Consider the following 57671-nt stretch of genomic DNA (forward strand, 5'->3'; position numbering starts at 1 on the left):
AACAGCTTCCGGAAGTGCGCGCGAATCTGGACGTCGCTGAGAACAAGCTCAACGCGTATCGCCAGCAGCAGGATTCGGTAGACCTGCCGCTGGAGGCCAAAGCGGTGCTGGATTCTATGGTGAACATTGACGCCCAGCTTAATGAGCTGACGTTCAAAGAGGCGGAAATCTCCAAGCTCTATACCAAGGCGCACCCGGCGTACCGCACGCTGCTCGAAAAACGTAAAGCGCTGGAAGATGAAAAAGCGAAGCTGAATAACCGCGTCACCGCGATGCCGAAAACCCAGCAGGAAATCGTCCGTCTGACCCGTGATGTGGAATCGGGCCAGCAGGTGTATATGCAACTGCTGAACAAACAGCAGGAGCTGAAAATCACCGAGGCGAGCACCGTGGGCGATGTGCGCATCGTCGACCCGGCGATTACGCAACCGGGCGTGGTGAAGCCGAAGAAAGCGCTGATCGTGCTTGGCAGCATTATTCTCGGCCTGCTGCTCTCCATCGTAATTGTGCTGCTGCGCTCGCTGTTTAACCGCGGTATCGAAAGCCCGCTGGCGCTGGAAGAAGCCGGTATCAACGTGTACGCCAGCATCCCGCTTTCTGAGTGGCAGAAATCGCGCGACAGCGTGAAAACCGTTAAAGGCGTGAAACGCTTTAAACAGAGTCAGCTGCTGGCGGTGGGTAACCCGACCGACCTCGCCATCGAGGCGATTCGCAGCCTGCGCACCAGTCTGCACTTCGCCATGATGCAGGCACCAAACAATGTGCTGATGCTGACCGGTGTGAGCCCGTCAATCGGTAAAACGTTTGTCTGCGCCAACCTGGCGGCGGTCATCAGCCAGACGCACAAGCGCGTGTTGCTTATCAACTGCGATATGCGTAAGGGCTACACCCATGAGCTGCTCGGCACCACCAATGTGAACGGGCTCTCTGATGTACTGGCAGGCCAGGGCGATATCAGCCGCTGCGCGCAGAAAACCTCTGTGCCGGGCTTCGATCTCGTGCCGCGTGGTCAGGTGCCGCCGAACCCGTCGGAACTGCTGATGAGCGAACGTTTTGCGGAACTTGTGAAATGGGCGAGTGCCAACTACGACATGGTGCTTATCGATACGCCGCCGATTCTGGCCGTGACCGATGCCGCCGTGGTAGGCCGCCACGCAGGCACCACGCTGATGGTCGCGCGCTATGCGGTCAACACCCTGAAAGAAGTGCAGACCAGCCTGAGCCGCTTCGAGCAGAACGGCATCCAGGTGAAGGGCGTTATCCTCAACTCCATCTTCCGTCGCGCTTCCGGCTATCAGGACTACGGCTACTACGAGTACGAGTACAAATCGGACCACAAGTAGCGGCGTCACGCCTCACTCCGCCCTCCCGCTTCCTGCGGGAGGGTAAGCAACCCCAAACGGCAGGCTTATTTTCTTCCTCTTTAAAGCGGAGGAGGGCGGGGGTGAGGGCAACGAACACGGCGCAGCCTTATGCGGCTACGCCCTTGCGGCAACGTGCATAACATCCATTAAGCATTCGGAGAAACCACAATGACCAGCACCGCGCGCCCCTTAGTCTCTGTTTACATGCCGACGTGGAATCGCCAGCAACTGGCTATCCGGGCGATCAATTCCGTGCTGCGCCAGGACTACGACAACTGGGAACTTATCATTGTCGATGACTGTTCCAGCAACTGGGAGCAGCTGCAAAACTTTGTTCTGGCGCTTAACGATCCGCGCGTCAGCTACACGCGTAACGACTTTAACTCCGGCGCGTGCGCGGTGCGCAACCAGGCCATTTTGCAGGCGAAGGGCGATTTCATTACCGGCATCGACGATGACGACGAATGGATGCCGAACCGTCTGTCCGTTTTCCTGGCGCATAAAGAGAAGCTCAATCAGCACGCGTTTCTCTACGCCAACGACTATCTGTGCGAAGGCCAGGTCTACTCTCAGCCGACCAGCCTGCCGCTCTACCCGAAATCGCCGTGGTCGCTGAAGCTGTTCTTTAAGCGCAACATCGTCGGCAATCAGGTGTTCACCTGGGCATGGCGTTTCAAAGAGTCGCTGTTTGATAACGAGCTCGCCGCCGCGCAGGACTACGACATGTTTCTGCGTATGGTCGTGACCTACGGCGAGCCGTGGAAAGTGGAAGACGCGACGCAAATTCTGCATATCAACCACGGCGAAATGCAGATAACCAAATCGGCGAAGAAGTTTGCCGGGTATTTCCACTTCTACCGCAAACATAAAGATAAATTCGACCGCGCCAGCAAAAAGTATCAGCTCTTTACGCTCTATCAGATCCGTAATAAACGCATGAACTGGCGCACGCTGCTGACGCTTTTGTCGGTGCGTAATACCAAACGTCTGGCTGACAGCCTGCGGGGGAAATAATGCTGCTTGAGGATCTGCGCGCGAATTCATGGAACCTGCGCCCCTGCTGCATGGTGGTCGCCTATCGCATCGCGCACTTCTGCTCGGTGTGGCGCAAAAAAAACGTGCTTAACAACCTGTGGGCAGCGCCCGTGCTGCTGCTCTACCGCTTTTTTACCGAGTGTCTCTTCGGGTATGAAATTCAGGCCGCCGCCACCATTGGCCGCCGCTTCACTATTCACCACGGCTACGCCGTCGTTATCAATAAAAACGTGGTGGCGGGCGATGATTTCACCATTCGTCACGGCGTCACCATCGGCAACCGCGGCGCGGACAATCTCGCCTGCCCGGTTATCGGTAACGGCGTGGAGCTTGGGGCGAACGTAGTGATCATTGGCGATATCACCATCGGCAATAACGTCACGGTAGGCGCAGGCAGCGTGGTGCTGGACAGCATTCCGGACAATGCGCTGGTGGTCGGCGAAAAAGCGCGGGTGAAGGTAATTAAATGAACATATTACAATTTAATGTCCGCCTCGCAGAAGGCGGCGCGGCAGGCGTGGCGCTGGATCTTCACCAGCGCGCCCTGCAAAAAGGGATGCGCTCCCGTTTTATTTACGGCTACGGCAAGGGCGGCAAAAAGAGCGTCAGTCACGACAACTTCCCGGAAGTGGAAAAACATACGCCGCGACTGACCTCGATCGCCAATATCGCGCTGTTCCGTTTCGTCAACCAGGATCTCTTTGGCTCGCTCGACAGCCTTTATCGCCGCATTACCCGCACCGACGGGCCGGTGGTGCTGCACTTTCATGTATTACATAGCTACTGGCTGAATCTCGATAAGGTCGTGGCGTTCTGCCAGAAGCTGAAAGCGCATAAGCGCGATGTCACTTTCGTCTGGACGCTGCACGATCACTGGAGCGTCACCGGCCGCTGCGCGTTTCTCGACGGGTGCGAAGGCTGGAAAACCGGCTGCCAGAAGTGCCCGACGCTCGATAACTATCCGCCGGTGAAAATCGACCGCGCACACAGCCTGGTCGATAACAAACGCCAGCGTTTTCGCGACATGCTGGCGCTCGGCTGCCACTTTATTTCGCCAAGCCAGCATGTGGCCGACGCCTTTAACAGCCTCTACGGGGCAGGGCGCTGCAAAATTATCAATAACGGCATCGATGTGGCGACAGAAGCCATTCTCGCCGAACTGCCGCTGATGCCGCCGGGCACCGGCGCGCCGAAAATCGCGGTGGTGGCGCACGATCTGCGTTACGACGGCAAAACCAATCAGCGCCTGGTGCGCGATCTGGTAGCGCTTGGTGATAAAGTGGAAGTCCACACCTTCGGCAAGTTCTCGCCGTTTGAAGGCGCCAATGTGGTTAACCACGGCTTTCTGACCGACAAACGCAAGTTGATGAATGAGCTGAATCAGATGGACGCGCTGCTCTTTACGTCGCGCGTTGATAACTACCCGCTGATTTTGTGCGAAGCGCTCTCCATCGGTGTGCCGGTCATCGCCACGCACAGCGAGGCGGCGCAGGAAGTGCTCAATAAATCGGGCGGTAAAACGGTCGATGAAAGTGAAGCGCTGCAGCTGGCGCAGCGCGGTAAAGCGCAGATCGCCGAGGCGGTTTTCGGCACCACGCTTGAGGCCTTCCGGGCACGTAGCCGGGAAGCGTACAGCGGCCAACAGATGCTGGAGGAATATGTCTCGTTCTATCAGAATCTGTAGCTATCTGCTGCTGCCGTTTATCTATCTGGTGGTGAACGTCAAACTGGCGCAGCTCGGCGAGAGTTTCCCGATTACGATTGTGACGTTTTTGCCGGTGCTGCTGCTGCTGTTCGTCGACAAAATCAACCTGAAGAAGCTGATGATCGCGCTCGGGATCGGCGCTGGCCTGACGCTCTTTAACTACGTGTTTGGTAAGTCGCTCGACGCCAGTAAATATGTCACCTCGACGATGCTGTTTCTCTACATCGTTATCATCATCGGGATGACATGGAGCATTCGCTTCAAGACCATCTCGCCGCGTAACTACCGCAAAATTCTGCGGCTGTTCTACCTGGTGGTGGGCTTTATCGTCACGCTGGCGGCGCTGGAAATGGCGCAGATTATCCTGACCGGCGGCAGTAGTCTGATGGAGAACATCTCGAAGTTCCTCATCTACAGCAACAGCTATGTACTCAATTTCATTAAGTTTGGCGGCAAGCGCACCACGGCGATGTATTTCGAGCCAGCGTTCTTCGCTCTGGCATTAATCTCAATTTGGCTCAGCATCAAACAGTTTGGTATCAAAACCCCAAAAACCGATGGTATGATTCTTTTAGGGATAGTCTTATCGGGTTCGTTTTCGGGCGTGATGACATTTATCCTGTTTTATTTGCTTGAGTGGGCGTTTCAGTATCTTAATAAAAACGCGATTCGTAAAAAGTTGCCGCTGGCAATTATTTCCCTGGCTGTCTTTATCGTGGGCGTGGTGTTCGCCTTCCCGTATATCGCGGAGCGTATCGGTGATTTAGGCACAGAGGGTTCGTCATCCTATTATCGCATCATCGGCCCGCTGGTGATGGTGGGATATTCGCTGACGAATATCGATGGTGTAGTGCGTTTTGGTTCGCTTTACGAATATGTCGCATCATTCGGAATTTTTAACGGTGCGGACGTCGGAAAAACAATAGACAATGGGCTCTACCTGCTAATCATTTATTTTTCATGGTTCGCAGTGTTACTCACCGGCTGGTATATGTTCAGGGTCGGGAAAATGATGATTAACGCATTTGGTAATAATCAGAATTTTCGTGTACAGCTGTGGTTATTTACACCTGTATCCCTGTTTTTTACCGGTTCGATTTTTAGCCCGGAATATGCGTTCTTAATTGTTTGTCCGTTTATTCTGCGTAAAGCGTTAAACATTACAGATTCCTGATGAGGTAGGCCCGGATGCTTTTAAGTGTAATTACTGTCGCCTGGCGCAATTACGAAGGGGTGGTGAAGACCTGGCAGTCCCTGGCCCACCTGGCGCAGGCTCGTGAGATCGAGTTTGAATGGATTGTCGTGGACGGCGGCTCTAACGACGGCACCGCGCAGTTCCTGGAAGATCTCAACGGTCAGTACAACCTGCGCTTCGTCAGCGAAAAAGATAACGGCATTTATGATGCAATGAATAAAGGCATTGAAATGGCCCACGGTCGCTTTGCGATTTTTCTGAATTCCGGCGACGTATTTCACCCGGGCGTCGCTGACGTGGCGCGCCAGCTGGCTGCCGCACCGGCAAATGAAAACGCCATGTATATTGGCGACGCGCTGCTTGATTTCGGCGATGGCAATAAAATTCGCCGCAGCGCGAAAAGCGGCTGGTATATTTACCACAGCCTGCCGGCCAGCCATCAGGCCATTTTCTTCCCGGTTTCCGGGCTTAAAAAGTACCCCTACGATCTGCAATATAAAGTCTCATCCGATTACGCGTTAACCGCCAAAATGTATAAATCAGGCTACGGCTTTAAAAAGCTGAAAGGACTGGTATCAGAATTTTCAATGGGCGGCGTGTCAACCTCGAATAATCTGGAATTATGTCAGGACGCTAAAAAAGTTCAGCGCAACATATTACGGGTTCCTGGAATATTAACAGAACTTTCTTATTTATTACGCATGCGTACGACCGGAAAAGCTAAGGCGCTGTATAACAAAGCATAAAGCCTTGCCATAAGGAAAGCATATGCAGGATTTAAGCGGATTCTCGGTGCCGAAAGGCTTCCGGGGTGGGCACCCTATTAAGGTTCAACTGTGGTGGGCGGTTCAGGCGACGCTGTTTGCCTGGTCTCCGCAAATATTATATCGCTGGCGAGCTTTTTTATTACGGTTATTTGGCGCGCGAATTGGCAAAGGCGTGGTAATTCGCCCTTCGGTGCAAATTACCTACCCGTGGAAATTAACCATTGGCGATTACGCCTGGGTCGGGGATGACGCGGTGCTGTACACGCTCGGGGATATCACCATCGGCGCCAACGCCGTGGTGTCGCAGAAATGCTACCTGTGCACCGGCAGCCACGACTACATGAGTAAGCATTTTGATATTACCGCCGAGCCGATTGTGATTGGCGAAAAGGCCTGGCTTGCGACGGATGTGTTTGTCGCACCGGGCGTCACTATCGGCGCAGGCACGGTGGTCGGCGCGCGCAGCAGCGTGTTTAAGACGCTGCCGCCGAACAAGATTTGTCGTGGCAATCCGGCGCAGATCGTTCGCGACCGGGTGGAAGGGGAGTAACCCTTCACGCCACACCGATTTCCCCTCTCAAGCCGAGAGGGTTTGGGAAAGGGGAGCAGGACACTGATCCCTGAATTAATAAACGGCCTGGTGAGCCAGGCAAAGTCCGATTTAAACAGAGGAAAAACAAATTATGAGTAAAGTTGCTCTCATTACCGGCGTAACCGGACAAGATGGCTCCTATCTGGCTGAGTTTCTGCTTGAGAAAGGTTATGAAGTCCACGGTATCAAACGCCGCGCGTCTTCCTTCAATACCGAGCGCGTTGACCATATCTACCAGGATCCGCACAGCAGCAACCCGAAATTCCACCTGCACTATGGCGACCTGACCGATACCTCCAACCTGACCCGTATCCTGCAGGAAGTGCAGCCGGACGAAGTGTACAACCTGGGCGCGATGAGCCACGTAGCGGTCTCCTTCGAATCCCCGGAATACACCGCAGACGTGGACGCCATGGGCACCCTGCGCCTGCTGGAAGCCATCCGCTTCCTAGGTCTGGAGAAGAAAACCCGTTTCTATCAGGCATCCACCTCTGAGCTGTATGGTCTGGTGCAGGAAATCCCGCAGAAAGAAACCACCCCGTTCTACCCGCGCTCTCCGTATGCGGTCGCGAAACTGTACGCTTACTGGATCACCGTAAACTACCGTGAATCCTACGGCATGTACGCGTGCAACGGCATTCTGTTCAACCACGAATCCCCGCGCCGCGGCGAAACCTTCGTGACCCGCAAAATCACCCGCGCTATCGCCAACATCGCACAGGGCCTGGAATCCTGCCTGCATCTGGGCAACATGGACTCCCTGCGTGACTGGGGCCATGCCAAAGACTACGTGAAAATGCAGTGGATGATGCTGCAGCAGGAACAGCCGGAAGATTTCGTTATCGCGACCGGCGTGCAGTACTCCGTGCGTCAGTTCGTTGAAATGGCGGCCGCACAGCTGGGTATCAAACTGCGCTTTGAAGGCAAAGGCGTGGAAGAGAAAGGCATCGTGGTTTCCGTGACCGGCCATGACGCACCGGGTGTGAAACCGGGCGATGTGATCGTTCAGGTTGATCCGCGTTACTTCCGTCCTGCTGAAGTGGAAACCCTGCTGGGCGACCCGACCAAAGCACACGAAAAACTGGGCTGGAAACCGGAAATCACTCTGCAGGAAATGGTCTCTGAAATGGTCGCGAAAGATCTCGAAGCCGCGAAGAAACACTCGCTGCTGAAATCTCACGGTTACGAGGTTGCCATCGCGCTGGAGTCCTGAGCATGAAAAAGCAACGTATTTTTGTGGCCGGCCACCGCGGGATGGTGGGGTCGGCCATCGTTCGCCAGCTTGAGCAGCGCGACGACGTCGAGCTGGTGCTCAAAGGGCGTGACGAGCTGAACCTGCTGGACAGCGCGGCGGTGAACGCGTTCTTCGCGGACGCCGCGCTGGATCAGGTTTACCTGGCGGCGGCGAAGGTGGGCGGCATTGTCGCCAACAACACCTACCCGGCGGACTTCATCTACGAAAATATGATGATTGAGAGCAACATCATTCACGCGGCTCATTTGAACAACGTGAACAAGCTGTTGTTCCTCGGATCGTCCTGTATCTATCCGAAGCTGGCGAACCAGCCGATTGCGGAAAGCGAACTGCTGCAGGGCACGCTGGAGCCCACCAACGAGCCGTACGCCATCGCCAAAATCGCGGGCATTAAGCTGTGCGAGTCTTACAACCGCCAGCACAACCGCGATTACCGCTCGGTGATGCCAACCAACCTGTACGGGCCGAACGACAACTTCCACCCGAGCAACTCGCACGTGATCCCGGCGCTGCTGCGCCGCTTCCACGAAGCGACCCAGGAAAACGCCGCAGACGTGGTGGTGTGGGGCAGCGGTACGCCGATGCGTGAATTCCTGCATGTGGATGACATGGCCGCTGCCAGCATTCACGTGATGGAGCTGGATCGCGAGGTGTGGCAGGAGAACACCGAGCCGATGCTGTCGCACATCAACGTCGGCACCGGCGTGGATTGCACTATCCGCGAGCTGGCGCAGACCATCGCCAAAGTGGTGGGCTACAAAGGCCGCGTGGTGTTTGACGCGTCTAAACCGGACGGTACGCCGCGCAAACTGCTCGACGTGACTCGTCTGCACTCACTGGGCTGGTATCACGAGATTTCACTGGAGGCGGGCCTTGCCAGCACTTACCAGTGGTTCCTTGAAAACCAGCATCGTTTCCGGGGGTAAGGATGTTTTTAAGTCAGGAAGATTTTGCCACCGTGGTGCGCTCCACGCCGCTTATCTCCATCGATCTGATTGTCGAGAACGAGCAGGGGGAGTTCCTGCTCGGTCATCGCACCAATCGTCCGGCGCAGGGCTTCTGGTTCGTGCCAGGCGGTCGGGTTCAGAAAGATGAGCCGCTGGCGCAGGCGTTTGAACGTCTGACGCAGGCGGAGCTTGGCAAACGCTTTACGATGCCGGAGGGAGAGTTTTACGGCGTCTGGCAGCACTTCTATGACGACAACTTCTCCGGGACCGACTTCACCACCCACTATATCGTGCTGGGGTTCCGCCTGCGCGTAAACGCGGATGAGCTCAACCTGCCCAAAGAGCAGCACGAAGCTTATCGCTGGCAGTCGCCCGCCTCGATTGTGGCCAGTGAAGATGTGCACGACAACAGCCGCGCCTATTTCATGGCTGAACGTTTTGCCGGAGTGCCGGGCTTATGAAAATCCTGGTTTACGGCATTAACTACTCGCCGGAGCTGACCGGTATCGGTAAGTACACCGGCGAGATGGTGGAATGGATGGCCCGTCAGGGCCATGAGGTGCGGGTGATTACCGCACCGCCTTACTATCCGGCCTGGAAAGTGGGAGAGAACTACTCCGCCTGGCGCTGGCGCAAAGAGCAGGGTGCCGCCACGGTGTGGCGCTGCCCGCTTTATGTCCCGAAACAGCCTTCTACGTTAAAACGCCTGATCCATCTCGGCAGCTTTGCGGCGAGTTCGTTTTTCCCGCTGCTGGCCCAGCGTCGCTGGAAGCCGGATCGCATCATCGGCGTTGTGCCAACCCTGTTTTGCACGCCGGGCATGCGCCTGCTGGCGAAGCTCTCCGGTGCCAAAACCGTGTTGCACATTCAGGATTACGAAGTGGACGCCATGCTCGGCCTTGGCATGGCGGGCCGCGGCAAGGGGGGCAAAATCGCCCGTCTCGCCAGCCGCTTTGAACGTAGCGGTCTGCATAACGTCGACAACGTCTCGACCATTTCGCGCTCGATGATGAACAAAGCCAAAGAAAAAGGGGTTCCCCCTGAGCGCGTGATCTTTTTCCCGAACTGGTCCGAAGTGGCGCGGTTCCGGGAGGTGAAAGCCGAAGAGGTTGAGGCGCTGCGCAGCCAGCTAGGCCTGCCGGCGGATAAAAAAATCATCCTCTATTCCGGCAACATCGGGGAGAAACAGGGGCTGGAGAACGCCATCGACGTGGCGGCGCGGTTCACCAACGAGCCGTGGATTTTCGCGATTGTCGGTCAGGGCGGTGGCAAAGCACGCCTTGAGAAGATGGTCGCAGAGCGGGGGCTGACCAACGTGAAGTTCTTCCCGCTGCAACCTTATGAAGCGCTCCCGGCGCTGCTGAAGATGGCGGATTGCCATCTGGTGATTCAGAAGCGCGGCGCGGCCGACGCGGTGCTGCCCTCCAAGCTCACCAATATTCTGGCGGTCGGCGGCAACGCGGTGATCACCGCCGAGGCCGACACCGAACTTGGACAGCTCTGTATTGAAGAGCCGGGCATCGCCGTCTGCGTAGAGCCAGAGTCGGTGGATGCGCTGGCAGAAGGCATCGTCAGCGCGCTGGCGCTGCCCAAAGACAACACGGTGGCACGTGAATATGCCGAACGCACGCTCGAAAAAGAGAACGTGTTAAGCCAATTTATCGCTGATATTCGGGGTTAAGCCATGAGTCAGTCAAAACTCTTTCCGGTAATTATGGCAGGCGGCTCCGGCAGCCGTCTGTGGCCGCTTTCCCGCGTGCTTTACCCAAAACAGTTCCTCTGCCTGAAAGGGGATCTGACAATGCTTCAGACCACCGTCTGCCGCTTAAACGGCGTGCAGTGCGAAAGCCCGGTGGTTATCTGTAACGAACAGCATCGCTTTATCGTCGCCGAGCAACTGCGCCAGCTCAACAAGCTGACCGAAAACATCATTCTGGAGCCTGCCGGGCGCAACACCGCGCCGGCTATCGCGCTGGCGGCGCTCGCGGCGAAACGCAACAGCCCGGACACCGATCCGCTGATGCTGGTGCTGGCCGCTGACCATGTCATTCAGGACGAAGACGCGTTTCGCAACGCCGTGCGCGCCGCGATGCCGTTTGCCGAAAGCGGCAAGCTGGTCACCTTCGGCATCGTGCCGAACCTGCCGGAAACCGGCTATGGCTACATTCGCCGTGGCGAAGTCTCTAACCCGGACGTGGCGGTGGACGCCGTTGCCTTCAGCGTCGCCCAGTTCGTCGAAAAACCGGATCTGGAGACCGCGCAGTCCTACGTCAACAGCGGCGAATACTACTGGAACAGCGGCATGTTCCTGTTCCGCGCCGGTCGTTACCTGGAAGAACTCGCGAAATTCCGCCCGGATATCCTGGACGCCTGCGAGAAAGCCATGAGCACCGTTGACCCGGATCTCGATTTTATCCGCGTTGATGAAGAAGCGTTCCTGGCCTGCCCGGAAGAGTCTATCGACTACGCGGTGATGGAAAAAACCGCCGACGCAGTGGTAGTGCCGATGGACGCAGGCTGGAGCGATGTGGGCTCCTGGTCGTCGCTGTGGGAAATTTCCAACCATTCGCCGGAAGGCAACGTGCATCACGGCGACGTGATTTCGCACAACACCGAAAATAGCTACGTCTATGCCGAGTCTGGTCTTGTGACCACTGTCGGCGTGAAAGACCTTGTGGTGGTACAGACCAAAGACGCCGTGCTGATTGCCGACCGTAACCACGTCCAGGACGTGAAAAAAGTGGTCGAGAAAATCAAAGCCGACGGCCGCCATGAACATCACATCCATCGCGAAGTTTACCGCCCGTGGGGCAAATATGACTCCATCGATCAGGGCGAGCGCTACCAGGTGAAACGCATCACCGTGAAGCCGGGCGAAGGGCTGTCGTTGCAGATGCACCATCACCGCGCCGAGCACTGGATTGTGGTGGCGGGCACCGCGAAGGTGACCATTAACGACGAGGTGAAACTGGTGGGGGAAAACGAATCGGTTTACATCCCGCTCGGTGCCACGCACTGCCTGGAAAACCCCGGCAAGATCCCGCTCGACCTGATTGAAGTGCGCTCCGGCACTTATCTGGAAGAGGACGATGTGATCCGCTTCGCCGACCGTTACGGCCGGGTGTGAGGCGCAGGCATCCTGCGCATTTTTCCGACAAAAAAGAGAACCCAAGAGATAACAAATGGAAAAGTTAACCTGTTTTAAAGCCTACGACATTCGTGGGCGTCTGGGCGAAGAGTTAAATGAAGATATCGCGTGGCGCATCGGCCGCGCGTATGGCGAGTTCCTGAAACCGAAAACCATCGTGCTCGGCGGCGATGTGCGTCTGACCAGCGAAGCGCTGAAGCTGGCGCTGGCGAAAGGCCTGCAGGACGCGGGCGTCGACGTGCTGGATATCGGCCTGTCCGGCACCGAGGAGATTTACTTCGCGACGTTCCACCTGGGCGTGGACGGCGGCATCGAAGTGACCGCGAGCCACAACCCGATGGACTACAACGGCATGAAGCTGGTTCGCGAAGGCGCGTGCCCGATTAGCGGCGATACCGGCCTGCGCGACGTGCAGCGTCTTGCCGAAGCGAACGACTTCCCGCCGGTGAATGAATCCGCCCGCGGCAGCTACAAAAAAATCGACCTGCGTGACGCCTATATCGATCACCTGCTTGGTTACATCGACGTGAAAAACCTCACGCCGCTGAAGCTGGTTATTAACTCCGGTAACGGCGCAGCCGGCCCGGTGGTGGACGCCATCGAAGCGCGCTTCAAAGCGCTGAACGTTCCAGTGCAGTTCATCAAGGTTCACAACAACCCGGACGGCAACTTCCCGAACGGTATTCCTAACCCGCTGCTGCCGGAGTGCCGCGACGACACCCGCAACGCGGTTATCGAACATGGCGCGGATATGGGTATCGCGTTTGACGGCGATTTCGACCGCTGCTTCCTGTTCGATGAAACTGGGCAGTTTATCGAGGGCTACTACATTGTCGGTCTGCTGGCCGAAGCGTTCCTCGAAAAGCACCCCGGCGCGAAAATCATTCACGATCCGCGTCTGTCCTGGAACACCGTGGACGTGGTCGAGGGTGCGGGCGGCACGCCGGTGATGTCGAAAACCGGTCATGCGTTTATCAAAGAGCGTATGCGCCAGGAAGACGCCATTTACGGCGGCGAAATGAGCGCGCATCACTACTTCCGCGATTTCGCCTACTGCGACAGCGGCATGATCCCGTGGCTGCTGGTGACCGAACTGCTGTGCCTGAAAGGTCAGTCGCTTGGCGAGCTGGTGCGCGACCGCATGGCGGCGTTCCCGGCGAGCGGCGAAATCAACAGCAAACTGGCGCAGCCGGCGGTTGCCATTAAACGTGTGGAAGACCATTTCGCGCCGCAGGCGAAAGGGATCGACCGCACCGACGGTATCAGCATGGATTTCGGCGAGTGGCGCTTTAACCTGCGCTCGTCCAACACCGAGCCGGTGGTGCGCCTGAATGTGGAGTCGCGCGCGGATACGGAGCTGATGCAGGCGAAAACCCAGGAAATCCTTGCGCTGCTGAATCAGTAAAACGGCGCGGCCGCCCGGCGTCGCCGCACACCGCGACGCTTACGCCCCGCAGGCTTCGGCCTGCCGGGCAGGGCAGCCGCTTAACTGCGCCTTACGGCGCCTGAAGGTACGACGATGACAAATCTAAAAAAGCGCGAACGAGCCAAAACGAATGCATCGTTAATCTCTCTGGTGCAACGATTCTCCGACATAACCATTATGTTCGTCGGACTGTGGGTGGTGTGCAGGATCAATGAGCTGCCGTTTTTCTACATGCATCTGCTGATGGCCCTGACCACCCTCGTTGTGTTCCAGATGATTGGCGGGATCACCGATTTTTACCGCTCCTGGCGCGGCGTAAAAATCTCCACCGAACTGCTGCTGCTGTTGCAGAACTGGACCATGAGCCTGGTGTTCAGCGCCGGTCTGATGGCCTTTAACCCCGATTTCGAAAGCCCGTTCCGTGTTTATCTGGCCTGGTACCTTCTGACCGGCGCAGGTATGGTGATGTGCCGTTCGGCGATTCGCTTCGGCGCGGGCTGGCTGCGTAATCGCGGTTACAACACCCGTCGCGTGGCGATTGCGGGCGCGCAGCCGGTAGGCCAGCAGCTCGCCGACAGCTTTCGCAATGAGCCCTGGCTTGGGTTTGAGGTCGTCGGCATTTACCACGATCCGGAACCGGGCGGCGTACCGACCGGCTGGGCAGGTAACCTTGAGCAGCTGGTGGAAGACGCCCGCACGGGCAAAATCCATAACGTCTATATCGCGATGTCCATGAGCGAAGAGGCGCAGATGAAGAAACTCGTGCGCGAGCTTTCTGACACCACCTGCTCAGTGATGCTGATCCCGGATGTGTTCACGTTCAACATCCTGCACTCGCGTCTTGACGATGTGAACGGCGTGCCGGTAGTGCCGCTGTATGACACGCCGCTCTCCGGCATCAACCGCGTGCTGAAACGCCTGGAAGATATCGTGCTGGCGTCTCTGATCCTGCTGCTGATTTCGCCGGTGCTGTGCTGTATCGCGGTTGCCGTGAAGCTCAGCTCGCCGGGCCCGATTATCTTCCGCCAGACCCGCTACGGTATGGACGGCAAGCCGATTATGGTGTGGAAATTCCGCTCCATGCGCGTGATGGAAAACGACAAAGTGGTGAAGCAGGCGACCCAGAACGACCCGCGCGTCACCAAAGTGGGCAACTTCCTGCGCCGCACTTCGCTTGATGAACTGCCGCAGTTTATCAACGTGCTGACCGGCGAGATGTCGATTGTCGGCCCACGTCCGCACGCGGTGGCGCATAACGAGCAGTATCGCGCGCTGATTCAGGGCTACATGCTGCGCCATAAAGTGAAACCGGGCATTACCGGCTGGGCGCAGATCAACGGCTGGCGCGGCGAGACCGATACCCTGGAGAAGATGGAAAAACGCATCGAGTTCGATCTGGAGTACATCCGCGAATGGAGCGTATGGCTCGATATCAAAATCGTTTTCCTGACCGTGTTCAAAGGCTTTGTTAACAAAGCGGCTTATTAAGGGTAGTGGGTCATGAGCCTTCGCGACAAAACCATTAGCGGTGCCAAGTGGTCCGCCATTTCGACGGTGATTATCATCAGCCTTGGGCTGGTGCAGATGACCATCCTGGCGCGGCTGATGGATGGCCATCAGTTCGGCCTGCTGACCATTAGCCTGGTGATTATCGCGCTGGCCGATACGCTTTCCGATTTCGGGATTGCGAACTCGATTATTCAGCGCAAATCCATCAGCAACCTGGAGCTCACCACGCTCTACTGGCTGAACGTGGGGCTGGGGATTGTGGTCTGCGCCGTGGTGTTTCTGTTAAGCGATCTTATCGCGGGCGTGCTGCACAACCCGGATCTGGCACCGCTTATCAGAACGCTGGCGTTCGCCTTCGTGGTTATCCCGCACGGCCAGCAGTTCCGCGCGCTGATGCAAAAGGAGCTGGAGTTTAACAAGATTGGCGCCATCGAAACTTTCTCGGTGCTGGCGGGCTTCACCTTTACGGTGGTATCCGCCCAGTACTGGCCGGTGGCGATGACCGCGATCCTCGGTTATCTGGTTAACACGGCGGTGCGCACCGCGCTGTTCGGGTTCTTCGGGCGTAAGATTTACCGTCCTGGCCTGCATTTCTCGCTCTCGTCAGTCTCCTCGAACCTGAAGTTTGGCGCGTGGCTGACGGCTGACAGCCTGGTGAACTACGTCAACACCAATCTCTCGACGCTGGTGCTGGCGCGCATCCTCGGCGCGGCGGTCGCGGGCGGCTATAACCTCGCGTACAACGTGGCGGTGGTGCCGCCGATGAAGCTCAACCCGATTATCACCCGCGTGCTGTTCCCGGCGTTCGCCAAAATCCAGGATGACATCGATAAGCTGCGTGTGAATTTCTACAAGCTGCTCTCGGTGGTCGGGATCATTAACTTCCCGGCGCTGCTCGGCCTGATGGTGGTATCGAACAACTTCGTGCCGCTGGTGTTTGGCGAGAAGTGGGTAAGCATTGTGCCGATTCTGCAACTGCTGTGCGTTGTTGGTCTCCTGCGCTCTATCGGCAACCCGATTGGCTCGCTGCTGATGGCGAAAGCGCGCGTGGATATCAGCTTTAAATTCAACGTGTTTAAAACCTTCCTGTTTATTCCGGCGATTGTCGCGGGCGGGCATCTTGGTGGCGCGCTCGGCGTGACGCTCGGCTTCCTGCTGGTGCAGATTATCAACACCGTGCTGAGCTATTTCATCATGATTAAACCAGTGCTGGGCTCCAGCTACCGCGAGTATATCCAGAGCATTCTGCTGCCATTCTGGCTCTCGCTGCCTACGCTTGTGGTCAGCTACGCGCTTGGCGTGGCGTTGAAAGGCCATCTGGCGCTTGCGCCGCTGCTGGCGGTGCAGATTGCCGCGGGCGTACTGGCCTTCGCCGTGACGATTGTGCTGTCGCGCAATGCGCTGGTGGTAGAGCTGAAACGCCAGTTTTGCCGCAACGATAAAATGAAAATGCTGCTCCGTGCAGGCTGATCCCGTTAAAAATTATTGATGCGCGAGCCCCGCTGACAGCGTGCAGCGGGTAGCGAGAGCGTATATTTCAGAGGTCAACATGAAGTTACTCATTCTTGGCAACCACACCTGCGGAAACCGTGGCGACAGCGCCATCCTGCGCGGTCTTATCGATGCGATAGCGCTGCAGGACCCTTCAGCGGAAGTGGACGTGATGAGCCGCTACCCGGTGAGCTCCGCCTGGCTGCTGGACAGAGAGGTCATGCCTGACCCGCTCTACAAACAGATGAAGCAGTTTAACAACGCGGCGGGCGTGATGGGCCGCGTGAAGAAAGTGCTGCGCCGCCGCTACCAGCACCAGGTGTTGCTCGCCAAAGTGACCGGCAACGGCAAGCTGCGCAATATCTCTCTGCCGCAGGGCTTTACCGATTTTGTCGGCCTGCTTAGCGGTTACGACGCGATTATCCAGGTTGGCGGTTCGTTCTTCGTCGATCTCTACGGCACCCCGCAGTTTGAACACGCGCTGTGCGCCTTTATGGCGAAAAAACCGCTGTTTATGGTGGGCCACAGCGTCGGCCCGTTCCAGGAGCCGCAGTTTAATCAGCTCGCCAATTATGTGTTCGGCCATTGCGACGCGCTGATCCTCCGCGAAACCGTGAGCCTGGATCTGATGAAAAAAGGTCAGATTGACACCTCGAAAGTGGAACTGGGCGTCGATACCGCCTGGCTGGTTGAGCATCACAATGACGATTTCGTCGCGAGCTACGCGGTGCAGCACTGGCTGGACGTGGCGGCGCGCGACAAGACCGTGGCGATTACGCTACGCGAGCTGGCGCCGTTCGACAAACGTCTCGGCACCACCCAACAGGCCTACGAACAGGCTTTCGCCAATGTGGTGAACCGCATTATCGACGAAGGCTATCAGGTGCTGGCGCTCTCTACTTGTACCGGTATCGACAGCTACAACAAAGATGACCGTATGGTGGCGCTGAATCTCAGCAAGCTAGTGAAAGATCCGTCGCGCTTCCACGTGGTGATGGATGAACTGAACGATCTCGAAATGGGCAAAATTCTCGGCGCATGCGAACTGACCGTCGGCACCCGTTTGCACTCGGCGATTATCTCGATGAACTTCGGGACGCCGGCGATTGCCATTAACTACGAACACAAATCGGCAGGCATCATGCAGCAGCTCGGCATGCCGGAGATGGCGATTGAGATCCGCCACCTGCTGGACGGCTCGTTGCAGGCGATGGTGGGCGACACGCTCGGCCAGCTGCCGGCGATTAACGAACGCCTCGCCACGGCGGTCGCCGCCGAGCGCGAAAAAGGCCATCAGATGGTGAAATCCGTACTGATGCGCGCGGGAGGAGCCCGATGAAAGTCAGCTTCTTTCTGCTGAAATTCCCGGTCGCTTCCGAAACGTTCGTCCTGAACCAGATCGTCGGCTTTATCAACATGGGGTATGAGGTGGAGATCGTCTCGCTGCAGAAGGGCGATCTGAAGAACACCCATGCCGCGTACACCGAATACAACCTGGCGCAGAAAACCCGTTTTCTGCTGGAAGAGCCGGAAGGCAAAGCCGCGAAGCTTAAATATCGCGCCAGCCATACCGCCCGTGGGCTGTTTAACGCCCGCACCTGGCGGGCGCTCAACATGGCGCGCTACGGCGACGAGGCGCGCAACCTGATCCTCTCGGCCATTTGCGGACGCGTGCCCGGCACGCTGAAAGCGGATGTGTTTATCGCGCACTTTGGCCCGGCGGGCGTGACCGCCGCCAAGCTTCGCGAGCTGGGCGTGCTGGACGGCAAAATCGCGACCGTGTTCCATGGCATCGATGTGTCGCACCGTGAAGTGCTGACGCGCTACACGCCGGAGTACCAGCAGCTTTTCCGCCGCGGCGATTTGATGCTGCCGATTAGCGAACTGTGGGCCGAACGCCTGAAAGCGATGGGCTGCCCGCAGGAGAAAATCGCCGTCTCGCGCATGGGCGTGGACATGGAGAAATTCTCGCTGCGCCCGCTGAAGCAGCCAGGCACGCCGCTGGAGATTATCTCCGTAGCGCGCCTGACCGAGAAAAAGGGGCTGCATGTGGCGATCGAGGCCTGCCGCCTGCTGAAAGGCCGCGGCGTGGACTTTCGTTACAACATTCTGGGCACCGGGCCGTGGGAGCGCCGCCTGCATACGCTGATTGAGCAGTATGGCCTGGAAGATTGCGTCTTTATGCCGGGCTTTAAGCCGAGTCATGAAGTGAAAGCGATGCTCGACGGAGCCGATCTGTTCCTGCTGCCTTCCGTCACCGGCGTCGATGGCGATATGGAAGGGATTCCGGTGGCGCTGATGGAGGCGATGGCCGTGGGCATTCCGGTTATCTCCACGCTGCACAGCGGCATTCCGGAGCTTATTGATGCCGAAAAATCGGGCTGGCTGGTGCCGGAAAACGACGCGCACGCGCTGGCGGATAAGCTTCAGGCCTTCGCTGAAATCGACGAGCAGACGCTGCGCCCGATGCTGACCCGCGCCCGTGAAAAAGTGGAAACCGAGTTTAACCAGCAGCGCATCTACCGCGAACTCGCGGGCCTGCTGCAAACCCTGTAACCCGAGGTTTTATGCGTAAAATCATGTCGTCCGGGCGTCTTTCCCGCCGGACTTTCGTGCAGGCCAGCGCCGCTGCGGCGCTGATGCCGCTGTTGCACAGCCGCGCCGCCCAGGCCGTCACGGGCGGCAAGACCGTCAATGTTGCTGACTTCTACAAGGACAACTGGCCGCAGGCGTTCAAGCTTGCTTTTAGTGAAGCGCAGACCGTGGAAGTGCCCGAAAGCCTCACCTGCGACAACATTAACAGCCCGGTCTTTATGCCAGCCGGGAAAACCCTGCGGGTGCTCGGCGCACTCAAAGGCAACGGCAAAGGCCGTTTCATTTTGCAGGACGGCTGCCAGATTGTGGGTGAGAAAAAAGGGCGTCTGCATAACATCATTCTCGACGTGCGCGGCTCGCAGGTGGCGATTAAAGGCATCGAGATGAGCGGTTTTGGCCCGGTCATGCAGATTTACATCGGCGGCAAAAAACCGCAGAAGATGCAGGATCTCGTGATCGACGATATCTACATCCACGACGCCAACTACGGCATTCTGCGCCAGGGTTTTCATAACGAACTGCGCAACGTGCGTATCACTAACGGACGCTTTGAACGTCTCCAGGGCGATGCCATCGAATGGAACGTGGCGATTAATGATTCGGAGCTTCTCATCTCCGACCACGTCCTTGACCAGATCAACTGCACCAACGGCAAAATCAACTGGGGTATCGGCATTGGCCTTGCGGGCAGCACCTACGATAACGCCTACCCGGAAAGCCAGGCGGTGAAGAACTTCGTGGTGGCGAATATCACCGGCAGCAACTGCCGCCAGCTGGTGCACGTGGAGAACGGCAAGCATTTCGTCATTCGTAATGTGAAAGCGAAAAACATCACGCCAGACTTCAGTAAGACCGCAGGCATCGATAACGCGACGGTCGCGATTTATGGCTGCGATAACTTTCTTATCGATGACGTGACGATGGTGAACAGCGCCGGGATGCTGATCGGCTACGGCGTTATCAAAGGGAATTACCTGTCGATTCCGCAGAACTTCAAGCTGAACAATATCCATATGGATAACCGTAACCTGCCTTATAAGCTGCGCGGGATTCAGATCTCATCCGGTAACGCGACCTCGTTTGTCGCTATCACGAACGTGGATATGAAGCGCGCGACGCTTGAGCTGCATAACAAGCCGCAACACCTGTTTGTGCGTAACGTCAAAGTGATGCAGGAGTCGTCCGTCGGCCCCGCGCTGAAGATGCAATTTGATCTGCGCAAAGACGTGCGCGGCCGTTTTATGGCCAAAGACGACACGCTGCTGTCGCTTGCCAACATTCAGGCGGTGAACGAGAAAGGGCAGAGTTCGGTCGATATTGACCGCGTGGATCATCAGCACGTGAATACGCAAATGCTGAATTTTGCGCTGCCGCAAAGGACACGCTAAACCGCATGCCGAATATAATAAAGTGCCGATCGTACGATGCCAGATGCGTATTTTCTGTGCAAAGTCACGCGATTTGATACTGGCGATCCGGCTGCAAAAGCTTATACTTCCTCAAATTAATAAGGGAATCTCATTAACTGAAAGACGCTTCCTGAGATAAGAGGATGGCGCTTTCAGTTTTTTATTGAAGCAGTCACTAACGCATCGGGCAGGTTATGAAAGAGAAGGTGATTTTTATCGGCGCGTCTGGGTTTGTCGGCACCAGACTGATTGAAAGGGCACTGTCTGACTTCGATATTACGAATTTTGATAAGCAAAACAGCCACTTCTATCCCGATATCACGGTAGCAGGTGATGTGCGTGATAAAGCTTCTCTGGAGAAGCAGCTTAGCGAGTGTTCGACCGTTGTGTTGCTGGCCGCAGAGCATCGTGATGATGTCAGTCCTACCTCGCTGTACTATGACGTTAATGTTGAAGGCACCCGTAACGTGCTTGACGCGATGGATAAGCACAACATCAAAAATATCATTTTCACCAGTTCTGTAGCGGTGTATGGCCTCAATAAAAAGAACCCGGATGAAAACCACCCGGTTGACCCTTTCAATCATTACGGCAAAAGCAAATGGCAGGCTGAAGAAGTCTTGCGTGAATGGTTTAACCGCGCGCCGGATACCCGTTCTTTAACGATAATTCGTCCGACCGTCATTTTCGGCGAGCGTAACCGTGGCAACGTCTATAATTTACTCAAACAGATAGCCAGTGGTCGCTTTGCTATGGTTGGCGCAGGTAATAATTACAAATCAATGGCTTATGTAGGGAATATCGTTGAGTTTATTACCTGGAAACTGAAAAATGTCATGCCCGGCTATCAGGTTTACAATTATGTCGATAAGCCTGATCTCAATATGAATCAGCTAGTTGCAGAGGTAGAGAAGAGTCTCGATAAAAAGATCCCTTCAGTACATCTTCCTTATCCGCTCGGTATGTTAGGTGGTTATTGCTTTGATATCCTTAGCAAAATCACTGGTAAGAAGTATGCTGTCAGTGCCGTCCGTGTTAAAAAGTTCTGTGCAACTACCCAGTTTGACGCGACTAAAGTGCATCAGTCAGGTTTCATCGCGCCCTACACGCTCTCAGAAGGGCTCGATCGCACATTACAATATGAGTTTGTTGCTGTGAAACAGGACGATATTACGTTTGTTTCTGAGTAAAAAGCGCTCAGTGACGAACGTAAAATCTGCATTTTATTTGTGTGTAAGGGACGCTCTGAAAATCGTTTTGGCTGTTTTCCGAATTCTCTGAGCCCAATTAAGAGTTAAGTCAGTTCTTATGTTATCAGGTATCTGAAAATCACAGAATGACAGCCGTGAAATACGCATTTAGGTCACACGGCTGTGATTGACCAAATTCAAGATAACAAACATTTAGAGGTGGAAAGAGATGGTTAATTTGAAAGCAGTTATTCCCGTCGCAGGGCTCGGCATGCATATGCTGCCTGCCACCAAGGCGATTCCAAAGGAGATGCTGCCGATTGTCGACAAACCGATGATTCAATACATTGTCGACGAAATCGTAGCGGCAGGGATCAAGGAAATTGTGCTGGTTACCCACTCCTCCAAGAACGCGGTTGAGAACCACTTCGACACCTCTTACGAACTCGAAGCGCTGCTTGAACAGCGTGTGAAGCGCCAGCTTCTTGCGGAAGTGCAGTCTATCTGCCCGCCGGGCGTGACCATCATGAATGTGCGTCAGGCGCAGCCGCTGGGCCTTGGTCACTCTATTCTGTGTGCGCGTCCGATTATCGGCGATAACCCGTTTGTTGTCGTGCTGCCGGATGTTATTATTGATGCCGCTTCTGCTGACCCACTGCGTTATAACCTGGCCGCTATGATTGCGCGGTTCCAGGAAAATGGCCGCAGCCAGGTGCTGGCGAAGCGTATGGCAGGCGATCTCTCTGAATATTCAGTGATAACTACTCAGGATCCGCTGGATACTGAAGGCAAAATCAGCCGTATCGTTGATTTCATCGAGAAACCGGACCAGCCGCAGACGCTGAATTCTGATCTGATGGCGGTCGGGCGCTATGTGCTCTCTGCCGATGTCTGGGAAGAGCTTGCGAAAACCGAACCGGGCGCCTGGGGACGTATCCAGCTGACCGATGCTATCGCTCGTCTGAACGAGAATCAGCCTGTTGAAGCGATGCTGATGACCGGCGAAAGCTACGATTGCGGTAAGAAAATGGGTTACATGAAAGCGTTCGTCAATTACGGCCTGCGTAACCTGAAAGAAGGGCAGAAGTTCCGCGAGAGCATTAAGAAACTGCTGGCATAAGCCAGCCGTTCTCTGCAGAACGCTATACAGGCAGGATAGCCTTTGATAAAACGGCAGTTGAGCATTCGGGTTGATAAGCATTTATACTCGACGGACTCGCTGCCGTTTTGTTTTTTGGTGCAAGCGCTGTGACGGGGCCATAATCCGAAATAGTTACCGAGATCGACTATCCCGTCAAAAAAGCTAATTAGCTGATTTCAAAAGTTTTGTATAAAGTAGTGCACTGGTAGCTGTTGAGCCAGGGGCGGTAGCATTGTTGAACAGGCTGCCGAAAAAATGCTTAATATTTATCCATATAGAGCGTTAAAACCTCGATAACGTCATGCTCACAGCGACAATGTGTTAATTATCATTCCTCTCAAAATATCCACATATAAGAGATAACTCACTGTGAAGATATTAGTGACCGGCGGTGCCGGATTTATTGGCTCCGCTGTAGTACGCCATATTATTAACCATACCCAGGACAGGGTAGTTAATCTTGATAAGCTTACCTACGCAGGCAATCCTGAATCTGTTGCTTCTGTGGCAAACAGTGAACGCTATGCATTTGAGCAGGTCGATATCTGTGACCGCGCTGCGCTCGATCGTGTATTTAAAGAGCACCAGCCTGACGCGGTCATGCACCTGGCTGCAGAAAGTCATGTTGATCGCTCAATCAGCGGTCCGGCAGATTTCATCGAAACGAACATCGTCGGCACGTATACCCTTCTCGAAGCGGCGCGCGCTTACTGGTCATCACTGGATGAGGAGCGCAAGGCAGCTTTCCGCTTTCACCATATCTCTACCGATGAGGTTTATGGCGACCTGCCACATCCTGATGAATGGCATGAGAGCGCGGCGCTGCCGCTCTTTACTGAAACAACTGCCTATGCGCCAAGCAGCCCGTATTCCGCCTCAAAAGCCTCAAGCGATCATCTGGTGCGCGCGTGGTTACGCACCTATGGTTTGCCGACGATGGTAACCAACTGCTCTAACAACTATGGCCCGTATCACTTCCCCGAAAAATTGATTCCGCTGGTTATCCTTAACGCGCTGGAAGGTAAACCGTTGCCGATATATGGCAAAGGCGACCAAATTCGCGACTGGTTATATGTTGAAGACCATGCGCGTGCGCTCTATACCGTAGTCACGCAGGGGCAGATCGGCGAAACCTATAATATCGGCGGACATAACGAGAAAAAGAATCTTGATGTCGTACTGACTATTTGTGACCTGCTGGATGAGATTAAACCTAAAGCGACGTCTTATCGTGAACAGATCACCTATGTTGCCGACAGACCAGGGCACGACCGTCGTTATGCCATTGATGCAGATAAAATCAGCCGGGAATTAGGCTGGCGACCGCAGGAAACCTTCGAGTCTGGCATCCGTAAAACGGTGCACTGGTATCTTAATAATGAAGAGTGGGTGAACAGCATTAAGAACCGAACCTATCAATGTAAGCATTTAGGGTTGAGTGAAAAATGAAAGGAATTATCCTGGCAGGTGGGTCCGGAACACGTCTTTATCCAATTACTATAGGTATCTCTAAACAGTTACTTCCTGTATACGATAAACCTATGATTTATTATCCTCTATCAGTCCTCATGCTGGCCGGTATTAAGGATATTTTAATAATCACTACTAGTGATGATAACGCGAGTTTCCAGCGTTTACTTGGAGATGGCAGCCAGTTTGGGATCAATATTCAATATGCTGTTCAACCATCTCCCGATGGGCTTGCACAGGCTTTTATAATAGGTCGTCATTTCGTTGGTAACGACTCGGTTTGTTTGGTTCTTGGCGATAATATTTTCTTTGGGCAAGGTTTTAGCCCTAAACTCAAGTCAGCGGCTGCTCAAAAAAGTGGTGCGACGATTTTTGCTTACCAGGTAAAAGACGCAGAGCGCTTTGGTGTTGTTGAATTTGATGAGCAATTTAAAGCGATCTCTATCGAAGAAAAACCAAAGAATCCTAAGTCTAACTGGGCGGTCACTGGCCTTTATTTTTATGATAATGACGTTTTGGAGATTGCTAAATCTATTCGCCCTTCCGAGCGAGGTGAATTAGAAATTACCTCAGTCAATGAAGTTTATTTAAATAAGCAGAGCCTTAGTGTAGAGCTCTTAGGGCGTGGTTTCGCCTGGCTTGATACTGGAACACACGATAGTCTCATCGAAGCTGGAAGTTTTGTTGAGACGGTACAGAAGCGTCAGGGAATGATGGTTGCTTGTCCTGAGGAAATAGCCTGGCGAAATGGATGGCTGAGTAATATTGAGTTAGAAGATATTGGGCAACGTTTATGTAAAAATGACTATGGCCATTACCTACTACAACTATTAAAAAAAGGAGAATAATATGGATATTAAACTAATTCCACTTCAGACGCATGGTGATGAACGAGGCAGTTTGGTATCGCTTGAAGATGAAAAGAACATCCCTTTTGCAATAAAACGTGTTTATTATTTATTTAATACTAAAGAAAACGTAAGCCGCGGATTCCATGCGCACCAAAGGTTAAAGCAAGTGGCTATTGCAATAAAAGGATCGTGTCGATTTAAACTTGATGATGGTAAAGAACGAGTAGAAATCGTTCTGGATTCGCCTTCTCAAGGTCTTTACATTGATTCTTTTATGTGGCGAGAAATGTCAGATTTTTCTCCTGATTGCGTTCTACTTATACTTGCTGATAGTCATTATGATGAATCTGACTATATTCGGGATTATTCACTATTTAAAAAAATGGTAACCAATGGATAGAATAACTTTAACAAGTTATGACCGTGAGTTTTTAGATCTTAGCTGGATATGGCTGCAGGATCCGGAAATAAAAAAATTAACTTTAACCAGTGATTTTACTCGTGAGCAGCAATTACAATTTTTTCATTCCCTAAAGGAAAGAAAAGATTATTTGATATTTGGTATTCAATTAGGGACGAGAAAAATTGGTGTTGCCGGGTTAAAAAACATCAAAAACGATATCGCAGAATACTGGGGCTATATAGGCGAGAAGGATTTATGGGGTAAAGGAATTGGCAAAATTGTTATAGAAGAAATCGAATGTATTGCCAATAAATGTGGGATAAAAAAGCTATACTTGAAAGTTAGTGAATTAAATCTCAGAGCTATCAAAGCTTACCATAAATCTGGTTTTATAATTAGTAAATCTGAAAGTAATGTGATTTTTATGGAAAAGGTAATTTAGATGTTTTCGATATGTGAACTTGAAAAAAGTAAATATAATGATTGGAATCAAGTGGTCGAAAATGCTAAAAACGGCCTTTTCCTTTTTGAGATAGATTATTTTAAATATCATGAAGCGCGATTTGAAGATAGTTCTTTAATGATATATAAAAAAAGTAAAGCTGTCGCACTTTTCCCTGCTAACCGTGTGAATGACACCATTTATAGCCACCAAGGATTAACTTTTGGCGGTTTGATTATGCTGCCAGAATTACATGCAGCGGATGTTTTAGAAATATTTGAACTTATAAATAAACATTATAAAAACAAAGGTATTAAAAAGGTTGTTTATAAAGCTATACCTCATCCTTTTACAAAGTATCCTGCCCAGGAAGATTTATACGCATTATTCATAAATTCTGCAAAATTAATCCGCAGAGACGTTTCAAGCGTAATTGATCTCTTTAACAGACCTAAGCTTTCAGATTCGCGTAAGAATACCATTGTTAAAGCACAAAAAAATAATGTGGAGATCTGTGAATCGTCTGACTTGAAAAAATTCCATCAAATACTTTCAGAGGTTCTGGCAAAATTTGGTGCATGCCCTGTACATAGCATCACAGAACTTGAACAATTAAAAAACTCATTTCCGCATAATATTAAACTCTATGCCGCCATGCAGGATGAGCAGTGGCTCGCTGGGGTTCTGGTCTACGATTACGGACATATTATTCATACACAATATATGGCCAATACACAGCAAGGTCGGCAAATAGGCGCACTAGATTATATATTATTTACGTTAATCAATGACATTTATGCTGATAAAAAATATCTAAGTTTTGGTATATCAACTGAAAACGCAGGACAATATCTCAATACTGGATTAATCGCTCAAAAAGAAGGTTTCGGCGCCAGAGCGGTTGTACATGATTTTTATGAAATGGAGTTATTATGATTAACTTTTTAAATTTAAAAAAAATAAACGAAAAATATAAAACCGAATTGATGCAGGCATTGGAAAACGTGATCGATTCTGGTTGGTATATCAATGGCCAACAGGTAGCTAATTTTGAAAATGAATTTGCTACCTATTGTGGTACAAAACATGCCATCGGGGTTGCAAATGGACTGGATGCATTAGTCCTTACTATAAAGGCATGGAAGCTATTAGGAAAACTTAAGGACGGTGACAAAGTTATTGTCCCTGCAAATACCTATATAGCTTCAGTATTAGCGATCACCGAAAATAATTTAACGCCTGTTCTTACAGAGCCAGATCCTTACACTTTTAATTTAACGCTAGATCAAATCGAAAGAAGTTATACGCAGGATGTAAAATTAATCATTCCTGTACATCTCTATGGATGCATCAACCCAATGGATGAGATCTGTAGATTCGCAAATAAAAAAGGAATATTGGTTTTAGAAGATTCAGCGCAAGCGCATGGGGCAATGCTTGGAGATAAAAAAGCTGGTGCCTGGGGTCATGCATCAGCCTTTAGTTTTTATCCCGGTAAAAATTTAGGTGCTTTAGGCGATGGTGGGATCATCACGACTGACAACGATGAACTAAAAGAAGCATTAGTGGCACTCAGGAATTATGGATCTCACAAAAAATATGAAAATATTTATCAGGGATGCAATAGCCGACTAGATGAAATTCAGGCTGCAATGCTTCGAGTTAAATTACCTCATTTAGATAGCGAAATAGATGCTCGCAGAAGAATTGCCTCCCAATATCTTTTAGGCATAAATAATAAAGAAATAATACTTCCCACTGTAAATGAAAGTGTGAATCATGTCTGGCATCTATTTGTCGTTCGCTGTGCGCAAAGAGATGCATTGAAAGAATACTTACATAAGAAAAATATTGATACGCTAATACATTATCCTGTTCCCCCTCATAAGCAGAAGGCTTACAGTGAATATAATAGTCTTAATCTTCCTGTTACAGAAAAAATCCATCGTGAAGTACTTTCTTTGCCAATGGATCCAAATATGTCTCAGTACGAGGTGGATTATGTTATTCAGTGCATGAATGAGTATAAGGCATGAGTAAAATCATCTCTGTTACTGCTTTTACAGCCTTACTGACATTCTTCAAAATGTTAAGTGGTTTTGCGATAGCTAAGGTCGTTGCTATATATACGGGGCCTACTGGAATGGCTATGCTTGGGCAGGTACAAAGTGTGATTGCTGGGCTTAATGGTGTTGTGACTGCACCCGTAGGGAATGGGGTGGTTCGCTATACGGCTGAAAAGCATACTGAAGGTTATAAAAGATGTTCAGGATGGTGGCAGGCGTCCTTACAGTGGGCATTTTCTATATTTTTGCTAGTGCTGAGCACCGTATTATTATTTAGCAAACCTATTTCTCAATTTCTATTCAATACTATTGATTATTATTGGGTTGTACTATTAGGTTGTTTAGTTCTTCCATTGTCAATAATAAATACGGCGTTTGTTTCTGTTATTAACGGACAGAAACACTATAAAAAATATGTCTCGCTAGGGTTTATTTCCGTAACCATATCGACTGTATTAATGGTTATGATGATTTATTTTTATCATATTAAAGGTGCTTTTGTTGCTGCATCACTTAATACATCGATTGCCGGACTAGTCGTTTTTTTTGCTTGTATAAAGGAGCCTTGGTTTAAAGTTAAATTATGGCTTGGCCGCTCATCTTCGTCTTATAGAAAAGAAATTGGAGGCTATGTAGTGATGGCAGTTACATCCGCCATCACTACTCCGATTGCATTGATTCTGATAAGAAATATATTAATTTCCGAAGTGGGTTGGAGTGCGACAGGACAATGGCAAGCAGTATGGAAAATCTCTGAAGTTTATCTTGCCATTATTACTATGGCATTGAGTACATATTATTTGCCTCAACTTGCAAGCTTGAAGAGTGGTGTTGAGATACGGTGGGAAATAAATAAAACAGCAAGAGTTATTCTTCCTGTGGTTATTATTTTAGCGTTGTTAGTTTATTTGCTTCGCGATGTCGCTATATTTTTACTTTTTACAAGCGATTTTCAACCTGCGAGAGACTTATTCAGCGTTCAACTTGTGGGGGACGTCATCAAAATCCTGGCGTGGCTATATGCTTTTCCGATGTTAGCCAGAGGCGCTACTCGCTGGTTCGTGTTTTCTGAAATATTTTTTTCCACAACATTCGTGTTAATAAGTTGGATTATGATTTCGCATCTGGGAGTTAATGGTGCAAATTGGGGATACTTATTGAATTACATTTTATACTTTATCTTTGTATATGGTAATTTAAAAAGAATAATTAACCAGGATAGGCAATAATGAAAGATGTTGTTTCAGTAGTAATTGTTACTTATAACTCAGCGAAAACTATAGTAGAAACTTTAGATAGTATTTTAAATCAAAGTTATGGGCCTGCTAATATAGAGCTTATCATATCAGATGATGCTTCTACTGATGACACGTCAATCGTTGTTGAAAACTGGATTACTAAAAACGCATCAAAATTTTCAAAGGTTGTTTTCAAAAAAAATATTATCAATCAGGGCGTTTCTAAAAATTGTAACATTGGCTGGCAATCCTGCACATCTGAATGGATAAAAACAATAGGCGCAGATGATCTTCTAAGTCCTGATTGCATTGATAAAAACATGGAATATATTCAGAATAATTCCGGGTGTAGTATTGTATTTAGTCAGATGAAATGGTTCGGACGGATAAAAAAAATAACTCCTGAGCCATATAATATGCCTTTTTTTAGCCTGGATGCTGAACAACAATATAATTATTTAAGATTTAAAAGCTTCAATATTGCACCTGCATCATTTATACGTCGTTCAGCTCTAATTGATGTTGGTTATGCTGACGAAAGTTTCAGTACGATTGAAGACTTACCATTATGGCTTCGCTTCACTAAAAAGGGCTACAAACTGTATTTTTTGAAAGCGATTACTGTGTACTACCGTGTGGCAAATTCTGCATCGAAACATTCTCACCGTTATGTTAACTATAACTTTTTGAACGATCTGATTAATATCGACAAGATGTTTAAAATTAACGATATCGAAGGTATTTATTATAAAGCGCTAAAACTGGATGCTCTAACATTATTATATGGAAAAAAGTTAATTGCAAAGTTAACCAAGAATAAAGTCAGCTTTTTGTCGAGATCGCTGGATGTCATACATTTAAGCTTAAGACCTGTTTATATTGTTCGGAAGATTAGGCGACATATCATTAACTTTACTAAAAAAGATGCAATCTAAATTATATTGCATCTACTTTTATAAAAATTGGTGTAAATATGTTTTATTTATTTGTTGTGTCTTTGTTTTTCGGTTCGTGTCTTGATTATTATATATGGCGAAAAATTACGCCTTCAATGATTTCTGTTATCGGTATATATGTAATATTGTTTATACATGCTGCCATAGGCGAGTCTCTTGGTTTTTTACCTGTAGAGTCAAATGTTTACTTTTTTATAACAACATTTTATGTTGTCGGGCTTTTTGCAAGTCTAAGCTGTGCATTTGGGATGTCATTTCTCAGCAAAGGCATTGTTCTTAATACTCGTGTGACAGATAAATATTACGGACTTAAAATTCGGAAAAATATAATAAATATAACAGTAGTGGTTTCTCTTATATGTTGTTTTTTTATTTATAAAGGATGGAGTGAGGTTGGATCTTTTGTAAGCGATGATTTTGAGGGGACTCTCACTTATGGCATCGCGGGTCATTTTTTTGCTATCCTGGTTGCTTTAATACCATTTTTGCTAAAAGCATATTACTCTAAAAGAACCAAATCCGTTTTCTTACTGTTAGTTTTTGTGCTTGTGCTTTTATTTATGAAGCAAGTTAAATATTGGGTAATGATCCCGCTTGTATGGATGTTTTGGTACTCTATAGTTGCTGGATATATAAAGCTCTCTATTAGAAAGTTCTTGTTTATTTCGCTGGTTTTGGCATTTTTACTCGTTTCTTTATTTTTCTCAGTCTATTTTATGAAGGTTTTTTTTAGAGAAGGTTCTGAAAACGTTGATTATAATACTGTATTAATAGAAATAATGATTCATTTCTTTGGCTATCTTTATTCGGGACTTCTAACATTTTCTGTATACATTTCTGATGGTTTATATAATGCATTTATACCAAGCGACATTCTTGGGCTTTTTTCCGGTCCGGTCAATATAATCAATGTAATACTAAATGACAACTTGATAAACCTAACGCTCCCAAAGTATTTTGTCGTAATCAATAAAATTACTGGTACGACTGGAAATGTTCCAACGCTATGGGGTACTCTGTTGCTGGCCGGAGGGTATTATGCATATGTTTTCTATTTCTTCATGTTTTTTTGCATATATTTATTGCTGTGGTTTGCGAAGCGTAGTCAATGTTTTTTAATTATATATACGTTTATTACGTCGTTTCTTTTTTTTAGTTGGTTTGATTACTACTACTACCTGTTAATGCCGTTTGAAGTTACTGTTTTAATTTTTATTTTCTATACTATCTTTGAAAGGAAAATAAAGTTCAGAAATATAACTTTATTCTCTGGGGAAAGTTACGATGAGACTCGATAAAAAAATTATACTGTTATGCAAGTCAATAAAAAAAAGCATATATTACTTTTTCAGAGCGATTTTTTCTCAATCATCTGGGGTTGACAAAAATTCGACATTTTTAGTAACGCTAACTAGCTATGGTTTACGTAAGAATTTTGTTTTCTTGACAATTGAGAGTATCTTGCATCAACACGTTCGCCCTGCAAAAATAGTAATGTGGTTACATAAAAAGGATAAACCTCAGGGAATAGCGAGATGGATTTTATCCCGACAGCAAAAGCGAGGGCTGGAAATATTTTTTGTAGATAATGATGTTAGATCTTATAAAAAACTTTCTTTTGTACCTGGTTATTATCCTGATTACGATTTCTATATTACCGCTGACGACGACGTATTTTACCCAACAAATTGGATCGATGGTTTTAAATCTAATATAAGTGATAATCCTGATGCTGTTTACTGTTACAGAGGCCGTGCTATTCTGTTTAACGATGCAGGTAGTCTCGTCGCTTATCCAGTCTGGCCGCTTGCGCGAAGAAAAGAAATAACAGGCAATGAGTTACTTCCCACAGGTGTATCAGGCGTGTGTTATCCTAGAGATTCGCTCGACGCACGTGTAGCCGATTACGAGGCGATAAATAAACTGTGTCCCTATGCCGATGACATTTGGTATAAAGCGCTAACTACAGCTCGCGGATATAACGCTATTTTGATCAATGATGACAGTACGCATTTTACACCGATTATCACTGGCTTCACAAAAGGCCTCGAGAAGATAAACGTACTAAATGATCAGAATACGCAACAATTTTTAAACGCTATGAATTATTTTAATCTTGATTCGAATTCTTTTAGAGGCAATTATAAAAGAAATGATGAGTAATCTTGTATCAATTATTATGCCTAGCTGGAATTCTGAGTTAACTATCGCTGATAGTATAAATTCAATCATTAGGCAAACCTATACCAACTGGGAATTAATCATAACTGATGATTGTTCGAGTGATGGCACTATCCGTTTGTTAAAAGAGTTTGCTAATAAAGAACCACGAATAAAACTATTTTTCAACGATAAGAATTCAGGCGCTGGTATATCCCGTAATAATTGTATTAAAAATGCAAAAGGGCGCTTTATTGCTTTTTTGGATAGTGATGATATGTGGCATCCGGAAAAACTGTCCAGACAAGTAGCCTTCATGCTTAACAACAACTATGCATTGACTTACACTGCATATAAAAAAATCAATCAGAAAGGTAACGTAATAGGCCATATCAATCCTCCAGCACGAGTTAACTATTCTGAGCTTTTAAAATCCAATGTTATAGGATGCCTAACTGCGATATATGATGCTCAAAAGCTTGGTAAGGTTTATATGCCTGAAATTCGCAAACGCCAGGATATGGCTTTATGGCTAAAAATACTAGAAAAAATTGATTATGCCTGGTGTTTACCAGAAGAACTTGCGTTTTATAGAGAGGGACATGAAAGTCTTTCTTCAAATAAGATAAAAATTCTTTCATCACAATGGTCGTTTTACAGAACTTACCTTAAATTTAATTCTATAAAGTCAGCATGGTATTTTTCATTCTATGTTGTTCGAGCAGTAAAAAAACATGGCGTCAATAAAAGTAGCTAAAGCACTTTTTAATTATAAATGTTTTGACTTTATTAACTTTGAAATCCTATTCGGAATGCCCTGGAACGATAAGGTTTACCAATGAGCATTCTTCGCTCAGTTATAACTTTGCTGTTATCAATTTCTATTCAAATTCGCTATCTATGAGTTAACATCGTAGTTACATAACACCCGCGCACAAGTCGCGGTGACCACACCTGACAGGAGTATGTAATGTCCAAGCAACAGATCGGCGTCGTCGGTATGGCAGTCATGGGGCGCAACCTGGCGCTCAACATTGAAAGCCGTGGTTATACCGTCTCCGTATTCAACCGCTCTCGTGACAAAACTGAAGAAGTTATTGCCGAAAATCCGGGCAAAAAACTGGTTCCTTATTATACCGTTCAGGAGTTTGTCGAGTCGCTGGAAACCCCGCGCCGTATCCTGCTGATGGTGAAAGCAGGTGCCGGTACTGATGCGGCTATCGACTCCCTGAAGCCTTATCTGGAAAAAGGCGACATCATTATTGATGGCGGTAACACCTTCTTCCAGGACACCATCCGTCGTAACCGTGAACTCTCCGAAGAAGGCTTTAACTTTATCGGCACCGGCGTCTCCGGTGGCGAAGAGGGCGCCCTGAAAGGCCCGTCCATCATGCCTGGCGGCCAGAAAGAAGCTTATGAGCTGGTTGCGCCGATCCTCAAAGAGATCGCGGCCGTAGCGGAAGGTGAACCGTGCGTGACTTATATCGGGCCAGACGGCGCGGGTCACTACGTGAAAATGGTGCACAACGGTATCGAATACGGCGATATGCAGCTTATTGCAGAAGCCTATTCCCTGCTGAAGCACGGTCTGAACCTGTCTAACGAAGATCTGGCGAAAACCTTCGCTGAGTGGAACGAAGGCGAGCTCAGCAGCTACCTTATTGATATCACCAAAGATATCTTCACCAAAAAAGATGAAGACGGTAACTACCTGGTTGACGTCATTCTGGACGAAGCCGCCAACAAAGGTACTGGTAAGTGGACCAGCCAGAGCTCGCTGGATCTCGGCGAACCGCTGTCCCTGATTACTGAATCGGTATTCGCGCGTTATATCTCCTCTCTGAAAGAGCAGCGCGTCGCGGCATCCAAAGTGCTGAGCGGCCCGCAGGCGAAACCGTTCGCAGGCGATAAAGGCGAATTTATCGAGAAAGTCCGCCGCGCGCTGTACCTCGGTAAAATCGTCTCTTACGCGCAGGGCTTCTCTCAGCTGCGCGCTGCGTCTGAAGAGTACAACTGGGATCTGAACTACGGCCAAATCGCGAAGATCTTCCGCGCGGGCTGCATCATTCGTGCTCAGTTCCTGCAGAAAATTACTGACGCCTACGCAGAGAATCCGTCCATCGCGAACCTGCTGCTGGCGCCGTACTTCAAGAAAGCCGCTGATGACTATCAGCAGGCGCTGCGCGATGTTGTGGCGTATGCCGTACAGAACGGTATCCCGACTCCGACCTTCTCCGCCGCTATCGCTTACTACGACAGCTATCGTTCTGCGGTGCTGCCAGCGAACCTGATTCAGGCACAGCGTGACTACTTTGGCGCGCATACCTACAAGCGCACCGATAAAGAAGGCGTATTCCACACCGAGTGGATGGAATAAGGTTTTACTGATTCAAATGACAAGCCCGGTGGTTTCGCCGGGCTTTTTTTACGTCTGATGACAGCCCCGGGAGCCGTGCACTGCCTTAAAAGTAACCAGTAAGTGCATTGTTTTTCAGTATTTTCCCAGCTCTCTTTTGCGCCTGGCTATGCAATTATAATGCCTTGCATCTACACTCAAGACTGGTGTGGCTTACTCATAATAACTAGATGACAATTAAGGACTCTATGAGCAAAGAATTTCAGGGTGACGCTTTTCACCGCAGCAATAGTAACCAGGAACAAATCGATTTATTCGACCTTCTGGCGCAGCTTTGGCGGGGGAAGGTCACTATCATTACCACGATCATCGTGATGATCGTGCTTGCCGTACTTTATCTTTTCGTCGCTAAAGAAAAATGGACATCGACAGCTATCGTGACCATGCCGGATGCCGGTCAGATTGCCAGTTACAACAACGCCATGAATATCCTGTATGGCAACGCTGCGCCCAACGTCACCGACGTGCAGCAGCGCGTAGTGGGGCGTTTCAGCTCTGCGTTTTCCGCGCTGTCTGAAACGCTGCAAAACCAGCAAGAGCCAGAACAGTTGACCATCGATACGGCAGTAAAAGGTCAGCCGCTGCCGCTGAAAGTGACTTATCAGGGAGCAACCGCACAGTCAGCGCAGAAAAAACTGGCGGAATATATTCAGCAGGTGGATGAGCAAATCGCCAAAGAGCTGAATAAAGACCTTACCGATAACGTGACTGCCCGTCAGCAAGAGCTGCAGGAATCGCTTGCGACGCAGGAGAAAGTGGCGCAGGAGCAGAAAGAACTGCGTATCAAGCAGATCGCCGAAGCGCTTAAATTCGCGCAGGAATCGAATGTCACTTCGCCACAGATGCCGCAGGCGCAGGAAGTCACACAGGATACGCTGTTCCTGTTGGGCAGCGAGGCGCTCTCATCGATGATTAAAAACGAATCGACGCGTCCGCTGGTCTTTAGTGATGCGTATTACCAGACTAAACAAAACCTGCTGGATATCTCGAAGCTTAAAATCGACGAATCTTCACTGCATGCGTATCGCTATGTAATGAAGCCGACCGAACCCCTGCGCCGTGACAGCCCGAAACGCGCGCTGGTGCTGGTGCTTTCCGTCCTTCTCGGCGGGTTAATCGGCTGCGGTATTGTGCTGTGTCGCAACGCGATTCGCGAACACAGCGCCAACAGAGTGCGCTAATCTTTCAGCATTAAAAAAGGCCGCGTGATGCGGCCTTTTTTATGCGTCATGCCCGAAGGATTATTTGTGCCGTCCGCGCAGGTTTTCAATCACCGCGCTGAGATCGAGCTCCTGATCCTGAAGCAGCACCAGCAGGTGATACACTAGGTCAGAGGCTTCGTTCACCAGCTCTTCGCGGTCGTGTACGGTTGCAGCAAGCGCCGTCTCCACGCCTTCTTCACCCACTTTTTGCGCGATACGCTTGGTGCCGCTGGCGTAGAGCTTCGCAGTGTAAGAGCTTTCCGGCGACGCGGTTTTACGCGCGGCCAGCAGTTCTTCAAGCTGATAAAGGAAGTGCCACTGGTGATGCGCTTCGCCAAAACAGCTCGAGGTGCCGAGATGGCAGGTTGGCCCAATCGGGTTAGCCAGCACCAGCAGCGTATCGTTATCGCAGTCCGGCGTAATGCTCACCACATTGAGAAAATGGCCGGAGGTTTCGCCTTTGGTCCACAGACGCCCCTTCGTGCGCGAGAAAAACGTGACCTTGCCGCTCTGCTCGGTTTCGCGCAGCGCCTCCTGATTCATGTAACCCAGCATCAGCACCTCGCCGGAAACCGCATGCTGCACCACGACCGGCAGCAGCCCGTCGGTTTTTGCCCAGTCCAGTTGGGCCCGCTGTTGTTCTGTTAACACACCCGTATCTCCACGCCTTGCTGAGCCAGAAACGCTTTCAGCTCGCCAATATTAATAATCTGTTTGTGGAACACTGACGCGGCCAGCGCCCCGTCGACGTTCGCCTCACGAAAGGCGTCCAGAAAGTGTTCCATCGTCCCGGCACCGCCGGAGGCGATAAGCGGCACGCGGCACGCCTCACGCACTTTTTTCAGCTGCACCAGATCATAGCCGTTACGCACGCCGTCCTGGTTCATCATGTTCAGCACAATTTCACCCGCGCCGCGCTGCTGCACTTCCCGCACCCAGTCCAGCGTTTCCCACTGGGTCACGCGGGTGCGGCTTTCGTCGCCGGTGTACTGGTTGACGTGATATTTACCAGTCTGCTCATCAAACCAGGTATCAATGCCCACCACGATGCACTGCACGCCGAAGCGATCTGCAAGCCTTGTGATAAGCGTTGGATCGGCCAGCGCCGGGGAATTGACGGAAATTTTGTCCGCGCCGAAAGAGAGAATTTGCGCCGCGTCTTCCAGGGTTTTGATCCCGCCCGCCACGCAGAAGGGGATATCGATGACTTCCGCCACGCGTGTGACCCAGCTTTTATCCACCACGCGGCCATCGCTTGAGGCGGTGATATCGTAAAAGACCAGCTCATCGGCGCCTTCTTCGGCGTAGCGTTTCGCGAGCGGCACGATGTCGCCGATGATTTCATGGTTGCGAAACTGCACGCCTTTGACGACTTGCCCATCGCGTACGTCAAGGCAAGGGATTATCCGTTTTGCCAGCATTGGATCGCCTCCGTTACGTTAAATTTGCCTTCCAGCAGCGCGCGGCCGACAATCACGCCGCAGACACCGCTGCCGCACAGCGCGCGAATGTCTGACAGTTCGCCGATGCCGCCGGAGGACTGGAACGCCACCTGCGGATAGCGCGCGCAGACTTCTTCATACAGCGCCACGTTCGAGCCAGACAGCGTCCCGTCGCGGGAGATATCCGTGCACAGCACATGCTTAAGCCCTGCGGGGAGATAGCTCTCCACCAGCGTTTCCAGCGTCACGCCGGAATTTTCCTGCCAGCCGCTGACCGCCACCTGTTTGTTGCCGGCGTCGTCGATACGCACATCCAGCGCCAGTACCAGCGCGTCGGTGCCGAAACGCTGAAACCAGCGCTGCACGTCCTGCGGCGCTTTTACCGCCGTCGAGCCGACCACCACGCGCGCCACGCCTGCGTCCAGCAGCGCCGCCACGTCATCTTCGCTGCGCACGCCGCCGCCGACCTGTACCGGCACGTTGACGCCCGCCACCAGCTTTTGAATCAGCGCAATCTGGCGCTTCGCCGGATCTTTCGCGCCGGTTAAATCCACCAGATGCAGGAGCTTCGCGCCCTGTGCTTCGTAATCCTGCAGGCGCGGCAGCGGGTCGCGGCCATAATCACGTTGCTTACCGTAATCGCCCTGATGCAGGCGCACCACCGCGCCGTCAATTAAATCGAGAGCCGGAATAATCATTTACATCTCCAGGAAGTTTTTCAGCAACTGCGCGCCCGCGGCTCCTGAACGCTCCGGGTGGAACTGCACCCCCCAGAAGTTATCTTTCTGCACCGCGGCGGTGAATGCCTCGCCATAGGTGCACTGTGCTATCGTGTTGGCGTTCACCGGCATCGCGTAGCTGTGCACGAAGTAAAACCAGGCGCCATCCTCAATACCGCGAAACAGCCGGTCGCCCGCTTTGGCATACACGCGGTTCCAGCCCATATGCGGCAGCGGCAGGCCGTGGTCGGTCATTTTCGGCACCGGCTGATCGATAATGCCCAGCAGATCCACACCTTTACTCTCTTCGCTGCGGCTGCCGAGCAGCTGCATACCGAGACAGATCCCCAGTACCGGCTGGGTACAGGCTTTGATTAAATCCACCAGATCGCGCTCGATAATTTGCTGCATCGCCGCCTCGGCGGTGCCGACGCCCGGCAGAAAGAGTTTATCGGCGCGCAATACCAGATCCGGGTCGCGGCTCACCACGGGCTCATAGCCGTGGCGGCGCACCGCCGATTGTACCGAGTGCAGGTTGGCGCAGCCGGTATCCAGAATCACCACGTTCATCACAGCACTCCTTTTGAAGAGGGCAGCGTTTCGCCTTCAACGCGAATCGCCTGGCGCAGCGTGCGGCCAAACGCTTTAAACAGGCTTTCGACGCGGTGATGGTCGTTTTTGCCTTTGGTTTTCAGGTGCAGCGTGACGCCCATAGTGTAGGAGAGCGAGCGGAAGAAGTGTTCCACCATCTCGGTGCTGAGATCGCCCACGCGCTGATAATTGAACTCGGCTTTATATTCGAGGTGCGGACGCCCGGAGATATCGAGCGCGCAGCGCGCGAGACACTCATCCATCGGCAGCACAAAGCCGAAGCGGTTGATGCCGCGCTTGTCGCCAAGCGCCAGCTTCAGGGCTTCGCCGAGCGCCAGGCCGGTATCTTCCACGGTGTGGTGATCGTCGATATAGAGATCGCCTTTGACGCCGATTTCCATGCGAAAGCCGCCGTGGGTGGCTATCTGGTCCAGCATATGGTCGAAGAAGCCGACGCCGGTGTTGATTTTGCTGCCGCCTTCGCGGTCCAGCCATACTTTAACGTCAATCTGGGTTTCACGGGTGCTGCGCTCAACGTGTGCATAGCGATCGCGCTTCGTCAGGTGCTCGCCGATGGCCGCCCAGTTCAGGTCGGCACGGTTGTAACGCAGGCCCGTAATGCCCATGTTTTCCGCAAGCTCCACGTCGGTCGCGCGATCGCCAATCACATAGCTGTTCGCCGCGTCCATCACGCCCGGTTCGAGATAACGCTCGACCAGCTTTGTTTTAGGCTTGCGGCAGTCGCAGTTGTCCGTCGGGAAGTGCGGGCAGATCAGCACGTCCTCAAAGAGCACACCCTGAGAGGTAAAAATTTGCATCATCAGGTTATGCGGGCCGTCGAAATCCGCCTGCGGCAGGCTGGCGGTGCCAAGACCGTCCTGATTGGTTATCATCACCAGCTTAAAGCCCGCTTTTTGCAGTTGCAGCAGTACCGGGACAGCGTCCGGCTCAAAGGCCAGCTTGTCAAAACGATCGACCTGGAAATCTTCCGGCGGCTCGGCAATCAGCGTGCCGTCGCGGTCAATAAAGAGATACTTCTGGCTCATACTCGCTCCGTGGCCGCAAGGCCGGGTTGGTCACGCAGGGCATCAATCACGCGCTGGCACTCTTCGCGGGTGCCGACGGTAATGCGCAGGCAGCCGCTGAGTGTCGGTTGTCTGTTCTGGTCTCTTAAGATAATGCCCTGATCCCACAGCGATTTAAATACCGCGCTGGAGGCGGTAATGCGCGCCAGCACATAGTTGGTTTCACTGTCGAAAACCGCCTCGACGCACGGCGTCTCGCGCAGGCCCGCTATCAGGGCATCGCGGTTAGCCAGCACCTGCGCCACGCGCTCGCGCATCGCGGTGATGCCTTCCGGGCTTAATGCCTGGGCGGCGATATCCGCCACTGGCGTCGAGAGCGGGTAGGGTGCAATGACCTTCAGCAGCAGGTTAATGACCTCTTCATTCGCGAGCGTAAAGCCGCAGCGCAGCCCGGCGAGCGCAAAGGCTTTAGAGAGCGTGCGCAGCACGACGAGGTGCGGGTATTCGCCAAGCCAGCCCGCGAGCGTCGCCTGCGGGCAGAACTCAATATAGGCTTCATCCGCCACCACGATGGCTTTGCCGCGCGCCATCTCCAGCAACGTGCGCAGATCCTGCGGGTTAATCAGCTGGCCGGTCGGGTTATTGGGGCTGCAGACGAAAATGACTTTAACGCCGTCAAGCTGTTCCGCAATCGCAGGCAGATCAAGCTGCCAGCCGTCCGTCGCCTGCACGGTGCGGCACTCCACGCCACTGGTTTCGGCGCTGACGCTGTACATGCCGTAGGTCGGCGGGCAGTAGAGCACGGCGTCACGCCCCGGCTCGCAGAAGGCGCGGATCAGCAGCTCAATGCCTTCATCCGCGCCGCGGCTGACCAGCACCTGCTCAGGTGTCACACCGGCGTATTGCGCGTAACGTTCGATGACGCGTTTCGGCTGGCACTCCGGGTAGCGGTTGAGCGTCTGCGCGGTCAGCTGAAACTCGACGGGCAGCGGATATTCATTCGCGTTCAGCCACACATCGCCATTGCCGCCAAGACGGCGCGCAGACTGGTAGGGCGTCAGAGTGCGCACGTTCTCGCGCGCGAGTTCTTCAATGCTCATGCTTGCTCCTTCAGGGCTGCCACGCGCAGCGTCACGGCGTTTTTGTGGGCGGTGAGCTGTTCTGCTGCCGCCAGGGTTTCGATGGTTTCAGCCAGCGCGGAAAAGCCCGCGGGCGTTAATTCCTGCACCGTCATACGCTTCTGGAAATCCGCCAGACCGAGGCTTGAGCTGGTGGCGGTGTAGCCGTATGTCGGCAGCACATGGTTGGTGCCGGAGGCGTAGTCGCCCGCTGATTCCGGTGACCAGTCGCCTAAAAAGACGGAGCCTGCGCTGGTGATGTCATCGACCAGCTCGCGTGCGTTGCGGGTCTGGATGATTAAGTGCTCCGGGCCGTACTGGTTAGAGATAGCCACGCACTGCGCGAGATCGCGCGCCACGATGATGCGGCTTGCCGAGAGCGCCTGGCGGGCGGTTTCCGCGCGCGGCAGCGCCTCAAGCTGGCGGGCGGTGGCGTCGGCCACGGCCTGCGCCATCGCCGCGTCCGGCGTGAGCAGAATCACCTGCGAATCCGGGCCGTGCTCGGCCTGCGAGAGTAAATCGGAAGCGACGAAATCCGGCGTCGCGCCGCTGTCGGCAATCACCAGCACTTCGGAAGGCCCGGCAGGCATGTCGATCGCCGCGCCGTCGAGACGCTGGCTGACCTGGCGTTTGGCTTCGGTCACAAAGGCGTTACCCGGCCCGAAAATTTTATCCACTTTCGGCACGCTTTCCGTCCCGAAGGCGAGCGCGGCAATCGCCTGCGCGCCGCCTGCCTGAAAGACTTCCTGCACGCCGCAGAGCTTCGCGGCATAGAGAATTTCATCGGCGATGGGCGGCGGAGAGCAGAGCACCACGCGTTTGCAGCCCGCGATGCGCGCGGGCGTCGCGAGCATCAGCACCGTCGAGAAGAGCGGCGCGGAGCCGCCCGGAATATAAAGCCCGACCGACGCCACCGGGCGCGTCACCTGCTGGCAGCGTACGCCGGGCAGGGTTTCGATATCCACAGGCGCGAGCTGTTGCGCGCGGTGGAATTTCTCGATATTCGCGACGGCAACGGCCATCGCCTGTTTGACATTATCGTCAAGACGCGCGGCGGCGGCGTCGATCGCTTCAGCGGTGACTTTTAGCGCCGCGACGTCGGTTTTATCAAACTTCGCGCTGTATTCACGCAGCGCCGCGTCGCCGCGGGCTTTGACGTTATCAAGGATCTCCGCCACGGTACGGGTAATACTTTCTGAAGCCGAGATAGCCGGGCGCATCAGCAGTTCACGCTGCTGCTGTGCGCTACAGGCGTTCCAGTCAACGATCGTCGTAAAGGTCATGGCGGTCACTCCATCATCTTCTCAATCGGCAGCACCAGAATGGAGCTGGCGCCCAGCGCTTTCAGTTTTTCCATGGTTTCCCAGAACAGGGTTTCGCTGCTCACCATGTGCATCGCCACGCGCTGCTGATCGCCTGCCAGCGGCAGAATAGTCGGGCGCTCGGCACCCGGCAGCAGGGCGATGACTTCATCGAGGCGCTCGGTCGGCGCGTGCAGCATGATGTATTTCGATTCGCGCGCCTGGATAACGCCCTGAATACGGGTCAGCAGTTTGTCGATAAGCTGCTGCTTCACGGCCGGCATCTCGCCGTCGCGCTGGATAAGACAGGCTTTCGAGCGGTAAATCACTTCCACTTCGCGCAGGCCGTTGGCCTCAAGGGTCGCGCCGGTGGAGACTAAATCGCAGATGGCGTCGGCAAGCCCGGCGCGCGGGGCGACTTCCACCGAGCCGTTCAGCAGGCAGGATTTAAACTGCACGCCTTTTTGATCGAGATAACGTTTAAGCAGGTGCGGGTAAGAGGTGGCGATACGCTTGTTATTCAGGCTTTCCGGGCCTTCCCAGACATCATCGACCGGCGTGGCGAGCGAGAGGCGGCAGCCGCCGAAATCGAGGCGACGCAGCGTGTAGTAGCGCGGGTCGTCGCCCTGGGCGCGGCGGGTCAGCAGCTCTTCCTCCAGCACGTTTTCGCCGATGATGCCGAGATCGACCACGCCATCCATCACCAGGCCCGGAATATCGTCATCGCGCACGCGCAGGATGTCGATAGGCATATTCTCCGCCAGCGCAATCAGACGCTGGGTGTGCAGATTAATTTTTATGCCGCAGCGGGCCAGCAGTTCGCGCGAATCATCGCTTAAACGGCCGGATTTCTGAATAGCTATGCGTAAACGGTTGTTGTCTGTCATCTCGCCTTATCCTTGTTGATCTCGTTAAATTCGTCTGCCAACGCCCAATAAAAAAGCCCCCGGAAGATGATCTTCCGGGGGCTCTCTTAGCGTTCATGCACCACTGGAAGATCCGATCGTCTTCCAGCACACATCGCCTGAAAGACTAATCAGGATGATGGTGATGGTGGTGGTTGTTAAACTGAACGCGTGTCATAAAATTCTCTTGTTGAATGCTTATTCAAAACCTGTCTTAACCGTAAACCATACCGGGCAGAGAAGGCAAGGGCTTTTTTTCATCATTAAAACCTTTCATATTCACTACATCAATTGTCAGCCTGCGGCGGCTGGCGTAGCCTGAAAAGAGGCAGACGCAAAGACGGAGCAGGAGAACGCAATGAAAAAGGTCGCGATTGTCGGATTAGGGTGGTTGGGTATGCCGCTGGCGCTCGCGCTTAACGCCCGTGGCTGGCAGGTCGCTGGCAGCAAAACCACGGCTGACGGCGTGGAAGCCGCACGTATGTGCGGTATCGAAAGCTATCAGCTGGAGCTGTTGCCGGAAATGGTGTGCGACAGCGACGATCTGGAGGCGCTGTTTAACGCCGACGCGCTGGTGGTGACGCTGCCCGCGCGGCGTACCGGCGGCAACGGCGAATATTACTTACAGGCGGTGCAGCAGGTGGTAGACAGCGCGCTGGCGCACCAGATCCCACGGATCATTTTTACCAGCTCCACCTCGGTCTACGGCGAGGCGGAAGGCATCTGCAAAGAAACGACGCCCGCAAATCCGGTGACCGAAAGCGGGCGCGTGTTAAGAGAGCTTGAGCAATGGCTGCATAATTTACCGGGTACGTCAGTGGATATTTTGCGCCTGGCGGGGCTTGTCGGCCCGGGGCGTCATCCGGGGCGTTTCTTTGCGGGTAAAACGGGCCCGAACGGCGGACATGGCGTCAATCTCGTGCATCTTGAGGACGTGATCGGTGCCATTACCCTCCTGTTGCAGTCGCCCAAAGGCGGGCATATTTATAACCTGTGCGCCCCGCAACACCCGACGCGCGCGGAATTTTATCCGGTGATGGCGCGCCAGCTTGGTCTTGAGCCGCCGCGCTTTAGCGAAAGCCCGGCGGGCACCAAAGGCAAGCTGATTGACGGCAACCGGATCTGCCATGAACTGGGGTTCGAGTATCTCTACCCGGACCCGCTCGTTATGCCAATGGAGTAAGCGCCTGATGGTCAGCCTGCCAGACGCGGCAGGCGGCCACAAAGGCATCGAAGATCTGTTTTGAAAGCGGCTCGTCGTGCAGCGCGCCCCATTCCGGGTGCCACTGTACCCCGAAGGCGAACGGGTGCTCCGGAATACTGATAGCCTCAATCAGCCCGTCGTCGGCGCGCGCCTCGATAAACACGCCGGGCCCCACTTCGCGTATTCCTTGCTGATGCAGCGTATTCACCCGCACGGTTTCACCGGGCGCGACCCAGCTGTCGAGCCAGCCGCCGGGCGTAATCTCAAGCCCGTGCACCGGCGCGAATTTCGCCTCCGGACTGCCGTTCGGGTTCACTTCATGCTCGCGCAGCCCTTCGACATTATGCAGTTGTCGCCAGAGCTTGCCGCCGGTGGCGACCACCATCTCATGCACGCCGCGGCATGAACCAAGCAGCGGCAGGCCGGTATTCAGCGCATGGCGCACCAGCATCAGCGCCAGTTTGTCGCGCCCCGGATCGTTGCTGGTCTCCTGCGCCTCTTCGCCGTAGTGGTGCGGCTCAATGTTGCACGGGCTGCCAGGGAGAAAAATCCCGCTCAACGATTTCAGCGCTGCCGCCAGATAGAGCGGATCGTCCGCCAGATGGTGGGGCAGGGGAATGGCCACAGCACCAGAGTGATAAAGCGGTGCCAGATAAAGATTTTCCACCGTTAAGATTAACTGCTCGTCCTGATTACTCTGACACATCAATACGCCGATGAGCGGCGGTGTGTTTACGGTCATGCTGGCTCGCCTGTTTCGCTGGGATACAGATCCTGTAGTTGAGCATTCGCAGCGGGTCAACTTTCCACGCGCCCGCTCTGGCAGAACCTCCGCCTTGAGCTATGTTTTGATAACGGGCGTTATTTAAGCGGTTTTCGCCACGCTTTTTCGCGATGTAATAACTGCCGTAACGCTTTTTCCAGACGTTAACGCCCCCCGATATAGCGATGAAAATAATGTTGCCTCCGTCTTTTTGGGCGGAGGCTTTTTGCGCACAGGAGTCAATGATGCAAAGCAATCAGCAGTGGCAGGCGCGACGCGAGGAAGCGGTGCCGCAGGGCGTGGGTAACGCGCTGCCGGTATTTGTGGCGCGGGCTAAGAACGCGGAGATCTGGGACGTGGAGGGGAAGCGCTATATCGATTTCGCCTCCGGCATTGCGGTGCTCAATACCGGGCACAACCACCCGGCGGTTATCGAGGCCGTTAAGGCGCAGCTCGATAATTTTACGCACCCTTGTTTTCAGGTAACGCCTTATGGCAATTACATTGAGCTTGCGGAACGCCTGAACAGGCTGGCTCCCATCAGCGAGCCGTGCCAGACGCTGTTTCTCTCAACCGGCGCTGAGGCGGTGGAGAACGCCATCAAGGTGGCGCGTATCGCCACCGGGCGCTCGGCGGTGATTGCGTTTCGCGGCGCGTTTCATGGCCGCACGCTGCTTGGCATGGCGCTCACCGGCAAAGTGCAGCCGTATAAAAAAGGCTATGGTCCATTCCCGGCGGGCATTTATCACGCGCCTTACCCGGCGGCATATCTCGGCGTGAGCGACACCCAGGCGCTGGCGTCGCTGGCGGGGATTTTCGCCGCGGACGTGGCACCGGAAGAGGTGGCGGCGATTATTATCGAGCCGGTACAGGGCGAGGGCGGGTTTTACGCCGCCTCTGCCGAGTTTATGCAGCAGCTGCGCGCGTTGTGCGATAAACACGGCATTGTGCTGATTGTTGATGAGATCCAGAGCGGCTTTTGCCGGACCGGCAAAACGTTTGCCATCGAACATTCAGGCGTCGAGCCGGATCTCATTACCATGGCGAAAAGCCTGGCGGGCGGATTCCCGCTCTCGGCGCTGGTGGGGAAAAAGGCGCTATTTGATAAAGCGCTGCCGGGCGGGCTTGGCGGCACTTACGCAGGCTCGCCGGTAAGTATCGCGGCGGCGCTGGCGGTGATCGATCTCATTGAGCAGGAGCAATTAAACGCGCGCGCCATCGCCCAGGGCGAACTGCTGATGAGCGGTCTGCGAGAGCTGGCGCAGGAGTATGATTGTATCGGCGATGTGCGCGGCGTCGGCGCGATGGTGGCGATGGAGCTGGTGCATGAGCGCGACAGCCATCGCCCGGACAAAGAATTGACCCAGCAACTGGTGCAGGAGGCAGGGCGTCACGGGCTGATTTTACTGACCTGCGGCGTGCGTGCGAACGTCATCCGTTTCCTTATCCCGCTCACCGCTGAGAAAGAAATTGTGACAGAAGGTCTCAACGTCTTGTCATCCTGCCTTAAAGTGGTGCAAAATACGCGCCCTGCAAAATAAGATATTAACCGACGTCAACGCGTCGGTTATTTTTTTGCATTCAGAGTCATCCTTATTAAATGAAGAGGCCGGGCTTCGTACCGGATAGATACTTACTTAAAAATCGACAGTCGTGTCGCTGAGGAAAAACAGAAGATGGGGCAATTTTTTGCTTTTGCGACGGCTTTCGCCGTAGGGGGAAATAACCATGTCGCATAACGTCACTCAAGGTAACACCCCTCGCGTGGAGTTACGTAAAACACTTACGCTAATTCCGGTTGTGATGATGGGCCTCGCCTATATGCAACCTATGACGCTGTTCGATACGTTCGGTATTGTATCTGGCCTGACGGACGGTCACGTGCCGACCGCCTATGCCTTCGCGCTGGTCGCTATCCTCTTTACCGCGCTGAGCTACGGTAAACTGGTGAAACGCTTCCCGTCTGCGGGCTCGGCGTACACCTACGCGCAGAAAGCGATTAACCCGACCGTGGGCTTCATGGTGGGCTGGTCGTCGCTGCTCGATTACCTCTTCGCGCCGATGATCAACATTCTGCTCGCGAAAATTTACTTTGAAGCGCTGGTGCCGGAAATCCCGTCATGGATTTTCGTGGTGCTGCTGGTCGCGTTCATGACCGTTTTCAACATGCGTACGCTTAAAGGCGTGGCGAACTTCAACACCATTATCGTGGTGCTGCAGGTGGTGCTGATCGCCGTGATTCTGGGCATGGTGATTTACGGTGTTGCGCACGGCGAAGGCGCGGGTACGCTGACCAGTTCACGTCCGTTCTGGTCTGAGAATGCGCACGTCATCCCGATGATCACCGGGGCGACCATTCTGTGCTTCTCGTTTACCGGCTTTGATGGCATCAGCAACCTGTCGGAAGAGACCAAAGACGCTGAACGTGTGATTCCGCGCGCTATCTTCCTGACCGCGCTGATCGGCGGCCTGATCTTTATCTTCGCGACTTACTTTATCCAGCTCTACTTCCCGGATATCTCGCGCTTTAAAGATCCGGATGCGTCCCAGCCGGAAATCATGCTCTACGTGGCAGGTAAAGCCTTCCAGGTCGGCGCGCTGATTTTCTCTACCGTGACCGTACTGGCGTCCGGTATGGCGGCGCACGCAGGCGTTGCGCGTCTGATGTATGTGATGGGCCGTGACGGCGTGTTCCCGAACCGCTTCTTCGGTTACGTGCATCCGAAATGGCGTACCCCGGCGCTGAACGTGGTGCTGGTGGGCGCGATTGCGCTGATGGCGATTAACTTCGACCTGGTAATGGCGACCGCGCTGATTAACTTTGGTGCGCTGGTGGCGTTTACCTTCGTGAACCTGTCTGTGATTTCACAGTTCTGGATCCGCGAAGGCCGCAACAAGACGCTGAAAGACCACTTCACCTACCTGCTGCTGCCGGTGTGCGGCGCGCTGACCGTAGGTGCCCTGTGGCTGAACCTGGAAGAAAGCTCCATGGTGCTGGGCCTGATCTGGGCCGGTATCGGTGTGGTTTATCTGGCGTGCGTGACCCGCAGCTTCCGTAACCCGGTACCGCAGTATCGTGAAGATATCGCGTAATTACCGCGATACACGCATAACGGAAAGGCTCCACGAAGGGAGCCTTTTTTATTGCCGTTAGTTTTTGGGGCGGCGGGTTGGGATGTCGATGGGCCGGGGCGGTGGATTGGGATTTCGATGGGTCGGGGCGGCGGGTGCGCTTCGCTTACCCGCCCTACGAGTGAGCGTTTCGGTTGGGAATAGGTAGGGCGGGTAAGCGAAGCGCACCCGCCATATCCCGTCACGCCGGTATCCCCCGCGCTTACCCGACAATCTCCTGCGCGTACTGATACAACGCTTTCAGCAGCGCCGTCTTCTCTTTGTCGCTCTCGTACTGGTTGTAGAGCATCTCTAACTCCTGGGCGTAGGCCTGCAGGAATTCCGGCGTAAACACGTCACGGCGATGCGCCAGCCAGCGCGCTTGTTCCTGCTCGCTGAGCGTGCCGGGGAAATTACGCGCCCGGTAATTAAACAGCAGCTTCTCGATTCGCTTATCCACGAATGTAATATCGAGCGCCGGCAGATTCTGCGGCGGCGTCTCCAGCACAATACGCATGGCGGCGCGATCGGCGTCGCTGAAAAAGCCGTCGTAGAGCTGCGCATCCACATTATCGGTAGGTGGGAACGGCGGCGCGTCGGCAAACAGCGCCACCAGTTTTTCGCGCACCTGCGGCGAATCGCGAAGCACCTTGAGATTATTCAGGCAGTGCTGACGGTCGATGCCAAGACGCTCGGCATCTTCCGGGCGCAGCGTATTGGCCTGCGCCAGCACCGGGCATTTATTAAGCTGCACCAGCTTCACTGGCACCGCGCTCGCGTCGCCGAGCGCCGCTTTCGGCGTGTAGAGCCGCTCGCGCAGATCGTCGGCGTTCAGCTCAAGCAGCGGGCTGATATCGCCTGCCAGATCCACCACAATTACCGCGTTACGGTTGTCCGGGTGCCAGGCGACGGGCGCTATCCAGCTCGTATTGCCGCGCCATGCACCAAACATGCCGGAAACGTGCACCAGCGGCTTCATCTGAACGGTATCAATCAGCGTCGCCAGCTTCTGCTTACTGCGGTAGGTGTAGAGATAATCGAACATCCGCGGCTGGCGGGTTTTCACCAGCTGCGCCATGGCGATGGTGGCGTACACATCCGCCATCGCGTCGTGCGCGTTGGCGTGTTCAATCCCGTTGGCGACGGTTAAATGCTCAAGGCGAAAGCTCGGCAGCCCGTCGCTGTTCTCCGGCCAGACGATGCCTTCCGGGCGCAGCGCGTAGCAGGCGCGCATCACATCCAGCAGATCCCAGCGCGAGTTATCGTTCTGCCAGCTCCAGGCGTAAGGGTCGTAGAAGTTGCGATAGAAAATATTGCGCGTCACTTCGTCATCGAAGCGCACGTTGTTATAGCCGACCACGCAGGTTTTTGGCACGGTGAACAGCGCGTGGATGCGTCTTGCGAATTCCGCTTCGTTTTCGCCGCGCGCGCGCGCCACCTGCGGCGTAATACCGGTTATCAGTACCGCTTCTGGTTGAGGGAGATAATCGTCGGCGGGCTTGCAGTAAAAGACGTCCGGCTCGCCGATAACCGTGAAATTCTCATCGGTGCGCAGGGCAGCGAACTGCGCCGGGCGATCCAGCGAGGGGCTTTTGCCGAAGGTTTCGTAATCGTGGAACAGAAAAGTCGGTTGCGCGGCAGAATCAGACACCAGGTCACCATCCAGAGTAAGTAAAAAAAACAGGGCTATGGTAAACCATAGCCCTCTCAGGAAGAAGTGGCAGCGGCCTCAAGGCATGACCTGCTCCGGCTGCACCGGTTTGCGGGTAATCAGCCGTTTGCCGAGCGCAATGCCCGGTTTCTCCACGCGATGGAAAAGAACCGTCGCCAGCGCGTACGTCACCGGCAGGCTGATGGCGGCGGCGATGAGCAGGCGCACCGGCGAGGCGTACTCCTCAAACGCGCTGTGCTCCACCAGCAGGCCGATGACCGGAATCACAATCATCAGATGCAGCAGATAGACCGAATAGGAGACATCGCCAAGGAACTGGCTGATACGGCGCGTCAACAGCCAGCGCGGCAGCCGCATCGCCTGATGCAGCAGCGAGCCCGCTTGCGCCTGCCACAGCAGCGCGCCGAGCCCGGCAATCATCACGCACTGGGCGATGAGGCGAACCGGCGTCACCGCGATATGCATCTGCCAGGCGAGTACCGGCGCCAGGAACGCCAGCAGCAGCAACAGGCGGCGGCTCTCGCGCACGGCGGCGGCTATCAGCATGCCTGCGACAAACAGCGGCAGCTTAATCAGGATCATCGAAGGCATCGGGAACGCCTCAAAATACCCCGGAAATGCCCAGCGCGCCGCAAAGCAGGCCACCATTACCGCGAAGGCGGCGGCAAAGAATCCCCAGCGCATCACCAGCAGCATAATGAACGGGAACAGCACGTAGAACTGCATTTCGAGCCCGATGCTCCAGTCCGGCAAGACCGTGCGGAACGAATAATAAGGGATAGCGCCGAAGACAAACGAAATATGCGCGAGAATATTGCCCGCGGACGTATCGGCATAGCGCTGGCTTTCGGTCTGCGTTGATGGCCAGGCCTGAGCTATCACATCGCGCCATTCGCCGAACGCCGCGCCGAAAATAAGCGCTAACAGCAGAAGGAAATAATAGAGCGGCGCGATACGGAAAAAACGGCGCAGCCAGAAATTACGCATAGTATGGCCACTGGTCCACGGCTCAATGTCCCGACGCTCCATATAATTCTTCGCCATCAGAAAGCCCGACAGCAAAATAAACAGATCGACGCCCATACCCGGATCGTATAACAGGGGAATGCGGCACTGCACCAGCAGACAAATATGCCCCAGCAGCACCCACAGCGACGCGAGACCGCGTAACCCCTCAAGCTCCGGCGACCAGCTTTTACCCTGCGCCATACCCTTCTCCTCAGCCTTTTAAAAGTCACCAGGCTAAAAAGAGTCGGCCTTTATAACAATCGGAACAGTACGTGAAATGTTTATTATCAGATTTTCCGCAGCATGTTATCGGCAGGTAAACGAAACGGTGGAAGTTTTAGTTAAGACGCGTCTTATTCATATTTCCTTGCAATTTAGCGGAGCAAGGAAATAAAAACTGCCGTAAAAAAGGCGCCCCATCGCGAAGTTACAGAGGATATGCTGTTGAAATTTAGACCAATGATTGCCGTTTCCTGCATCATGCTGGCCGGTATTACCGCGCAGGCGAACGCCGCCGCGCTTTCCATGCCGCAACCGCCAGCCATTATGGCGGGCAGCTATGTGTTGATGGACTATACGACCGGACAAATACTGGCGGCGAATAACGAGCATCAACAGCGTAACCCGGCAAGTCTCACCAAATTAATGACCGGCTATGTGGTGGATCGCGCCATCGACAGCCATCGCATCACGCCAGATGACGTGGTGACGGTCGGGAAGGACGCCTGGGCGAAAGATAACCCGGTGTTTGAGGGCTCATCGCTGATGTTCCTGAAGGCGGGCGATCGCGTCACGGTGCGGGACCTCAGCCGCGGCCTGATTGTCGATTCCGGCAATGACGCCTGTGTGGCGCTGGCCGATTACGTGGCGGGCGGCCAGCCGCAGTTCGTTGCGATGATGAATGACTACGTTCAGAAGCTCGGCCTGAAAGATACGCATTTTGAAACCGTGCACGGGCTGGACGCGCCGGGGCAGCACAGCTCCGCTTACGATCTGGCGGTATTATCGCGCGCCATCATCCACGGCGAGCCGGCGTTTTACCATATGTATAGCGAAAAGAGCCTCACCTGGAATGGCATCACCCAGCAGAACCGCAACGGCCTGCTGTGGGATAAAACGCTCAATGTTGACGGACTGAAAACCGGCCACACCTCCGGCGCGGGCTTTAACCTGATAGCCTCCAGCGTTGACGGTAAGCGCCGCCTGATCGCGGTGATTATGGGCGCTGACAGCCCGAAAGGGCGCGAAGATCAGGCGCGTAAACTGCTGCACTGGGGCCAGCAGACTTTCGATACCGTGGAGATCCTGCAAAAGGGCAAGAAAGTGGGCACCGAGCGCGTCTGGTACGGCAAAAACGAACAGGTAGCCGTCGGCACCGATCGCGACTTCTGGCTGACGCTGCCGAAGGCGCAGCTCGCGAACGTGAAGGCGAAATATCTGCTCGATCGCGAGCGCCTCGACGCGCCGCTGGACGCGAATGAAAGAGTGGGCGAGATAGAACTCTACAATGGCGATACGATTATTGCGCGTATGCCGCTGGTGGCGCTTGAGAAGGTGAAAAAGGGCGGCGTCTTCTCGCGCTTTGGCGACTGGCTGCATCTGACCCTGTAAGCGTTTTTTCCCAACGCGAAGGCGCTCACAGACACCCGCGTGAGCGCCGCACACTATACTCGCTATTTTGAACAGCGAGGAGTGAACATGGATTACACCATCGAGCATGTCTTAACGCGTAAAATCGCCGGTTTTCATCTGGTCGGCCCGTGGGAGAAAACGGTGCCGCAGGGGTTTGAACAGCTCTCTTTGTGGGTGGATAACTTTCATATCCAGCCGCAGGCGTGGCTGGCGGTTTATTACGATAATCCGCAGCAGGTCGCCCCGGAGAAACTGCGCGCCGATACGGTGGTTGAAGTGCCGGCGGATTTCACCCTGCCGGAAAACAGCGTCGGCGTGATCCTGACGGACCTGCCGGGCGGCCAGTACGCGGTGGCGCGCGCCCGTGTTGAGAACAACGATTTCGGCACGCCGTGGCTCGCGTTCTTTACGCGTCTGCATCAGGACGTGCGCTACCAGATGGCCGCGCGCCCGTGTTTTGAGATTTACCTCAACGATGGCAAGCGCGACGGCTACTGGGACATCGACATGTATATCCCGGTTCAGACCTCCGGCGAATAACGCAGTCGCGCCCCCGCGATGGCGGCGGGCGCGCTTTTTGTTAAGTAAATGGCAAAATAACGTTAATTCTTCGATAATTCGTACGACTTCTCTGAAAAGTTACAGCTTTTCCCCGATTTTTGTCAGAAAATAGCGCCCCTTATTTTCAGGCGTTTCGCCTGAAGCGACGTTTCATCAAGGCTGTTAACGGGAAAGTCAGCGTGCGTGCCGATAAATCGCTCTCCTCTTTTGAAATCCGTCTCTACCAGCATTACCGCATCGTGCACGGCGTGCGCATTGCGCTGGCGTTTATCCTGACGTTTTTACTGGTGCGGATGCTGAACGTGCCGGAAGGCACCTGGCCGCTCATCACGCTGGTGGTGGTGATGGGGCCAATCTCATTCTGGGGCAACGTGGTTCCGCGCGCCTTTGAGCGCATTGGCGGCACTATTCTCGGCGCGGCGCTGGGGCTGGTGGCGCTGCAACTTGAAAGCTGGTCGCTGCCATTGATGCTGTTGTGGTGCGCGCTGGCGATGTTTCTGTGCGGCTTTCTGGCGCTCGGCAAGCGGCCTTATCAGGCGCTGCTGATTGGCATCACGCTTTCTGTGGTGGTCGGCGCGCCGCAGGGCGACATGCTGGTCGCGCTCTGGCGCGGCGGCGACGTGATTTTCGGCTCGCTGCTGGCGATGCTCTTTACGAGTCTCTGGCCGCAGCGGGCGTTTATTCACTGGCGTATCCAGATGGCGAATTTTGTCGGCGATTTCGCGAAGATTTATCACGCCGGGCTGTCGCCAAACCTGGTGGAGCGCCCGCGGCTCGATAAGCCGCTCCAGAATATCCTCGGCAGCGTCGTGAAGCTGCGTGCGTTTATCACGCCCGCCAGCAAGGAAACGCACATTCAGCGCGCCATTTTCGAGGCTATCCAGACCACCAGCCGCAATATGGTCTGTACGCTTGAGATGCAGATCAACGCCTGGTGGGCCTCGCGCGAAAGTCACTTCCTGATGATTAACGCCCGTACCCTGCGCGATTCGCAGCAGATGACCGAGAACACGCTGGCGGCGATTGCACAGGCGCTGCGCGAAGGGAACCCGTCGCCGGTGATGGCCAACCGCGAGAAACTCGCGGAGATAGCCCAGGAGCTGCGCGCGCTGATGAGCGAAGGGCAGCAGGGGGCACTGGTGGAAACGCCGATTCACGGCTATGTATGGTTGAGCATGGAACTGGCGCAGCAGCTGGAGCGCCTTTCACAGCTGATTTGCCGGGCGCTGCGCAAATAATCCGCAGACGACCGGCGCTTGTTTCGATTCAGCACCGTTTCAGGCTATGATAACCACAGGCATCCTGAACGGGATAAAACCATTGTCATCAACCGCCGCTGACAGTAAGGTTTACGCCATGCGGTTGTTTAAACGAATCCGAGTCTTAAATTCAGTAGGGGTGTAAAAATGGAAAACAGCAAACCTTCATTCCAGGACGTTCTTGAGTTCGTGCGTCTGTTCCGCCGTAAGAACAAGCTGCAGCGTGAAATTCAGGACGTCGAGAAGAAAATTCGTGACAACCAGAAGCGCGTACTGCTGCTCGACAACCTGAGCGATTACATCAAACCGGGCATGAGCGTGGAAGCCATTCAGGGCATTATCGCCAGCATGAAGAGCGACTACGAAGACCGTGTTGATGACTACATCATCAAAAACGCCGAGATCTCCAAAGAGCGCCGCGAGATTTCTAAAAAGCTCAAAGCGATGGGCGAGCTGAAAGTGCACGAGCCGAAAGGCGAAGAATAAGTAAAAAAAACCGCTTCGGCGGTTTTTTTATTTCTGCGGTATGGCGGATGTCTCGATTGCCGAGCGAGCATCCAAAAGCAAAAAGCCCGCTAAAAAGCGGGCTTTTTTGAATCTTTTTTAGCGGGTGCGCTTTTGCCATGAATAGCCTGATAAGCTAAACGCCGTATTGTCTTTTCCGCTTACTCAGCCTGAGGAATTTCCGATGCGCGTACCACCAGAAAATCCCGCGAAATGCTTGCCCCTCTGTCAACCGTGATGAGGTCATGGACAAAATAAGCGAATATTTCCGGCGTCGCAGTAAACCACGGCTGCGGTGGCGCTTCTCCGAGATAGGCGTTAATCCTGCACTGGTGAAACCACTTCGCCCGCTGGTAGGCTGGCTCGTAAACATCCGGGAAAAGCCGCATCTGTGTGTCGCGCGGGCCGGGGTTTTCAATCGTGTTAATCAATGCGTGAGCGGCATCATTAATTTCATTTAACCAGCCCCAGTGGCGGTCCAGGACTTCTATTTTATCTTGGACATTCATCGCCTGCTCCTTGCCCTGCGGAGTTATTCCCAGCAGCCCGGCGCTACTGCCCGCCGCCAGCGTGATTTCTGCCTGATGCTTCTCCAGCTGCTGGCGCTCACAGCGGTACTGATAATATTGCAGCCCCAGCCACTCAAAATAGCTGTCAAGATGCAGGTTTTGCGTGGAAGGGCTGACGGCTTTGTACCGCACAGCTTTTTGATAACGCTGCACCCACTGCTCTACGGACGCGTTGTTAACGTTATCCTGCATGATGAAATATTCTGCGATGACCGGGTTGTCTTGTCGTAATGTCCGGAAATCAGGAAACGGCACGCCAGCCATCGTCGCTTCCCGGTACATACGCTGCAGCGCGACCCGGCATAACTCTGCACTGGGTTTCTGCTCGCCGGGTTTCAGCCCACCGCCGATATCTTCGCTACAGCCCGGCATTAGCTCTTCCCGATGCCTGGGATGGTTACTGCCAAGCCGGTACAGGCACCGCCATACTCGCCGCTCATGCGCCGCTACCAGGTGCAGCGCATTTTTTACCGCCTCCGGTAATACCGAAAAGTGGTCGATATATTTTCTGCCAAACATCACGCTGAGCGAGCGTAATGGCCCGCCAGCGGCGCTAATAAAGTAGTCCAGGCCATTATTGCTGCTGGCGGCAGTATCCCGCGAACAGTCAAACAGCCCGGTAAAAATAATATCTACCGGAATACCCTGCCAGGTGTAGCTGTCGCCTTGCTTCTGGCACATCTCGCTCAGAAATTCATCAATAAATTTCCGCAACAGCGTGGCGCCCAGATCGAAACCAAACAGGGAGACGGAGATAAGTTTGATGGGAACTTCGCTACTGGCTTTGGCTCTTTCAAAATATTCTTTAAAACGCACCTTGGCAGACGTTATCCGTGTATCTACTCCCGTAACCAGAATATCAGCCACCAGCGGGTTATCACGTATACAGGGTGTTGCTTCAATACCGACTTTCTTTACGATATCAGTACCAGTACCCGTCACCAGATTGCGCCATTCGGTAGGGTTAAGCAGTTTCTTACCGCTCTCTTTTAGAACCTCATACCAGTTATTACCCTTCAGTATTTCTTTACCAGCGTCTTTTGCCATCTCTTTGGGCTGATCTTTTAAATCATCCAGCGTAGTGTCTTGCACGCTATCCATAAGGGTGTGAAGTTTTGTGGTTAGATCTTCATGGAAGGGGGTGCCGAGACCTGAAAAATACAACTTGGAATAGGTACTAAAAGAAGAGTTCTGTTTCTCATCAGGGTATGCCCGAAATAAACGTGCAATATTACTCAAACGACGATTCTGCGCATCCTGCTCGAGATTACGGCCTACGCCATCAAAAAAGAAACCCATATGCCAGATACATGAACAAGTTCCCAGGTTATGCTCACTGTCCTGCTGGGCGCGGCTTGCAGCAGCTATCAGACTTTCTATATCCATTATTTTCTCCCTTCGGTTTTCTGGCGGTTAACACTTTCCGGATGCTTTTCATAGGGTGACCAGGCATCCTTACTCCAGCCCAGCAGCACTTTATCACCCGGTAAGAAATGGACATGTAAATTATCTTCACCCCATTCACGCTTCGGCAGTGGTATTTTTATCTTATGCACTTCAGTTCGAACTCCAGCGTTATATTGCGCTAGGGTGTAATCTACTGTCCAAATAACCTCTGCTGTATCTCCCTCAATACTGCCACAACAGGTAGCTCCACCACCGCCATGGGCCGATGCATTAGAACCCGCTACGCCATTAACACTAAATCCTCTAATAGGGCGATCCAGTTCGCTATGAATTATCAGCGTTACCGCCCCGGTTGTTGGCCCCCAGATGCTTGCCCGTACCAGCCAGATGGCGTATATCATCACCGGGAGTGATAACCCAAACCAGACCCATTTGCCCCAGCGGGTATATCCCCGGTTAACTGCCGCATCTATTTTTTCGAGCCGACTATATAATCCCATTTTTATTCCTTGTCAGTGTGACGTTTATTTTTAAGGTAGTTTATATGATTATTAAATGTTAATCAGACGCCGCCGCCGGTATCAGACTTTCTATATCCATATCCATTGTTTTCCCTTTTAACTCTTTGGTTGTTTAATATTATCGGGGCGCTTCTCATAGGGTGACCAGGCATCCTTACTCCAGCCCAGTAGCACTTTATCACCCGGTAAGAAATGGACATGTAAATTATCCTCGCCCCATTCACGCTTCGGGAGTGGTATAACGACACGGCGAGTTTCTTTACGCATTCCGGCATCATACTGAGCGCGAGTGGTACTCAACGTCCAGATAACCTCTGCCGTCTTACCTTCAATGCTGCCGCAACATGTAGCACCACCACCGCCATGGGTCGATGCATTGGAACCCG

At 53.1% G+C, this 57671-nt stretch carries 56 protein-coding genes and 1 other annotated feature (2 of these 57 running past the window's edge); of the genes, 41 read left to right on the plus strand and 15 right to left on the minus strand.

Features of this window, described 5'->3' with window-relative positions:
- From wzc to wzzB, 33 genes are all read left to right on the plus strand, one after another.
- Nucleotides 1-1343, plus strand: the 3' portion of a protein-coding gene (gene wzc, locus CSK29544_RS12225; protein ID WP_007902949.1) for a tyrosine-protein kinase Wzc. The gene continues 820 nt to the left of window position 1, outside the view; only the last 1343 of its 2163 coding nucleotides appear in the window; the start codon falls outside the window, past its left edge; its stop codon occupies nucleotides 1341-1343.
- 189 nt (nucleotides 1344-1532) lie between these two features.
- A complete protein-coding gene (gene wcaA, locus CSK29544_RS12230; RefSeq protein WP_007699479.1) occupies nucleotides 1533-2378 on the plus strand; it encodes a colanic acid biosynthesis glycosyltransferase WcaA in 846 nt (281 codons plus the stop codon).
- A gap of 2 nt (nucleotides 2379-2380) precedes the next feature.
- Nucleotides 2381-2869, plus strand: a complete 489-nt coding sequence (wcaB, locus tag CSK29544_RS12235) for a colanic acid biosynthesis acetyltransferase WcaB (RefSeq protein WP_029039283.1) — start codon at nucleotides 2381-2383, stop codon at nucleotides 2867-2869.
- Entirely contained in the window at nucleotides 2866-4083 is a 1218-nt protein-coding gene (wcaC, locus tag CSK29544_RS12240) for a colanic acid biosynthesis glycosyltransferase WcaC (RefSeq protein ID WP_007902942.1), read from the plus strand. The genes wcaB and wcaC overlap by 4 nt, the downstream gene beginning before the upstream one ends.
- On the plus strand, nucleotides 4058-5278 hold the full coding sequence (gene wcaD / locus CSK29544_RS12245) for a colanic acid polymerase WcaD (protein WP_004386765.1): 1221 nt from the start codon (nucleotides 4058-4060) through the stop codon (nucleotides 5276-5278). The genes wcaC and wcaD overlap by 26 nt, the downstream gene beginning before the upstream one ends.
- A gap of 14 nt (nucleotides 5279-5292) precedes the next feature.
- The gene (wcaE, locus tag CSK29544_RS12250; protein ID WP_007902939.1) at nucleotides 5293-6045 is read left to right on the plus strand and encodes a colanic acid biosynthesis glycosyltransferase WcaE; all 753 of its coding nucleotides are present in this window, start codon (nucleotides 5293-5295) and stop codon (nucleotides 6043-6045) included.
- Nucleotides 6046-6067: 22 nt separating this feature from the next.
- Complete coding sequence (gene wcaF, locus CSK29544_RS12255; RefSeq protein ID WP_004386767.1) at nucleotides 6068-6616, plus strand: colanic acid biosynthesis acetyltransferase WcaF; 549 nt, start codon at nucleotides 6068-6070, stop codon at nucleotides 6614-6616.
- Between the two features lie 133 nt (nucleotides 6617-6749).
- Nucleotides 6750-7871 (plus strand): GDP-mannose 4,6-dehydratase, encoded by a 1122-nt coding sequence (gene gmd, locus CSK29544_RS12260; RefSeq protein ID WP_004386768.1) that lies wholly within the window; start codon nucleotides 6750-6752, stop codon nucleotides 7869-7871.
- Between the two features lie 2 nt (nucleotides 7872-7873).
- Nucleotides 7874-8839 carry a GDP-L-fucose synthase gene (gene fcl / locus CSK29544_RS12265; RefSeq protein ID WP_004386769.1) on the plus strand — a complete coding sequence of 322 codons (966 nt, stop codon included), beginning with the start codon at nucleotides 7874-7876 and terminating at the stop codon, nucleotides 8837-8839.
- Nucleotides 8840-8841: 2 nt separating this feature from the next.
- Entirely contained in the window at nucleotides 8842-9321 is a 480-nt protein-coding gene (locus CSK29544_RS12270) for a GDP-mannose mannosyl hydrolase (protein WP_004386770.1), read from the plus strand.
- Nucleotides 9318-10541, plus strand: coding sequence for a colanic acid biosynthesis fucosyltransferase WcaI (gene wcaI / locus CSK29544_RS12275; RefSeq protein ID WP_004386772.1), 1224 nt, complete (start codon nucleotides 9318-9320; stop codon nucleotides 10539-10541). The genes CSK29544_RS12270 and wcaI overlap by 4 nt, the downstream gene beginning before the upstream one ends.
- Before the next feature lie 3 nt (nucleotides 10542-10544).
- Nucleotides 10545-11987: a mannose-1-phosphate guanyltransferase gene (gene cpsB / locus CSK29544_RS12280; protein WP_012124326.1), complete on the plus strand. Its 1443-nt coding sequence runs from the start codon at nucleotides 10545-10547 to the stop codon at nucleotides 11985-11987.
- A gap of 55 nt (nucleotides 11988-12042) precedes the next feature.
- On the plus strand, nucleotides 12043-13413 hold the full coding sequence (cpsG, locus tag CSK29544_RS12285; protein WP_007902926.1) for a colanic acid biosynthesis phosphomannomutase CpsG: 1371 nt from the start codon (nucleotides 12043-12045) through the stop codon (nucleotides 13411-13413).
- 114 nt (nucleotides 13414-13527) lie between these two features.
- A complete protein-coding gene (gene wcaJ, locus CSK29544_RS12290; protein WP_004386776.1) occupies nucleotides 13528-14922 on the plus strand; it encodes an undecaprenyl-phosphate glucose phosphotransferase in 1395 nt (464 codons plus the stop codon).
- A 12-nt stretch (nucleotides 14923-14934) separates the two neighbouring features.
- Nucleotides 14935-16413: an MOP flippase family protein gene (locus CSK29544_RS12295; protein WP_004386777.1), complete on the plus strand. Its 1479-nt coding sequence runs from the start codon at nucleotides 14935-14937 to the stop codon at nucleotides 16411-16413.
- A 79-nt stretch (nucleotides 16414-16492) separates the two neighbouring features.
- Nucleotides 16493-17773, plus strand: a complete 1281-nt coding sequence (gene wcaK / locus CSK29544_RS12300) for a colanic acid biosynthesis pyruvyl transferase WcaK (RefSeq protein WP_007902924.1) — start codon at nucleotides 16493-16495, stop codon at nucleotides 17771-17773.
- The gene (wcaL, locus tag CSK29544_RS12305) at nucleotides 17770-18990 is read left to right on the plus strand and encodes a colanic acid biosynthesis glycosyltransferase WcaL (RefSeq protein ID WP_007902922.1); all 1221 of its coding nucleotides are present in this window, start codon (nucleotides 17770-17772) and stop codon (nucleotides 18988-18990) included. The genes wcaK and wcaL overlap by 4 nt, the downstream gene beginning before the upstream one ends.
- 11 nt (nucleotides 18991-19001) lie before the next feature.
- On the plus strand, nucleotides 19002-20417 hold the full coding sequence (gene wcaM, locus CSK29544_RS12310; RefSeq protein WP_007902920.1) for a colanic acid biosynthesis protein WcaM: 1416 nt from the start codon (nucleotides 19002-19004) through the stop codon (nucleotides 20415-20417).
- Nucleotides 20418-20632: 215 nt separating this feature from the next.
- Nucleotides 20633-21628 carry an NAD-dependent epimerase/dehydratase family protein gene (locus CSK29544_RS12315; RefSeq protein WP_007902918.1) on the plus strand — a complete coding sequence of 332 codons (996 nt, stop codon included), beginning with the start codon at nucleotides 20633-20635 and terminating at the stop codon, nucleotides 21626-21628.
- Nucleotides 21629-21857: 229 nt separating this feature from the next.
- Nucleotides 21858-22748: a UTP--glucose-1-phosphate uridylyltransferase GalF gene (gene galF, locus CSK29544_RS12320; protein WP_007902916.1), complete on the plus strand. Its 891-nt coding sequence runs from the start codon at nucleotides 21858-21860 to the stop codon at nucleotides 22746-22748.
- A gap of 390 nt (nucleotides 22749-23138) precedes the next feature.
- Entirely contained in the window at nucleotides 23139-24218 is a 1080-nt protein-coding gene (gene rfbB / locus CSK29544_RS12325; RefSeq protein ID WP_029039282.1) for a dTDP-glucose 4,6-dehydratase, read from the plus strand.
- Entirely contained in the window at nucleotides 24215-25087 is an 873-nt protein-coding gene (gene rfbA / locus CSK29544_RS12330) for a glucose-1-phosphate thymidylyltransferase RfbA (RefSeq protein ID WP_012124334.1), read from the plus strand. Before rfbB ends, rfbA begins: the two co-directional genes overlap by 4 nt.
- A 1-nt stretch (nucleotide 25088) precedes the next feature.
- A complete protein-coding gene (locus CSK29544_RS12335; protein ID WP_014728540.1) occupies nucleotides 25089-25490 on the plus strand; it encodes a sugar 3,4-ketoisomerase in 402 nt (133 codons plus the stop codon).
- Nucleotides 25483-25935: a GNAT family N-acetyltransferase gene (locus CSK29544_RS12340; RefSeq protein ID WP_029039281.1), complete on the plus strand. Its 453-nt coding sequence runs from the start codon at nucleotides 25483-25485 to the stop codon at nucleotides 25933-25935. Before CSK29544_RS12335 ends, CSK29544_RS12340 begins: the two co-directional genes overlap by 8 nt.
- Nucleotides 25936-26871, plus strand: coding sequence for a GNAT family N-acetyltransferase (locus CSK29544_RS12345; protein ID WP_029039280.1), 936 nt, complete (start codon nucleotides 25936-25938; stop codon nucleotides 26869-26871).
- Nucleotides 26868-27971 carry a DegT/DnrJ/EryC1/StrS family aminotransferase gene (locus tag CSK29544_RS12350; RefSeq protein WP_007902904.1) on the plus strand — a complete coding sequence of 368 codons (1104 nt, stop codon included), beginning with the start codon at nucleotides 26868-26870 and terminating at the stop codon, nucleotides 27969-27971. Before CSK29544_RS12345 ends, CSK29544_RS12350 begins: the two co-directional genes overlap by 4 nt.
- Nucleotides 27968-29230: an O-antigen translocase gene (locus tag CSK29544_RS12355; protein WP_029039279.1), complete on the plus strand. Its 1263-nt coding sequence runs from the start codon at nucleotides 27968-27970 to the stop codon at nucleotides 29228-29230. The genes CSK29544_RS12350 and CSK29544_RS12355 overlap by 4 nt, the downstream gene beginning before the upstream one ends.
- Nucleotides 29230-30174, plus strand: a complete 945-nt coding sequence (locus CSK29544_RS12360) for a glycosyltransferase family 2 protein (protein ID WP_042390991.1) — start codon at nucleotides 29230-29232, stop codon at nucleotides 30172-30174. Before CSK29544_RS12355 ends, CSK29544_RS12360 begins: the two co-directional genes overlap by 1 nt.
- A gap of 116 nt (nucleotides 30175-30290) precedes the next feature.
- The gene (locus CSK29544_RS12365) at nucleotides 30291-31493 is read left to right on the plus strand and encodes a DUF6337 family protein (protein ID WP_234005003.1); all 1203 of its coding nucleotides are present in this window, start codon (nucleotides 30291-30293) and stop codon (nucleotides 31491-31493) included.
- Nucleotides 31480-32358 carry a hypothetical protein gene (locus CSK29544_RS12370; protein ID WP_029039276.1) on the plus strand — a complete coding sequence of 293 codons (879 nt, stop codon included), beginning with the start codon at nucleotides 31480-31482 and terminating at the stop codon, nucleotides 32356-32358. Before CSK29544_RS12365 ends, CSK29544_RS12370 begins: the two co-directional genes overlap by 14 nt.
- Nucleotides 32348-33112, plus strand: a complete 765-nt coding sequence (locus CSK29544_RS22940) for a glycosyltransferase family 2 protein (protein ID WP_071601492.1) — start codon at nucleotides 32348-32350, stop codon at nucleotides 33110-33112. Before CSK29544_RS12370 ends, CSK29544_RS22940 begins: the two co-directional genes overlap by 11 nt.
- Before the next feature lie 213 nt (nucleotides 33113-33325).
- Nucleotides 33326-34732 (plus strand): NADP-dependent phosphogluconate dehydrogenase, encoded by a 1407-nt coding sequence (gene gnd / locus CSK29544_RS12380; RefSeq protein ID WP_007900580.1) that lies wholly within the window; start codon nucleotides 33326-33328, stop codon nucleotides 34730-34732.
- 227 nt (nucleotides 34733-34959) lie between these two features.
- Nucleotides 34960-35952, plus strand: coding sequence for an LPS O-antigen chain length determinant protein WzzB (wzzB, locus tag CSK29544_RS12385; protein WP_007900583.1), 993 nt, complete (start codon nucleotides 34960-34962; stop codon nucleotides 35950-35952).
- A 60-nt stretch (nucleotides 35953-36012) separates the two neighbouring features.
- Here the strand turns inward: wzzB and hisIE are convergent, their stop codons facing one another.
- From hisIE to hisL, 9 genes are all read right to left on the minus strand, one after another.
- Nucleotides 36013-36624 carry a bifunctional phosphoribosyl-AMP cyclohydrolase/phosphoribosyl-ATP diphosphatase HisIE gene (hisIE, locus tag CSK29544_RS12390; protein WP_004388504.1) on the minus strand — a complete coding sequence of 204 codons (612 nt, stop codon included), beginning with the start codon at nucleotides 36622-36624 and terminating at the stop codon, nucleotides 36013-36015.
- A complete protein-coding gene (gene hisF, locus CSK29544_RS12395; protein WP_007900586.1) occupies nucleotides 36618-37394 on the minus strand; it encodes an imidazole glycerol phosphate synthase subunit HisF in 777 nt (258 codons plus the stop codon). The genes hisIE and hisF overlap by 7 nt, the downstream gene beginning before the upstream one ends.
- A complete protein-coding gene (gene hisA, locus CSK29544_RS12400) occupies nucleotides 37376-38113 on the minus strand; it encodes a 1-(5-phosphoribosyl)-5-[(5-phosphoribosylamino)methylideneamino]imidazole-4-carboxamide isomerase (RefSeq protein ID WP_007900589.1) in 738 nt (245 codons plus the stop codon). Before hisA ends, hisF begins: the two co-directional genes overlap by 19 nt.
- Entirely contained in the window at nucleotides 38114-38704 is a 591-nt protein-coding gene (gene hisH / locus CSK29544_RS12405; RefSeq protein WP_007900592.1) for an imidazole glycerol phosphate synthase subunit HisH, read from the minus strand.
- A complete protein-coding gene (gene hisB, locus CSK29544_RS12410; RefSeq protein WP_004388509.1) occupies nucleotides 38704-39771 on the minus strand; it encodes a bifunctional histidinol-phosphatase/imidazoleglycerol-phosphate dehydratase HisB in 1068 nt (355 codons plus the stop codon). Before hisB ends, hisH begins: the two co-directional genes overlap by 1 nt.
- Nucleotides 39768-40850 (minus strand): histidinol-phosphate transaminase, encoded by a 1083-nt coding sequence (gene hisC / locus CSK29544_RS12415; protein WP_007900598.1) that lies wholly within the window; start codon nucleotides 40848-40850, stop codon nucleotides 39768-39770. Before hisC ends, hisB begins: the two co-directional genes overlap by 4 nt.
- Nucleotides 40847-42151 (minus strand): histidinol dehydrogenase, encoded by a 1305-nt coding sequence (hisD, locus tag CSK29544_RS12420; RefSeq protein ID WP_007900601.1) that lies wholly within the window; start codon nucleotides 42149-42151, stop codon nucleotides 40847-40849. The genes hisC and hisD overlap by 4 nt, the downstream gene beginning before the upstream one ends.
- Nucleotides 42152-42156: 5 nt before the next feature.
- A complete protein-coding gene (gene hisG, locus CSK29544_RS12425; protein WP_004385872.1) occupies nucleotides 42157-43056 on the minus strand; it encodes an ATP phosphoribosyltransferase in 900 nt (299 codons plus the stop codon).
- 47 nt (nucleotides 43057-43103) lie between these two features.
- Nucleotides 43104-43226 (minus strand) — a sequence feature (His leader region).
- Nucleotides 43202-43252 carry a his operon leader peptide gene (gene hisL, locus CSK29544_RS24260; RefSeq protein WP_071601073.1) on the minus strand — a complete coding sequence of 17 codons (51 nt, stop codon included), beginning with the start codon at nucleotides 43250-43252 and terminating at the stop codon, nucleotides 43202-43204. (Overlaps the previous feature by 25 nt.)
- A gap of 180 nt (nucleotides 43253-43432) precedes the next feature.
- Between hisL and CSK29544_RS12430 the strand changes: the two genes are divergently transcribed.
- The gene (locus CSK29544_RS12430; RefSeq protein ID WP_004385874.1) at nucleotides 43433-44257 is read left to right on the plus strand and encodes an SDR family oxidoreductase; all 825 of its coding nucleotides are present in this window, start codon (nucleotides 43433-43435) and stop codon (nucleotides 44255-44257) included.
- On the opposite strand, the gene CSK29544_RS12435 is transcribed toward CSK29544_RS12430, so the two are convergent.
- Nucleotides 44241-45020, minus strand: coding sequence for a gamma-glutamyl-gamma-aminobutyrate hydrolase family protein (locus tag CSK29544_RS12435; RefSeq protein WP_029039274.1), 780 nt, complete (start codon nucleotides 45018-45020; stop codon nucleotides 44241-44243). The two genes, CSK29544_RS12430 and CSK29544_RS12435, sit on opposite strands and share 17 nt — an antisense overlap.
- A 266-nt stretch (nucleotides 45021-45286) precedes the next feature.
- On the opposite strand from CSK29544_RS12435, the gene gabT reads away from it, so the two are divergent.
- The 3 genes from gabT to CSK29544_RS12445 all read left to right on the plus strand — a co-directional run bounded on the left by gabT (nucleotide 45287) and on the right by CSK29544_RS12445 (nucleotide 48134).
- Nucleotides 45287-46582, plus strand: coding sequence for a 4-aminobutyrate--2-oxoglutarate transaminase (gene gabT, locus CSK29544_RS12440; protein ID WP_007900611.1), 1296 nt, complete (start codon nucleotides 45287-45289; stop codon nucleotides 46580-46582).
- A gap of 135 nt (nucleotides 46583-46717) precedes the next feature.
- Nucleotides 46718-46780, plus strand: a complete 63-nt coding sequence (gene yoeI / locus CSK29544_RS25165; RefSeq protein ID WP_097573616.1) for a membrane protein YoeI — start codon at nucleotides 46718-46720, stop codon at nucleotides 46778-46780.
- Complete coding sequence (locus tag CSK29544_RS12445) at nucleotides 46770-48134, plus strand: APC family permease (protein ID WP_029039273.1); 1365 nt, start codon at nucleotides 46770-46772, stop codon at nucleotides 48132-48134. The genes yoeI and CSK29544_RS12445 overlap by 11 nt, the downstream gene beginning before the upstream one ends.
- Before the next feature lie 241 nt (nucleotides 48135-48375).
- Here the strand turns inward: CSK29544_RS12445 and sbcB are convergent, their stop codons facing one another.
- Both sbcB and CSK29544_RS12455 read right to left on the minus strand, forming a co-directional pair.
- Nucleotides 48376-49803, minus strand: a complete 1428-nt coding sequence (gene sbcB / locus CSK29544_RS12450; protein ID WP_007900615.1) for an exodeoxyribonuclease I — start codon at nucleotides 49801-49803, stop codon at nucleotides 48376-48378.
- A 78-nt stretch (nucleotides 49804-49881) separates the two neighbouring features.
- Entirely contained in the window at nucleotides 49882-51033 is a 1152-nt protein-coding gene (locus CSK29544_RS12455; protein ID WP_029039272.1) for an acyltransferase family protein, read from the minus strand.
- A 243-nt stretch (nucleotides 51034-51276) separates the two neighbouring features.
- Between CSK29544_RS12455 and dacD the strand changes: the two genes are divergently transcribed.
- From dacD to CSK29544_RS12475, 4 genes are all read left to right on the plus strand, one after another.
- Nucleotides 51277-52443 carry a serine-type D-Ala-D-Ala carboxypeptidase DacD gene (gene dacD / locus CSK29544_RS12460; RefSeq protein WP_029039271.1) on the plus strand — a complete coding sequence of 389 codons (1167 nt, stop codon included), beginning with the start codon at nucleotides 51277-51279 and terminating at the stop codon, nucleotides 52441-52443.
- Between the two features lie 87 nt (nucleotides 52444-52530).
- Nucleotides 52531-53004 carry a DNA gyrase inhibitor SbmC gene (gene sbmC / locus CSK29544_RS12465; protein ID WP_004385325.1) on the plus strand — a complete coding sequence of 158 codons (474 nt, stop codon included), beginning with the start codon at nucleotides 52531-52533 and terminating at the stop codon, nucleotides 53002-53004.
- 200 nt (nucleotides 53005-53204) lie between these two features.
- Nucleotides 53205-54263, plus strand: coding sequence for an FUSC family protein (locus CSK29544_RS12470; protein WP_029039270.1), 1059 nt, complete (start codon nucleotides 53205-53207; stop codon nucleotides 54261-54263).
- A gap of 168 nt (nucleotides 54264-54431) precedes the next feature.
- On the plus strand, nucleotides 54432-54770 hold the full coding sequence (locus CSK29544_RS12475) for a DUF496 family protein (protein ID WP_004385327.1): 339 nt from the start codon (nucleotides 54432-54434) through the stop codon (nucleotides 54768-54770).
- Nucleotides 54771-54949: 179 nt separating this feature from the next.
- Here the strand turns inward: CSK29544_RS12475 and CSK29544_RS12480 are convergent, their stop codons facing one another.
- The 3 genes from CSK29544_RS12480 to CSK29544_RS12490 form a co-directional block, all read right to left on the minus strand.
- Nucleotides 54950-56743, minus strand: coding sequence for a T6SS phospholipase effector Tle1-like catalytic domain-containing protein (locus CSK29544_RS12480; protein WP_007900626.1), 1794 nt, complete (start codon nucleotides 56741-56743; stop codon nucleotides 54950-54952).
- Nucleotides 56743-57264: a DUF3304 domain-containing protein gene (locus tag CSK29544_RS12485; protein ID WP_029039269.1), complete on the minus strand. Its 522-nt coding sequence runs from the start codon at nucleotides 57262-57264 to the stop codon at nucleotides 56743-56745. Before CSK29544_RS12485 ends, CSK29544_RS12480 begins: the two co-directional genes overlap by 1 nt.
- A 117-nt stretch (nucleotides 57265-57381) precedes the next feature.
- Nucleotides 57382-57671: the 3' portion of a DUF3304 domain-containing protein gene (locus CSK29544_RS12490; RefSeq protein ID WP_029039268.1), read on the minus strand. 220 nt of this gene lie beyond the right edge of the window; the window shows 290 of its 510 coding nt (coding positions 221-510); its start codon lies beyond the right edge, outside the window — the gene reads right to left on this strand; its stop codon occupies nucleotides 57382-57384.

The sequence above is a fragment of the Cronobacter sakazakii genome (assembly GCF_000982825.1).
Lineage (GTDB): Bacteria > Pseudomonadota > Gammaproteobacteria > Enterobacterales > Enterobacteriaceae > Cronobacter > Cronobacter sakazakii.

Bases quoted from the DNA above. Each gene is read 5' to 3' on its own strand.
- wcaA (WP_007699479.1), top strand. From the start codon at position 1,533: ATGACCAGCACCGCGCGCCCCTTAGTCTCTGTTTACATGCCGACGTGG.
- wcaC (WP_007902942.1), top strand. From the start codon at position 2,866: ATGAACATATTACAATTTAATGTCCGCCTCGCAGAAGGCGGCGCGGCA.
- wcaD (WP_004386765.1), top strand. From the start codon at position 4,058: ATGTCTCGTTCTATCAGAATCTGTAGCTATCTGCTGCTGCCGTTTATC.
- wcaE (WP_007902939.1), top strand. From the start codon at position 5,293: ATGCTTTTAAGTGTAATTACTGTCGCCTGGCGCAATTACGAAGGGGTG.
- wcaF (WP_004386767.1), top strand. From the start codon at position 6,068: ATGCAGGATTTAAGCGGATTCTCGGTGCCGAAAGGCTTCCGGGGTGGG.
- gmd (WP_004386768.1), top strand. From the start codon at position 6,750: ATGAGTAAAGTTGCTCTCATTACCGGCGTAACCGGACAAGATGGCTCC.
- fcl (WP_004386769.1), top strand. From the start codon at position 7,874: ATGAAAAAGCAACGTATTTTTGTGGCCGGCCACCGCGGGATGGTGGGG.
- CSK29544_RS12270 (WP_004386770.1), top strand. From the start codon at position 8,842: ATGTTTTTAAGTCAGGAAGATTTTGCCACCGTGGTGCGCTCCACGCCG.
- wcaI (WP_004386772.1), top strand. From the start codon at position 9,318: ATGAAAATCCTGGTTTACGGCATTAACTACTCGCCGGAGCTGACCGGT.
- cpsB (WP_012124326.1), top strand. From the start codon at position 10,545: ATGAGTCAGTCAAAACTCTTTCCGGTAATTATGGCAGGCGGCTCCGGC.
- cpsG (WP_007902926.1), top strand. From the start codon at position 12,043: ATGGAAAAGTTAACCTGTTTTAAAGCCTACGACATTCGTGGGCGTCTG.
- wcaJ (WP_004386776.1), top strand. From the start codon at position 13,528: ATGACAAATCTAAAAAAGCGCGAACGAGCCAAAACGAATGCATCGTTA.
- CSK29544_RS12295 (WP_004386777.1), top strand. From the start codon at position 14,935: ATGAGCCTTCGCGACAAAACCATTAGCGGTGCCAAGTGGTCCGCCATT.
- wcaK (WP_007902924.1), top strand. From the start codon at position 16,493: ATGAAGTTACTCATTCTTGGCAACCACACCTGCGGAAACCGTGGCGAC.
- wcaL (WP_007902922.1), top strand. From the start codon at position 17,770: ATGAAAGTCAGCTTCTTTCTGCTGAAATTCCCGGTCGCTTCCGAAACG.
- wcaM (WP_007902920.1), top strand. From the start codon at position 19,002: ATGCGTAAAATCATGTCGTCCGGGCGTCTTTCCCGCCGGACTTTCGTG.
- CSK29544_RS12315 (WP_007902918.1), top strand. From the start codon at position 20,633: ATGAAAGAGAAGGTGATTTTTATCGGCGCGTCTGGGTTTGTCGGCACC.
- galF (WP_007902916.1), top strand. From the start codon at position 21,858: ATGGTTAATTTGAAAGCAGTTATTCCCGTCGCAGGGCTCGGCATGCAT.
- rfbA (WP_012124334.1), top strand. From the start codon at position 24,215: ATGAAAGGAATTATCCTGGCAGGTGGGTCCGGAACACGTCTTTATCCA.
- CSK29544_RS12335 (WP_014728540.1), top strand. From the start codon at position 25,089: ATGGATATTAAACTAATTCCACTTCAGACGCATGGTGATGAACGAGGC.
- CSK29544_RS12340 (WP_029039281.1), top strand. From the start codon at position 25,483: ATGGATAGAATAACTTTAACAAGTTATGACCGTGAGTTTTTAGATCTT.
- CSK29544_RS12345 (WP_029039280.1), top strand. From the start codon at position 25,936: ATGTTTTCGATATGTGAACTTGAAAAAAGTAAATATAATGATTGGAAT.
- CSK29544_RS12350 (WP_007902904.1), top strand. From the start codon at position 26,868: ATGATTAACTTTTTAAATTTAAAAAAAATAAACGAAAAATATAAAACC.
- CSK29544_RS12355 (WP_029039279.1), top strand. From the start codon at position 27,968: ATGAGTAAAATCATCTCTGTTACTGCTTTTACAGCCTTACTGACATTC.
- CSK29544_RS12360 (WP_042390991.1), top strand. From the start codon at position 29,230: ATGAAAGATGTTGTTTCAGTAGTAATTGTTACTTATAACTCAGCGAAA.
- CSK29544_RS12365 (WP_234005003.1), top strand. From the start codon at position 30,291: ATGATTTCTGTTATCGGTATATATGTAATATTGTTTATACATGCTGCC.
- CSK29544_RS12370 (WP_029039276.1), top strand. From the start codon at position 31,480: ATGAGACTCGATAAAAAAATTATACTGTTATGCAAGTCAATAAAAAAA.
- CSK29544_RS22940 (WP_071601492.1), top strand. From the start codon at position 32,348: ATGATGAGTAATCTTGTATCAATTATTATGCCTAGCTGGAATTCTGAG.
- gnd (WP_007900580.1), top strand. From the start codon at position 33,326: ATGTCCAAGCAACAGATCGGCGTCGTCGGTATGGCAGTCATGGGGCGC.
- wzzB (WP_007900583.1), top strand. From the start codon at position 34,960: ATGAGCAAAGAATTTCAGGGTGACGCTTTTCACCGCAGCAATAGTAAC.
- hisF (WP_007900586.1), bottom strand. From the start codon at position 37,394: ATGCTGGCAAAACGGATAATCCCTTGCCTTGACGTACGCGATGGGCAA.
- hisA (WP_007900589.1), bottom strand. From the start codon at position 38,113: ATGATTATTCCGGCTCTCGATTTAATTGACGGCGCGGTGGTGCGCCTG.
- hisH (WP_007900592.1), bottom strand. From the start codon at position 38,704: ATGAACGTGGTGATTCTGGATACCGGCTGCGCCAACCTGCACTCGGTA.
- hisB (WP_004388509.1), bottom strand. From the start codon at position 39,771: ATGAGCCAGAAGTATCTCTTTATTGACCGCGACGGCACGCTGATTGCC.
- hisC (WP_007900598.1), bottom strand. From the start codon at position 40,850: ATGAGCATTGAAGAACTCGCGCGCGAGAACGTGCGCACTCTGACGCCC.
- hisD (WP_007900601.1), bottom strand. From the start codon at position 42,151: ATGACCTTTACGACGATCGTTGACTGGAACGCCTGTAGCGCACAGCAG.
- hisG (WP_004385872.1), bottom strand. From the start codon at position 43,056: ATGACAGACAACAACCGTTTACGCATAGCTATTCAGAAATCCGGCCGT.
- CSK29544_RS12430 (WP_004385874.1), top strand. From the start codon at position 43,433: ATGAAAAAGGTCGCGATTGTCGGATTAGGGTGGTTGGGTATGCCGCTG.
- CSK29544_RS12435 (WP_029039274.1), bottom strand. From the start codon at position 45,020: ATGACCGTAAACACACCGCCGCTCATCGGCGTATTGATGTGTCAGAGT.
- gabT (WP_007900611.1), top strand. From the start codon at position 45,287: ATGCAAAGCAATCAGCAGTGGCAGGCGCGACGCGAGGAAGCGGTGCCG.
- CSK29544_RS12445 (WP_029039273.1), top strand. From the start codon at position 46,770: ATGTCGCATAACGTCACTCAAGGTAACACCCCTCGCGTGGAGTTACGT.
- CSK29544_RS12455 (WP_029039272.1), bottom strand. From the start codon at position 51,033: ATGGCGCAGGGTAAAAGCTGGTCGCCGGAGCTTGAGGGGTTACGCGGT.
- sbmC (WP_004385325.1), top strand. From the start codon at position 52,531: ATGGATTACACCATCGAGCATGTCTTAACGCGTAAAATCGCCGGTTTT.
- CSK29544_RS12475 (WP_004385327.1), top strand. From the start codon at position 54,432: ATGGAAAACAGCAAACCTTCATTCCAGGACGTTCTTGAGTTCGTGCGT.
- CSK29544_RS12480 (WP_007900626.1), bottom strand. From the start codon at position 56,743: ATGGATATAGAAAGTCTGATAGCTGCTGCAAGCCGCGCCCAGCAGGAC.
- CSK29544_RS12485 (WP_029039269.1), bottom strand. From the start codon at position 57,264: ATGGGATTATATAGTCGGCTCGAAAAAATAGATGCGGCAGTTAACCGG.